The following is a 57,671-nucleotide window of genomic DNA, read 5'->3' on the forward strand; positions in this document are numbered from 1 at the left end:
GCCACCCTCCAGCACCAGGCTCGCCAATCGTTTCCGTGACTGCATAAGCGATTGCTCCTGAAATGGCATCCCACACCTCCCGAGCGAAGTGTAAAGGATGTCTTGTCAGAAACTGTCCACCATCTATTGTCATCAGACAATTCTGGGGGACCAAGCGGGGGAGCGGTAATGATGAATTCAGAGTGATGAATGATGAATGGCGGATGGAGCGCGGGCGCCTCGCCCGCATTCGGGTTCGACCCTGCTACCGCTTCGACAGAACCGCGCCAACAACAGCTTTTCAACGCTCGGTAATACGCCCAACCTTACCCGTAAATTGGACGAGGCTCTTCACGAACAAAGCAGACTGCTGGTGAATTGAGTGTGTCATGCATGATCCATGCTAACTATCTTCGCGCAGAGTGCGCATGCGCCACCAGACACCCCAGAGCAACAAGACGGCATTCCATACAAAGAGCAGTCCGAACCGGTCAATCCGAAGGAGTTCAAGCCCCTGCCCCAACTTAGCAGCAGGCGGAAGATCCGCCTGAATGAATAGCAGAGAGACCCAACCAAACAGCATCGTCGAGCAGATGAGACACGTCCGTGCTGCCGTACGGGCATACCCGCCCCATGACAAACCACAGGTTAGTCCCGTGACGGCCCCCAGCAATATCCCTCCGAGTGCGGTAATGAGAAAGAAAATGGGCTCTTCGGACGCAACGCCATTTGGCCTGAACGCGCGGTAGATGTAATACATCCCATTGAGTATGACCAGATAACCCAGAGCCGCACCGCCAAGTGTTCCGATGACGGCTTTCATACCAGTACCCACTGCGCATGCCTCCAATGGACGCGACCTAATGGCACTCGGCCATACCCATAGTTGCCAGCGCCGCGCGTCCATCATGGACCCTCCGCGTCTAGTCCGGGAATCGCCTGTTATTGGGTTTTGGATTCAGCCCTTCAAGCCGGTGAGGGTTATCCCCTGGATGAAGTAGCGCTGGCAGAAGAAGAAGACCATCAGCACCGGGAGCATCACCAGCGTGGACGCGGCCATCATATAGCCGTACTCGCCGCCGTGCACGCTCTGGTACAACTGCAACGCGTACGCGATGGGCATCTTGGTCGGTGAAGAGATGTAGATCAACGGCCCCATGAAGTTGTTCCAACTGCCCATGAACGTCATGATCGCCACCGTGGCGAGCGCCGGACGCACGAGGGGGAGCATGATGGTCCAGTAGGTGCGCCAGTAGGAGCAGCCGTCAATCTTGGCCGCCTCCTCCAACTCGGATGGGATCGTCAGGAAGAACTGGCGCAGCAGGAACACGTTGAATGCGCCGCCTCCGAGGAACGCGCCGGCCCAGAGGGGCACCAGGGTATCGATGTAGCCAAGGCGCTGCCAGATGAGGAACTGCGGGATCATGGTCACGGCGCCGGGCAGCATCATGGTGGCCAGCAGGAGCACGAACAGGCCGTCGCGTCCGGGCCAGCGCAGGCGGGCGAACGAGAAAGCGACCATCGAGGCCGTTAGCAGCGTGCCGATGATGCTGAAGATCGTTATCTTCAACGTGTTGTTGAGGTAGACGAGGCCGTACCTGGTTTCCTCGGGCAGGTAATTGAGGCTCTCCGGGTAGTTCTCCCACACGAAGCCCGGTTTGAGGATGGGCTTCACCGCATCCGGCGAGACTTTGCTCTCCTTGCCCAATCGTCCCCCGGCGTAGACCGGCGCCACTAGAATCGTGTCCTCGAGGTCCTTCACCAATGCCCAGACGCCGGTGCGCGGGGAATTCGGGTCGTCCGGCGGGACGATGGTCTGTTGATCCGCCGACAGGGCGGAACCGGCGACGGTCACCAGGGCGAGTTTTTCGCCTTTGCCGTCGTCGATTTTGACCGGGCGACGCGGCATAAACCGGATCTCGTTCGTCAGGATGTCCGCATCGACCTTGAACGACGTGGAGACGAGCCACAGGAACGGCACCATGAAGATGATCGCGCCGGTGAGTAGGACGAGATGCAGGTACGCCTGGCGCTGGTCCTCGCGGCGTTCCTTGATCTGCGCGGGCGTCTGAGCGTGTGCGAGCTTTCGGCCGAGCAGCAGGATGACCGCCGCCGCGCAGGATGAGGCGAGGAGGACGGGGACGGCATCGACGTGCGCCAGCCACGGCCAGGCCAGGAGCGCGGCAGATAACAGCATCGCCCCGATGCCGGCCGCGCCGGCGCCGCGCCGGATAACGTCACGAAGGGTGACGAGCCATAGCCCGATGGCGACGTAGGCGACGAAGACCTCGGCGACCCAGATCAACGGAAGCAGTTTATCCAATGCTAGCCCTCAGAAGCGAGAAGTGAGAGTTGAGAAGTGAGAAGTGAGAGTTGAGAATTGAGAAGTGAGAAGTGAGAGTTGAGTTATCGCTTTCGCGGTTTCGGAAACGGGACGGTCCGGATCGGCGGGAGCGGCGTCTTTTTCTGCCAATCCCGAATGGCTCTCGGGCGGGAGGCGGCGTCCAATTCCGAGATCGTTACGAACCGGTATCCCCTGGCCTTGAGCGCGTTCACGATGCGGGGTAACTGATCGATCGTCTCCTGCACGCCATCGTGGAAGAGGAGGATTCCGCCGTTCGACGCGTGTTTCATCGTCCGCTCGAAAAGGAGATCCGGGGCGGGGTTCGCGTAATCCGCCGGATCGTCCGTATACATCACGATCGTCTTTCCCAGTTCTCGGCACGCCGTAATGACATCAGCGTCGTATTCGCCGCCCGGGGGGCGCAGATACGGGTCGGCGGGCTTTCCGGTAATCCGCGATATCACCGCATCGCAGGCGGCGATCTCGGGCGCGATTAGGTCCGGCATGACGTGATTCAGGCGGGCGTGGTGATAGGTGTGGTTGCTGACCTGGTGCCCGGCCGCGACCTCCGCCTTGATCAGGTCCGGATTGAACTGGGCCTCTTCGCCGATCACAAAGAAAGTCGCGGGGATGTCCAGCTGTTTCAGCGCGGCGAGCAGGCCCGGGGTGAACAGGGGATGCGGTCCGTCGTCGATCGTCAGCGCCAGCATCTTTCGCGACGCATCGCCGCGGTACAGCTTTTCGAATCGCCAGCCTTTGCGTCGCTCCACGGTGTCCTGCGCGATAATCTGGAGGTCGCTGAGATAATCGCGCTCCTGATCCTTCGCCGTGAGCTGGAGTTTGATGGGGTCCATCGTCGCGGCCAGATCGGGCGCGAACGGGATCTGTGCGAACGCCACGGGCAGGCCGGCGAGGAAGAGAGCAGGCAGCAGGATTGTTCGGGTGTACTTCATCATCTGGCTACTCGGGGCGGGCCATCGCGCGGCGCGGGGACTCAACGGCGCGCGCGTGTTCCCTCGGGCCGGCCGTCCGCTGAGCCCATTGAGTGGACGCGGAGAGCAGCCTGGCCTGGCTGTCCGGCGGGAGGTTTCGGCGCGCGTCCAGTTGTGAGATCGTCACGCAGCGGTAACCGCGTTCGTCCAGCGCGTTGAGCAGCGCGGGCAGTATCCGGATGGTCTGCTTCACGTTGTCGTGGAGAAGGATGATTCCGCCGGGCGCGATGCGCTTCAGAAGGCGGTCCAACAGGACCTTCTCCCCGACGTTCTTGAAGTCCTGCGGGTCATTCGTGTACATCACAGGCGTCTTCCCGAGTCGGCGGCACGTAGAAACGACGCTCTCATTGATCTCGCCGCCGGGAGGGCGGAAATAGCGGTCGGCGGGTCGTTTCAGAATCCGTTCGAGCATAACGTCGCAGGCTTCGATCTCGGGGCCGGCCATCTCGGGAATCACTTTGTTCAGGCGGGCGTGGTGGAACGTGTGGTTGCTCACCTGATGCCCGGCCGCGGCTTCGGCGAGGACCATGTCGGGATAACGTTCCGCCATTTCGCCGATGACAAAGAAGGTCGCTTTGGCGTGGTGCTGGGCCAGTATGCGCAGGATCAATGGCACGAACATCGGGTGCGGACCATCGTCGAACGTGAGGGCGATCTCCTTGCGGCCGCGATTTCCCCAGTAGAGTTTGTCGCCCGAGCCTGCTTCCTTCTTACCGGGCCGCTGCTGGGAGAGGATGTAAAGGTCCGTCTGGAGATCGCGCTCCTGGTCCACGACCGAGAGGGCCTCTTTCAGCGGGTCCGCCAACGGGTTGCGAAATGGGTGTGCGACCGCCCCGGTCCCGAGGGCCAGAAGGCTGCAAGTCGCGGCGAGGACAATGTGTCGATAAATCGTCATACGTAATCAGTTCGTGCGGCGTTCAGTCGCCGTAGTGCACCCAGCGCTGGCTGAGTTTCAACTGGAAAAGGGTGATGATCATGATCACCACGAAGAGTATCCACGCTAGCGCGCTGGCGTAGCCCATTTTGAAGTACTGGAACGCGTTCTGGAACAGGAGCACGACCGGCATCATGGTGGAATCGGCGGGCGCGCCGAGCGGGCCCGCGCCGCGCATGATATAGGCGATTTCGAAGATCTGCAGGCTTCCGATAACGCCCATCACGCCCAGGAAGAAGATGGTGGGAGAAAGCATCGGCAGCATCACGTTGCGGAACTTGCCCCACACTCCGGCACCGTCCAGTTCGGCCGCTTCATAGAGATGCTGCGGAATCCCCTGCAAGCCGGCCAGCCACAGGATCATGCCGCTTCCCGCGCCCCAGAGGCCCATCAGGATGAACGCCGGTTTTGACCAGTTTTCGTCGGCCATCCAGTTCGGCGCGGCCCAGCCAAACCATCTCGTTAGGGTCGCGCCCCACGCGTGGTCGATGATGCCGTACTGGGGGTTGAGGAGCCACAGCCAGAGGATGGCGTTGGCCACCACTGGGGCGATGCTCGGCAGGTAGTACGCCGTGCGGTAATAGTGCATCCCCTTGACTTTGGCGTTCAATAGGAGCGCAATTGCGAGGCCGGCCATCATTGTGAGCGGAATCCCGATGATGCTCATGAAGCCTGCGTTGTAGAAGGACTTCACGAGGATCGGACCATCGCCCGCCGGGCTCAGCAGCTCGCGGTAGTTGGCCAGGGCGAGCCACCGAGGCTCGTGGAGGACGTCGTACTCGCAAAACGAGAGCAGGATACTCATCAGGATGGGGCCTAGCGTGAACACGAGGAACCCGATGATCCATGGCGCGGCGAACAGGTAGGCCGCGCGCGTTTCCGCCCGCCCGTTCCGTCCCTGCGTGCGCATCTTCATCAACACCCAGCCGATGGCCAGGGCGATGAGCCCGAAACCGATGGCGGTGAGGGCCTGATACGCCCAACGGGGGACAACCGGCGAGTGCTCGCGCTCAAATGCCTTGTCGAGCTCCTTCTGCACGGCGATCTGTCCGGCCATGAGGGCATCGTGCGGGGTCATGCCGCGCAAAGACTCGTCCATTGCGCGGACGTGCTCGTCCCACAGCCTCTGCCCTACGAAGGTGACAGGGCGGAACTTGGAGACCTTCATCATGTCCATGAAGACCTTCATGGCGGCCAGCACGCGCGGGCGATTCGGGAGGAACTCCTTCATGATGGCCGCGTTCACAACTCTGTTCGCGCGCATCTGGGGCAGGAACGGTCGTCCCGCTTTGGCGTATCCTTCGCGCTGCGCGATCCATCGGATACGCTGACCCTCCAGGCTCTCGTCGAACTTGATGAACTGCCAGGCCAGTTCCCGCTGGGCCGGGGACACTCCGACGGGAATGACCCACGAGAATCCGCCCGACCAGGTGATGTACGGAGGCTGTCCCTTGTATCGACCTTCCCCGCGCAGGCGCGCCGCGGGAACGGGCGCCGGCACAACGCCGAAGTCCAGCGTCGGGTTGTAGCGCAGGATGCTGTCCATGAACCAGTTGCCGTCGGTCTTCATCGCGACCTTGCCGGTAAGGAACGGGTCCATCGCGTTACCGCCGAAGCCGCTCTGGAACGCATCGACCTTCACGCGGCCGCCCACGAGGTTGGTCATATCGACGAAGAACTGCAGGGATTCGGTGGTATACGGATTGGCAAGCGTGCATTTTCGGCCGTCGGGGCTCATGAATTCGCCGCCTGCCTGCCAGGAATACATGTACAGCCATACGTTTCCGAAGTTGGGGATGAAGCCGATCTGCTTTATATCTCCCTGCTTGTCATTCTTCGTGAGCAGGGGGGCGAGCCGTTTCAGGTCTTCCCAGGTTTTCGGTGGATTGTCCGGGTCCAGTCCGGCGGCGCGGAAGAGGGATTTGTTGTAGTAGAGGGCGCGGTCATCCGTGCTGTCCGGTATTGCGTAGACGTGGCCTTTGTACACGGCCTCCATCCACGTGGAGGGATAGAATTCGTTCTTTCGGATTCCGTTTGGAAGCTTCTGGTCGCGCGCGATGAGATCGTCGAGGGTCTGGAAGGCGTCCCGTGATGCCCAGTCGCCGACGGTGAACCGGTCCTGCCGGACCAGATCCGGCGGCATGCCGCCGGCAATCGCCGTGGAGAGCTTCTGGGGGTCCATACCGCCCGCGCCCATGCTGAGGCGTTTGACCTTACAGTTGTATTTCTCTTCGAACGCGGACACTTCGCGGTCGAAGCCCATGGTGTTAAGGCTCTTCTCAAGTTCTGGTCCCCACATGGTGAGTGTGGGAACGGCACGCGCCTTCGCGGGAACGAGGAAGGGCAACGCCACGAGGAACACGCAAGCAAGGTTTCTCATACTGCTAATATAGATAATTCGCGCTGGATGAGACAGAATAGTGGCCGGAGCATTAATCGGCCACCGGCTGAAAGCGCGAAGCACACAAGCGGGCGGCGGGGTTCGGGCTGGATTGCGGCCGCGTTCACCCCGCCGAACCGGTTTGGTGTTCAGTGCTTGAAGTGCCGGATGCCAGTGAACACGAGCGGCACCCCGTACTGATTGCACACCGCAATCACGTCCGCGTCCTTTGTGCTGCCACCCGGCTCGATGATAGCCTTCACGCCGCCCTTGATGGCGGCCTCCGGACCGTCCGGGAATGGGAAGAACGCGTCGGAAGCCAGCACGGCGCCTTCGGCGCGCTCCCCTGCCTGCTCCAGCGCGAGTTTGACGCTGTTGACCCGGTTCATCTGCCCTGCGCCCGCGCCCACCAACTGGAACTCGCGAGCGATCACGATGGCGTTGGATTTCACGTGGCGCATCACCGTCCAGGCGAAAAGCATCTGCTCTATCTGCCCCGGCGCAGGCTGCGTCTCCGAAACGACCTTCAGATCCGCCGGCGTCAGCTCGATGCGGTCGGGCTCCTGAACCAGCATCCCCCCCAGCACGCGCTTGAAATCGAGATCCTTGTCCGTCACGGGCCGCCCGGCGCGCTCCGCGGTTGAGGACCAGTCCGGCACTTCGATCAACCGGACCGTTTTGCCCCAGGATTTCCGGTTGGCGAACCGGTCCAGCGCGGCGGCGCTGAATGAAGGCGCGAGGATGATGTCCCATTTCTGGTTCTTCTCGCACAGGGCCGCCGCCGTGTCATCGTCCAGTTCGCGATTCACGGCCACGATGCCGCCGAAGGCCGACACAGGGTCGCCGGCGCGGGCGCGGACAAACGCCTCGACAGGGGAGTCCGCTATGGCGCAACCGCACGGATTCGTGTGCTTGATGATGGCGCACGCGGGCTGCGTGAATGACATTACGACCCGCATCGCTGCGTCAGCGTCCTGGATGTTGTTGTAGGAGAGCTCGAGGCCGCTCAGAAGGCGCGCATCGGCCAACGTTGGCCCGGTGTAACCGGTCTGCCGGTAGAATGCCGCCTGCTGATGCGGATTTTCGCCGTAGCGCATTCCGAGCGCCTTGTCGAGGGTCAGAGTCAACCGTTCCGGGAACAGGCCTTCGCCGCCGAGGAACCGGGTGATGGCGGCATCGTACGCGGACGTGTGGGCGTACGCCTTGACCGCCAGCCGGCGGCGCAGGGCATCGGACAGCGAGCCATTCGCCTGTAGTTCCGCGAGGACCGTGGCATAGTCCGCCGGGTCCACGACGATCCCAACCGCGTTGTGATTCTTGGCGGCGCTGCGCACCATCGAGGGGCCGCCGATATCGATGTTCTCGATCGCTTCGTCCAGCGTCACGTCCGGATTGGCAACCGTCTTCTCAAAGGGGTAGAGGTTGACGACCACAAGGTCGATCGGTTCGATGCCCTTCTCGGCGATGGCGGCCATGTGCTCGGGTTTTCGCCGGTCCGCGAGGATGGCGCCGTGAATCGCCGGGTGAAGGGTTTTGACGCGGCCATCCATCATCTCGGGGAATCCAGTGACCTTATCCACCGGCGTCACGGGGATGTCGGCGTCGGCGAGGGCGCGCGCAGTGCCTCCGGTGGACAGGATTTCGAAATGCAGATCGACGAGACCGCGCGCGAATTCCGCCAGGCCGGCCTTGTCCGAGACGCTCAATAGAGCTCGTCCAGTTTTCATATATTGCTCCAGTGTCGATTTGATTTGCGCCGTGTTCGCTTCGACGCAATCGGGTAATTACTATTCATATGGGGTCGCGGCGACGCCGCAACACGGGCATGATGGCCGTTGGCCCCGTGAATGGGCAACTGCGGGACGTCGATGGACGACGCCGGCCATCGGGACGCATGGGGGATATTGGTATGCCGGCAAGCGCCGCGATGTTGGACAGCCTGATTGCGCACGTTCCCGTGAGCATGCAGGTTCTTGACAAGGACGGCTTGACCGTTCGCGTGAACGATGCCTATCTCGCGCTCTTCGGATATGGCACGCGGCAGGAGGTTGAAGGCAAACACAACCCGCGCACCCACGCGTCGATCCGCGCGCAGGGCCTGGACCAGTACATAGAGCGAGCTTTCGCCGGCGAACTGGTGCACACGCCGACAGCGCCATTTCTGCCGCTGAGAGCCGGCTCCGCGGCTCCCGGCGAGATCCGCGCCACCCTCATTCCGATTTTCGACGATGCCGGCGCCGTTGAGAACGTCATCATCGTGCATGAGGACCTCAAGGCCCTGTCCACTTCGGAACGGGCATGGAAACGCCGCGACAAACTGATGTCCGGGCTGCAGGCCGCATATCGCCTCATCACCGACTGCCTGCAGGTAGGGGCCGTGATCGAAGCGGTTCTTGATGCGGCCCAGGAAGTGCTGGGCGCGGATAAGGCCGCCATCTGGGCCGGCGGGCGGGACGATGACTGGGATGCGCTCGCGCAGCGCGGGCTCTCCCCATCCTTTCAGGAGGACCTCAGAAGCGTTCGAGAACGGTCGCCCGCGCTCCAGGCTGTTGCCCGGGGCATCAAAGACAGCAACGAGGCGTGGGCGTACCATATGACGCATCCGGTCCTGCATTGCCCCGAGTTCGACAGGCTGCTCGCGGGGGAAGGGATCCGGCGCGTCCTCGTTGTGCCTCTCCGGAGCAGGGACGTGGTGTCCGGCACGCTGACGCAATACTTCTCGGACGACGCCGAGTTCGAGGCGACCCACATCGAGGCCGCGTGCCTACTCGCAGACCTGGCCGCCGCGGCCATGCACAACGCGTTTCTCTTCGAGCAACTCACCGCGATCAGGGATGAACTCGAGGAGCGGGCACAGGCAACCACGGAAGACCTTCGCCTCGCCCACGAAGAGGCGGTGCTCAACGAGAAGCTCGCGGCCGTAGGCTATCTGGCGAAAGAAGTTGCACACGGCCTTCGCAACCCTTTGAACGTGATCTCCGCGTCTTCGTATTACCTTCACTCCCGATGCCCCGGAGGCGACGAGAAGATCGAGCGCCACTTTGAGGCGATCGGCCGGTCGATCGGGCAGGCGGCGGACATGATCACGGACTTGACCGCCCTGGCCGGCGGATCGAAGCCGGAGGTGGTTCGCCTCGATATCACCGAATTGGCACACCGCGCCGTTCAGGAACGCCTCACATCCGTCCGAGTACCGGTGGAGACAGATTGGGCCGCGGAACTCCCGCCCACGCGCGGTGACTGGGCGCAGCTTCTTCAGGCCATGCGGTCGCTCCTGGCGAACGCGGCCGCCGCGCGCCGGGAACGGCCGGTCTACGTCGGCACCTCCCGGGACGACGGCTTCGTCGAGTTCTCGGTTGGAGACGACAGGGAGGACCTGGCCGAGGAAGAAATTGGGTCCGCTTTTGGCACATTTTCGTCTTCCGCGACACAGTGGACCGGGTTGAGCCTCACAGTGGCGCGCCAGATCGCGAAGCGGCACGAAGGAAACGTCGTCGTCGATCGCGCCAATGGGGTTACGTGGTTCCGTATGCGCCTGCCCGTAGATGACGGCGCCGGCAGCTGAGATGGGCGCGACGGCGGCGTACCGATCAGAATCGAGGCGCGCGATGCCGGATTTCGCACGCTCTGCCGCCGTTTGCGCTGGCATTGCGCTCGCCTGCGCAGTCACCATGTTGGGGTGGCCCGCAGCATGTTTATCGGTGGTCAACTGTCTATCAAAACGGGGAGTGAATACATGGGTGTAGGAATAAAGCTGGATCCGAACTATCTGTCGCCGGAAGCTTCCCCGGCAGAGATTTCGCAGTGGCAGGACCGGGTGGACTACGTCCACTCCGTACTCGTGGATGGCACAGGGCCGGGCGCGGCATTCCTCGGCTGGCTCTACCCTGACGCGCTTATGCCGGCCGAACTGCTCTCAGGCATCGAGGCGACTGCCGTCCGCCTGCGGGAGAAGGCGGACGTGATGGTGGTGATCGGGATCGGCGGCTCGTATCTTGGCGCCCGCGCGGTCATCGAAGCGCTTGCCGGAAGCGACGCCGGGCGTGTCGTCTTCGCCGGCCAGACGCTGGCGCCGGACTACATCGCATCGCTGCTGAAGAGCCTGAAGGGCAAGCGATGGTGCATCAACGTTGTGAGCAAATCGGGAACGACCACCGAGCCCGCCGTGGCATTCCGCCTGCTGCGGGCCGCGCTTGAGGAGCAGGTAGGCGTCGAAGCGGCCAAGGACCTCATCGTGGCCACCACCGATCCGGATGCCGGGAAATCCGCGCTCCGGCGGGTCGCGACGACGAAAGGCTACGAGCTGTTCGACGTTCCGCCGAACGTTGGCGGCCGGTTCAGCGTTCTGAGCGCCGTCGGCATCCTGCCGATCGCTTTCGCGGGCGTCGACGTTCGCGCCCTGGTGAAGGGCGCGGCTAATTGCTGCGCGGCGTGCGAAACCTCGGCGGTGAAGTCCAACCCCGCCTATTACTGGGTGGCGGCGCGAAACCTCCTGTACCGCCAGGGCAAATCGATCGAACTCCTGGCCACGTGGGACCCCCGCCTGCTGTATTTCGCGGAATGGTGGAAGCAGTTGGTCGGCGAGAGCGAGGGTAAGGACCATATGAGCCTCTTCCCCGCGAGCGTGCAGTACACGACGGACCTCCACAGTATGGGGCAATGGGTCCAGGACGGCCGGCGGTCGCTTCTGGAGACGTTCATCAGCATCGAAGACGCGTCGCCCAGCGTGCGGATTCCGGACGACCCGGACAACGCGGACGGCCTGAATTTCCTCACCGGTACGGAGATAGGCGAAGTCAACCGCAAGGCATTCGAGGGCACGGCTCTGGCACATCGCGATGGCGGCGTGCCGAACATGACGATCAGCATCCCCAAACTCGACGCGTATCACCTCGGCGCGCTGATCTACTTCTTCGAGCGCGGGACCGCTGTGAGCGGCTACCTGCTGGGCGTGAACCCGTTTGACCAGCCGGGCGTCGAAGCGTACAAGACGAACATGTTCGCCTTGTTGAAGAAACCGGGTTCCGAGGCGAAGAGCGCGGAAGTCCTGCGGCGGGTGGAGGAAGGGCGCAAGCTCGCGCCGATCGGTTTCGAATAGCCGCCTTCGAAGGATCACAAAGGCGCGAAGGCACGAAGGGTATCCGGCCGGAGTCTTCGCCGTCTTTCAGTTCGTCCGGCATACAGTCATATACATAGCGGCGCGTTCAGCCGCACTGGAGGAATACATTGAGCATTCGCATCACTCTCGTCGCGCTGGCTGCGGTCGGCCTCGCCGCCGCCTCTTCGGGCGCCGCCCCCGCGTTGCCGAAGGGCGTCGCCAAGCCGCACCTGAATTACGCCGCGATGAACAAACTGGGCTGGAAGCTGTCTTGCCAGGCCTACACGTTCCGCGATATGACGCTGTTCGAGACCATCGATACGCTTCAGGCGATCGGTATCCGTTACATCGAGCTGTACCCCGGGCAGCGTTTCTCGCCGGACAATCCAGCCTCGTTCGACCATAACGCATCGCCCGAAATGATCGCGCAATTACAGCGCAAACTCAAGGCCGCCCGCATCACGGCGGTCAACTACGGAGTCGTCGGACTTGACGATAACGAGGCCGGAGACAGCAAGGTTTTCGATTTCGCAAGGAAGATGAAGCTGATCACGATCGTCTCGGAACCGCCCGAAAGCGCGATGCCGATGCTGGATCGGTTGTGCAAGGAATACAAGATCAACGTAGCGATTCACGACCACCCGACGCCGAGCCATTATGCCGTGCCGGAAACCGTGCTCGCGGCGACAAAGGGGCTCAGCAAGCGCGTCGGTTCGTGCGCGGACACGGGCCACTGGTACCGCTCCGGCCGCGTTCCGGTTGAGTGCCTCCGGCAGTTGAAGGGCCGCATCATCAGCCTCCACTTCAAGGACCTTGATGCGGAGAAGCGTGACGCACCGTGGGGCACGGGAGTGCTCGATGCCTCGAAGATGCTCGAGGAGCTCAAGCGGCAGAAATTCAGGGGAGTTTTCTCCATCGAGTACGAATCGACAACGGGCGCCGAACTGGTGAGCAACGTTGCCAAATGCTGCCAGTTCTTCAGCGACGAAGCCGTACGCCTGACAAAATGATGATTTCAGAATGATGAGTGATGAATGTCCGATCGTCTCTGGCATTCATCACTCATCATTCCTCACTTTCGTCTTTGTGCCTTCGTGCCTTTGTGGTTGGTTCACCTGCTGTACAGTATCGCCGCTTCCCGCATCGACGCAAACGCCGCGGCGTCTGACAGGAGGCGGCCGCGGATCTCCATGAGGGGCGTGAACGCATCCACGGCTTCGCGCACCCAGTTGGTCCCTGCCAGGATGTCGATCGGCATATGCGTTTCGTCGTACTCGAACGGGGGCTGCTTCCATTCGAACGCGTCGGGGTACAGGCGCTTAACCGCTTGCAGGACGGCGATACCGCTGAGCACCGGCTCATACGCGTCACGGTCAAGGACATGGACGGCGCAGCCTCCGCACGCCGTTCCGGCGTGCTTATCGAAGGTCGGCTCGAAAACGACCGGACGGTAGCGGACGCCGGGCAGGTCCAGCGCGTTGAGCGCTGCCGCCAGATCCCAGCCATCTATGAACGGCGCGCCGAACATCTCGAACGGGCGCGTTGTGCCGCGCCCTTCACTCAGGTTCGTGCCTTCGAGGAGGCACATCCCGGGGTAAACGACCTCCGTGTCCACGGATGGCATGTTGGGTGACGGCATCGCCCACAGCAATCCCGGCTCATCGCCGCAGGCGGCGGGAACCCAGCCCTCAACGGGCACTACGCTCAGATCGGCCTTCGGGTAGTGCTCCGCACGCAGGTGGCGGGCGACCTCGCCGATGGTGAGCCCATGCCGCAAGGGAAGCGGGTGCAGACCGATGAACGAGGCGTATTCGGGGTCAAGAAGCGGGCCCTCGACCCGCGTACCGCCAATGGGGTTGGGACGGTCCAGCACCAAAATCGGGACGCCTGCTTGCTCGCAAGCCTTCATGCAGAGCACCATCGTCCAGACGAACGTATAGGCGCGCGCGCCGATGTCCGGCAGGTCCACGACGAACAGGTCAACGCCGTCGAGACTTTCCTGAGTGGGCTCGCGGTGCTCACCGTACAGCGAGTAGACTGTGAGCCCGGTTCGAGCGTCGGTTCCACCCTCCCACTCGATCATGTTGTCCTGGGTGTGGCCCCAGAGCCCGTGCTGCGGGCCGAACACCGCCTCGAGGTTGAAAACGCCGGATTGATGGGCCGCGTGGAACGCATCGAACGAGAGGCGGACGTCGGATGTCAGGCTGGCCTGGTTGCACAACAGGGCCACGCTGCGGCCGCGGATGCGGGCGAATGCCTCCGCGACCATCGCATCGACGCCTGTCTGCACGGGTTCAGACGCCCGCGAGCGCCTTGACGGCGGCCTCGATGTCCGACACCTTGAATACCGCCGGGGAGGGGAAGCCCGGAGCGGTAACAGTGCCGTACACGTACTGGATGTTGACCCCGGCGTTGGCGAGGCGCTGCGTTACCTCGAGGAGGGCGCGCGGGCGGTCCGGCATCTGCACCAGGAGGACATCCGTTGTGCGGACGGCCAGGCCCACGGGCGCGAGCGCCTTCTCCGCCCCCGGCGCGTCGTCCACCACGAAGTGGGCCGTCCCGTGGTCGCTGGCCAGTGGGATAGACGACAGCGCGCGAATGTTGATACCCGCGTCGGCGAGGGCCGCCTGCGCGTTCGCCAACTGGCCGGGCTTATCCGTCAGAAATACCGTCACTTGCTTCACAATGGTTACCATACGTTCATTATCGGCCGCCGCGCCACGCAGGGCAAGCCACGCCGGCCCGATGCGCGCGATACAATGGCAGTGTGAAAGCCCTGCTGCCGATCCTGGCGCTGGCGTGTGGACCGTCGTTCGGCGCGGCGAAACCCGTGGCGCTCCCGGTCAACTCGCCGCAGTTGTCGCTCGCGCGGCCGTATGCCGTTTTCACCGGCGCGGAGCAGCCCTTGGCGCTGGACCTCAAGGCTCCGAACTCCCCGGCTCCGCCGGAAGCGGCGGACTACTATGCGTACTGGGACGTTCCGGCGACGGCGGGAGCGGACCGGATAGCGGCCAGACGTCGCGCGTGGAGCCTGCGCGGCCGGATCATAGTTTCCGGTTCGTTGAGCGAGGTCATCGCCGCGGTCACCGCTGCCGATTACCCGGGTGTCATCCTGAAGCCGCGGCTGACGGCTCAGTCAGCCGAAAATCGCTACCGCGTGGGATTTCAGCTGCGGCTCGCGGCGGATCTCGTGCAGAGGATCCCGCTCCCGACGCTCGACCTGTCCGGTTTTACAGGGGGCGCGGGCTGGGTCGAATACTGGATTAACGAATGCGTCAGGAACGGGGTGTCAGGGTTGCGGGTCGTCCCGCCGGAGGAGGCTGCCGCCGCCAAGAGCACGCGCGATGCGCTCGCGCCGCTGGCCGGCCCGAATGTCTATCTGCCAACGTTATCCGAGGTGGCGATCCTGGTGCCGGAGCGGAGCGCCCAGTCGCCGGAAGCGTTCCGGTGCTATGCCGGGCTGCGGGCGTCGGGGGTATGGCCCAATTTCGTGAGCGAGGAGCAGATTGCCTCCCGCGCGGTATCCCTGGCCCGGTTCGCGGTGATTATTTGTCCTGATCCACTGTCACGCACCGCGCGCCTCAAGGTTGAAGATGCAGCCCGTCGCGGGGCTATCGTTGTTGCAGTGGGTGAACCAGCACAGCGGGGCGCTCGCGTTCTCGCGTCCGGATACGATGGGCTGCCGCTGATGACCGAAAGGCGAACCGGCGACGGACGCTGGATCGCAGCGAGGACGGCGCCGTGGTCTCCGGACGGAGCCTGGACGTCGTTCTGGGACGGGGTACTGTCGGACGCAGGCGTCCCGCGCAGAGCGTGGCTTGAAGCGGTCACCGCGCGCAACGTCGGCCGTATCACCGGCCGGTACACAAAGCCGAAAATGGCAAAGTAGGGGAACATGGCGGAACCAGTCAACCGTATCAGGCAGCTCAGGGACCTTCTCAACGAGGCATCCTACCGCTATCACGTGCTCGACCAGCCAACGATCTCCGACGCCGAATACGACCAGGCGCTAGCCGAATTGCGCTCCCTGGAGGCGGCCCACCCGGAACTCGTCACGCCGGACTCTCCGACTCAGCGCGTGGGCGCAGCGCCGCTGTCCGCGTTCACGCCGCACGTTCACCGCGAGCGGATGTTCAGCCTCGGAAACGCGTTCAGCGAGGATGACCTTAAGGATTTCGACGCCCGCGTGCGCCGAGGCCTCGATGCGCCGGACGAGGCTGCGATCACCTACGTGGCGGAACTCAAACTGGATGGGTTGGCTGTTTCGCTGACCTATGTGGATGGGGTCCTGACCACGGGCGCCACCCGCGGCGACGGGGCGCAGGGCGAAAACGTGACGCCCAACGTGCGAACGGTCCGCGCCATACCGCTTCGTCTGTCGGCGGATGCCCCCGCCCTGGTGGAAGTGCGTGGCGAGATCTTCATGACGCACGAGGAATTCGAACGCGTGAACGAAACGCGCGAGGAGAACGGCGAGGCCACTTTCGCCAACCCGCGGAACGCCGCGGCAGGGTCCGTGCGCCAGTTGGACTCGTCCATCACCGCGAGCCGCCGCCTTGACTGCTTCTGCTACGCCGTCGGCGCGCTGGCCGGCGATGCGCCGTTCGCAACGCAGTCCGAACTGCTTCAGACCCTGGCGAAATGGGGGTTCCGCGTCAATCCGAACGTGCGGATGCTGACCGGAATGGACGAGGTGTGGGACTACATCCGGGAATGGGATGTCCACCGGTACGAACTGCCGTATGACATGGATGGCGTGGTGGTCAAGGTCGACAGCCTGCGCGCGCAGCGGACGCTCGGCTTCACGTCCCACGATCCGCGCTGGGCTATCGCGTACAAATTCGCGGCGCAGGAGGTTGCCACAAAGATCAACGACATCATCGTGAACGTGGGACGCACGGGAGCGCTGACCCCGGTGGCCATCCTGGAGCCGGTCTTCGTGGGCGGCGTGACGGTGAGCAAGGCGACGCTGCACAACATCGACGAAGTTCGGCGGAAGGACGTCCGAATTGGCGACACGGTGATGATCCGCCGGGCGGGCGAGGTCATCCCGGAGGTCGTGTCTGTGGTAGACGACCCGGAGCATGCAGACCGGCCCGAGTGGAATATGCCGGACCGCTGCCCCGTCTGCGGCTCCGAGGCGCAGCGCGTTGAGGGCGAGGCGGTCACCCGTTGCCTGGGCATAGCCTGCCCGGCGCAATTGAAGCGGCGTATCGAACATTTCGCGTCACGGGGCGCGATGGATATCGACCGGCTGGGCGACAAACTCATTGCGCGGCTTGTCGATGCCGGCAAGCTGGCGGACCCGGCGGACATCTTCTTCCTCACGAAGCAGGATTTCATCGAGATCGAGCGCATGGCGGAGAAATCGGCCCAGAACGTTGTGGACTCCATCGAGGCGGCCCGCACGCGTCCGCTGGAACGGCTCATTACCGGGCTGGGCATACCCCAGGTGGGCAGCGCCGCCGCGCGGGACCTGGCCGCCGCATCGGGCGGAATCGATCACCTCGCGAACATGTCCGAGGAGGAGCTGCAGGGCATCCACGGGATCGGACCGATCGTGGCCGACAGCATCGCGCGGTTTTTCCGGCAGGAGGAAACCCGTGTCGTGCTTGGAAAACTGAAGATGGCGAACCTGGTGCTTTCCGCCCCGGAACGCGCGGAAGGCGACGACCGGTTTGCCGGCAAGACATTCGTGTTCACCGGCACGCTGGAAACGATGACCAGAACCGAAGCGGAAGCCATTGTGCGGCGCTTTGGCGGTTCCGCATCCGGCAGCGTGAGCAAGAAGACAAGCTACGTTGTGGCGGGCGAATCGGCGGGGTCGAAACTGGACAAGGCGCAAAGTCTCGGCGTGCCGGTGATCACCGAGGGTGAATTCGCCACCATGGCATCCTGACGGCCCATGTTCAAACGAGCGATCGCATCCCCGGCCACTTACGCCGCCCTGTTCGCAGCGTTCATCTTCCTCCTCTCCTCGGTCCCGAATCCCCCCATACTCGGCCCGATGGAAATGAACGACAAGATCAAACACGTGGCGCTCTATTCCGCCTTCGCCGCGCTCGTGAGCCGCGCCGTCGCGGCCCGCGAGCGCCGCCTTTTTCTGATCGCGGTGTGGACGGTCGCGCTCGTCGCCGTCTACGGCGCCACGGACGAGTATCACCAGCGGTTCACGCCGGGGCGGAGCGGCGATGCCTTCGACTGGATGGCCGACGTGGCCGGCGCGGTCCTCGTGAGCCTCACCCTTCCGCTCTGGTTTCGCGGGGGTCAGGATTAATACCTGGTTCGAAGGGGTATTTATAGTTACGGGCACAGTCTGGAACCTGCGATCCGCGAGCGAAGTCCATTCGCATGAGTGGTTCGTTCTTCTGGAGAAGTGAGGTGTCCAATGAGCGCTCAATTACGATGTTTTGAATGCGGCCGGGAACTCCCCGCGCTGCCGGGATATTTGAGCCGTATGGGAGATGTCAAGGTGCGCTGCCTGGTCTGCGCCGAGAAGGCACAAGCCATGCGGCCCGTGATTCCCCTCGAGATGGTATCGACTGAAAAGAAACAGATCACACTGCACAAACCTCGGCCTCGCCATTCCGGGCTGAGCGAGGAGGCTCTGGATGCCCTGATCGGCCTGCCGCGCGCAGCGTGATGTCCAAAAACCTGGAACTGAAGAGAGTGGAGCTTCAACGGGGAGACGCCGGTGCGCCTCCCCGTTTCCTCATTTGGGTCGCGCGGGGGTGACGTCGTAACGGCAATAACCGACCGGGCGCGCGCCGGCGCGGCGCCGTTGCCTTCGGAACCCGCAGCGGTCCATCATTGACACGCGGGGGCGTTCACTGTCTAGGAAAAAGCGCCGATAGGTAAGCGGCTGACGCCGCCCGCCTGGCGCCCCGTTCGAGGGGTGCGCGGTCGCGCGCGTCCCCTGGGACTTGATGAAAGACGCCGCTGAATCATTGCGAGAGTTGAAAAACGCCCTGGATACACTCTCTCCCCAGGATTTTGCCGCCTGGAACGAATGGATGGAGAACCGGCTCACGGAGCGTCTGCGACGCCGCCACGAGCACCGCCCTCCGGCCAGTCCGATCCGTTCCGACGGCGAGGAGCCCACAGATGCCTGATATGCTGGTTCCATTGTTGAACCTGCCCTCCAGCAAACCACTGGTAGAGGACCTGGCCGCGCAAGGCGTGGTCGTGCGTCCCGCCCATCCCTTTGAGCAGACCATCCTGCGCGCCTTTATCGAGAAGCACTTCAGTGCGGCGTGGGCGGACGAAGCGGTTGCGGGATTGTACAACAAGCCCGTGTCCACTATCCTCGCCATTCAGGACAAGAAGATCGTCGGCTTCGCCTCGTATGAGTGCACGAGGCGCGACTATTTCGGCCCCACTGGCGTTGATCCGGCGCAGCGCGGCCGAAACATCGGCAAGGCCCTGCTGATCGTCGCGTTGGAAGGCTTGCGCGATATGGGGTACGCCTACGCCATCATCGGAGGCGCCGGCCCCGTGGATTTCTACGCCAAGGCCGTGAATGCGACCCCCATCCCGGATTCCAAGCCCGGAATATACCGCGATCTGCTCTGGTAGACTCGCCGACAGCGATTAGGCCATCAGGAAATGGGGAAACGATTGAATTATGCGACATTCTGAGTTTCCCCATTTCCTATTGCCATTACGGGAGGTATGACTAATGCGACGAAATCGAGTGTGGATCGCGGCGGCCGGCGTTCTGACGCTTCTGGCGACGGGCTGCGGAAAGTCCGGCAATGTCTTCAAGCCGAGTGTGGATCAGCAGAAGAAGCTTGGCGACGAGGCGGCGAAGGAGTACGAGAAGAAGTACAAGTTCGTGACAGGCGATAAACTGGCGCGCACCGAGCGCGTTGGAGAGCGGCTCTACCAGGCGCTCCCGGAAGATGACCGGAAAACCTGGACCTACAAGTTTCACGTCGTCGAGGACAAGGAAGTCAACGCATTCGCCATCCCCGGCGGCAATGTGTACATGTACACGGGCCTGCTGGACCGGATCACGACCGACGACGAACTCGCTGCCGTGCTGGGCCATGAGATGACCCACGTCCGCGCGCAGCACTGGGCGAAGCAGGTGGCCTCCAACCAGGAACGCTCCGCCGGATTGTCCGTGCTGCTGGGCGCGATGAAAGCCAGCAGCGACTGGTACAGCGCCGCCGACGTGGTGAACACGCTCTCCGACCTTCGGTATTCCCGCAAAGACGAAGACGAGGCGGACGCCGGCGGCCTGAGCAATATGGTGGCCGCGGGGTTCGACCCGCAGGGCATGCTGGACCTGTTCAAGATCCTCCAGGACGCCGGCGGGAGTGGGGGCACGCCGGCCTTCCTCCGCGATCACCCTATGACAAGCGACCGTGTCAAGAAGACGCAGGAGCGCATCGCGGCGCTGAAGAAGGGCTGAGAGTTGAGAGTTGAGAATTGAGAGTTGAGAATTGAGGCAGGGTTAGACGGAGCCCTGCCTCAATTCTCAATACTAAACTCTCTCTTCTCTTGCGTCAGCCCTTCTTGCGGATCTTGGCTTTTACCACCGTGCGGGTGTCCTTCGGCTTGTCGTAGCCGCCGCTGTGCGTGCGGGGATGGCGAGGGGACTCGGGCGGGCGGGGGCGTTCCGGCTTGGCCCGGGCCACCCTCAATTCTACGCCGCGGAAGACGACGCCGGTGAGCGACCGGATGACCGTTTCCGCGGCTGATGCGGGCACCTCGACGAACGAACTGCGGTCGAAGATCTCAATGCTCCCGATGCTCGCGCCCGGCAGGCGGGCCTCATTGGCGATCATCCCGACGATGTCCTGCGGGCGAATCCCGGTGTCCCGCCCCGCGCTCAGATAGAGCCGCGCCATGCCGGTCTGTGCCATGAACGCGGGAACCGGCGCGTTCTCCAGTTCGGCGAGCATGGGGGTATCGGCGATGGTGCGCTCCGTGGCGTGCAACAACTTCAGCGCAGCGGCGGCAACGTCGATTTCGTCGTAATCCTCCCCGAGTTCCTCCGCCAGCACGCGGAAAGTGTCGAGTTTGCCCTCATCAAGCGCTGTCCGTACGGTGTCCCGGAAGGATGCCCACCGGCGTTCGGCGACATCCTTCTCCGTTGGAAGACGCTCCACCTTGACCTTCTTGCCGGCGACCCGCTCGATGACACTCAGCAACTGCCGCTCGCGGGGAGAGACCAGAGAGACCGCGACGCCTGTCTTGCCGGCGCGCCCCGTCCGGCCTATCCGATGGATGTACTGCTCGGGGTCGGTGGGCAGATCGAAGTTGAAGACGTGGGACACATCGTCGATGTCCAGTCCGCGGGCGGCCACGTCGGTGGCGACGAGGATGTCGGTGCTCCCCTCGCGGAAGCGTTTCAGCACCCTTTCGCGTTCGGCCTGCGCCATGTCGCCGTGGATGCCTTCGCCGGGGTAGCCCTGGATCTGAAGGCGCTCGGACAATTCGTCCACATCGCGACGCGTCCGGCAGAACACCATGGCGCTGGTTGGCGCAAGGGCGTCCAGAAGCCGCATCAGCGCTTCCGATTTTGCGCGGCCGGGCACCTGGTACGCGTACTGCTTGATTTTGGGAACGGCCAGAGTCTCGTGCTGGGTAGTGATGTGCTGTGCCTGCCGCATATAGCGCTTGGCCAGGCTGGCGATTCGGGGCGGAACGGTGGCGCTGAAGAGCGCGGTCTGCCGCGTCTCTGGCACCTGCTCGAGGATGAACTCGATGTCCTCTACGAAGCCCATGTCCAGCATCTGGTCGCCTTCATCGAGCACAACCGTGGTGACGTGATCGAGTTTGAGGGTGCCGCGGCGGATATGGTCCATGATCCGGCCGGGCGTTCCAACGACGACGTGCACGCCTGCGGCGAGTCCGCGAAGCTGGCGGTCGATCGGCTGGCCGCCATAGACCGCGAGCACCCGGACGCCCTGGTTGTGGCCGATGTCGTAGATCGCGCCGGCATCCTGCACAGCGAGTTCGCGGGTCGGGGCTAGAACCAGCGCCTGCGGGCGGGGTTCGTCCTTCACCAGGCGTTCGACGATCGGTATCGCGAACGCGGCCGTCTTGCCGGTGCCGGTCTGCGCCTGCGCCATGATGTCCGCTCCGGCCATCAATGGCGGTATCGCCGCCGCCTGAATCGGCGTTGGTTCTTCGTACCCCAAAGCCGCAATCGCCGCCGCCATCGGCTCGCTCAATCCCATTTCCGCAAACGTGCTCATTCTCAGTCCTTCCGCGCTTTCTCGCGCCGGTGTAGTATAGACCATTGATTCGCGAAACCATGCGGCGCCGACCTGCGTAGTACTTCATGACGCGCCGTTAGACGAACCGGACGCGCGCGGTAGAGAGAGGATGGGACCATGGATAGCAAGAACCCGTTGTACTGGATTTTGCCTGCGGGCGTGCTGGCATATGCGGCTTCCCCGGAGGTCCGCAAGGGCATTCGCACAACCGTCGTGAAGGGCGTGGCCGGGGTCCTGGACCTCGTCGAAAAGACCGAGGGAGCCACAGGCGGGTTGCGCGAAGGCATCAAGGGCATCGTGGACGAAGCGGAACGGCTCCGCAAAGAGCCCCGCCAGGAGCCGCATCGTGTAGAGGTCGTGGACGCCGAACCCGCGATGGGCTGACGGTGATGTCACCACAGAGACACTAAGGCACAATGACACCAAAAATCTTCGTGCCGTTGTGCCTTTGTGGTGGTCACGTTAGCCAGGCGGCGAAGTCAGCGTCAGTGACGCGTTGTCGCTCGTATCGCGGCCGGGGGTTGCGGATGGCTTCCCGTCGGGCCGCCCAGACGGCCGGACCGTTCTTCAGCGTTTGCTGGAGGATGTAAGCCGCGTGGGCTATGGCATAGCGGCGCTGTAGCCCACGCGGCACGTTTTTTCGCATGGCCCATTCGGCGTTCCGCTGGATGAGGAGCATCTTCCGCCGTCCCAAACGGCGCGCCGTGACGCCCTCGCGGTGGCGAACGATCGCGTCCGGCAGGTACATTGTCCGGTATCCGGCCAGGCGCGCCCGCAACGCAAAATCCACGTCCTCGTTGTACGCCCAGAATGCCGCGTCGAACAGGCCGATATCATCCACCACGCGCCTGCGGATCAGGGCGGCGCCCCCGGACGGGCCGAACACCTCCCGCCGGTTTGGCCAAAGTGACGCCTTATCCCCGCGAGCCAACTGATAGCCGCTGAGGGTCCTCCGATAGCCGATGCCGGCGTTCTCCATGAGGCCGGCATCGGCCCACTGCCGCATCGAACACGCGAAGAGGTCGAATTCCGGGCATTGAAGGAGGGCGTTTTCGAGGACCGCGATCAGATCCGGGTCAAACGCGGTGTCGTTGTTGAGCAGCAACACCGCATCCCCGATGGCGATCGAACAGGCAAGGTTGTTCGGTTCGCAAAACCCCAGGTTCTCCGTCAGCGCCACAACGCGGACACCGGCGTCATCCAGCATGCGTCGGGAGGCATCCACGCTGCCGTTGTCGACGACGATAGTCTCGCGGGGCGGCGCGGTCTGGGCGGCCAGGGACGCCAGGTAGGCTGGGAGCACTTCGGCCCCGTTCCAGTTGACGGTGATGATGGAGATGGGCATATGCCTGTAGTTTAGCGCCCCACATACCCCGATTCTAGGCAGGCTGTCGGGACAATTGCCGTCACAACCGGCGTGCCGGCCATGTGCCGGGTTCGCGTGAGTGAGGCGCCCCGGGTCTGACGGCGGCTGCATCGTCCGGAGTAGACATGCTTGCTCGGTTGGCCGATTTCTTGCACGACTTAATGCGTGCCGGTCTGCTCCCGGCGCACGGTCGCGCCTGACTTGTCATCGGTTTGACTCCTGCGGCGCGACCCCACTCAGTTTTCGCAGGAAAGGAAAGAGGAGATGCGAGCAATTATTGTCGCTGCCGCATTGGCGGCGCTCACAGCACCAGCCTACTGCGCTGTGGTCGTGGACACCGGCGGTTTTGAAGGGTACGCTCTGGGCGCGTTGGCGGGCCAGAACGGCTGGACCCAGGTCAACGCCTTCGGCTCCGTCGACAGGCCGGTAGACATCGCCATCGGCCCAGGTGGCAGCAAAGTGATGGCGTTCGACTGCACGAACGCCGCCGGAGAGCCCAATACCGAGGGATCCGTTCAGACGTCATTCGCCAACCTGACCGGGGTTGACCGCTACGCACGCGTTACATATGATCTCTATCGAGACGGCGACGGCATTTACAACAACCTGTGGTGGTGGCCGGTTGGCAGCAATAACTGGTATGGCCTTCAGTGGGACAACGGGGCCAGCCAGCCCGCCAAAATCCTTCCATTCGGGTTCGGCGCACCGGATACGCCCATGCTTCAGAAGCAGTGGGTGAATATTGACCTCACATTCGATCTGGTGGCCGGCACCGAAGACGCCTACATCAACGGGACGCTTCTTGCGGCCAACGTCAACGTGGGTACAGGCGAGTTCGCCGGCTGGTTCCTCGGTGATTCGTGCACGGTCGACCCCGCCCGCACGCCGAACGGCAAGGGCCAGAAGGCCTACGTGGACAATCTGCGGATCCTGGCGGGCAACACCCGGGGCGACCTGCAGCCCGTTCCCGAGCCAAGCAGCCTCGCGCTCCTCGCGGGCGGCCTTCTCCCGCTGCTCGGCCTTCGCCGCCGCAAGTAGAGAAAAGCATCTTCCATTCGGCATCCGGCCTTCAGGGTCATCCTGAAGGCCGGGTGCCGAACGGCGTTTTGAGGGGCTTTCCGGCGCGTTGAAGACGCGATTCCAGCGTACGCTTGGCCCGTTTCTTGCACCCGTATGGCATGTCCGGCAGCGCAACTGGGCATTGCACGCCGCAAACGAATCAAGTACTCGCGAGATGGGCAGATGAGACCTGGCCACTGCCGCTCGGCGCGCCACTGCGTGTGCGCGCAGAAAGGACAGCGTATGTTGCGCCAACTCTTCATTGCCGCCGGTGTGGCCGGCCTCCTTGCCATCGGAAGCGCCCACGCCGTTGTCATTTACGACACCGGCGGTTTCGAGGGCTATGCCATCGGAGACATCGTTGGCCAGGACGGCTGGCAGAATGCCGGCAGTATCGGCCTGCCCGCTTCATGGACTTACAACCCCGCGAAGATAGTCGCCGGTCCCGCTGGAGGCAAGGTCCTTCAGTTCGACAACATCGACAAGACCTATTCGTCCATCGACCGACCGTTCCAGAACCTAGTCGGGACGTACAAGTATGGACAGGCCACGTTCGACTTCATGCGCGACGATGCGGCTATCTACAACAACTGCGACTGGTGGCCGTCCGGCGCGAACCCCTGGGGCGGCCTGGCGTGGGACCACGCGGCCGTTCCACCAGCCCTGATTCAACCGCACGGCGGCGGCAATGGCGAGACCCCGCAGCTGCCGAACACGTGGTACCACATCGTGATCCTGCATGACCTCATCAACGGCAAGGGATCCGCCTGGGTAAACGGCGCACTGGTCTGCGATAATGCCAGCATCGGTATGGGCAACCAGTACAACGGCTGGTACTTCGATGACTGGAACACGGTCGATCAGGCCCGCACCCCGGGCGCGAAGGGCCGCAAGGGATTCGTGGACAATCTGTCCGTTTCCGCCGGCAACACTCTGAGCGACCTGCAGCCCGTACCGGAGCCCAGCAGCCTGGCGCTCCTGGCGGGCGGCCTTCTCCCGCTGCTCGGCCTTCGCCGCCGCAAGTAGAGAAGAGCATCCTCCATTCGGCATCCGGCGTTCAGGGTCATCCTGAAGGCCGGGTGCCGAACGGCGTTTTTGGGGGCATCCCGGCGGGCCCCAAATCGTGGTTTCTAGGAGGCAGGCATACATCTTGGCAGTCTGACAAGCAGGCATATATTGGCATCGTTTATGCCGCTTATGCGTCAGGCGCTCAAACACTGGAGCGCCGGCGGCCGCTGAACACCGCGGCCGGATTGACGAGAAAGGGGCGGGAGCATGTCCAAGATTGTCATACGGGCGTCGATTTTGACCGCATTGCTGGGCGCGACACTGGCGATTTCGGCACGGGCGGTCGTGTATACTCCATTCACAGATCCTCATCCAGTGATGAGCGGCGGAACGATCGGGTTCGCGTATGCGGGCGACAAGTTTGTCGGCTCGGTTCAGGGCGACGGCATGGGCCAGCTTTATTCCACCGACCTGAACGGTGGCAGCGTCCAGGTGTTCGCGCCGGGTGTCAGCCTGGCGCCGAGCCTTTCCAGCGAGCACTTTGTTGCCGCCTCGGTGGGCGCCGGCGGGTTCGCGCCGCGGGACCTTTTCGTCGCCGCAGGCAATTCCGTGGTGCACATCACGCATGACGGCCTTTCGTCGAGCATTCTGACCAGCGGACTCACGGGTGATGTCCGAGGTATCCTGTTTGACACGATCGGCACGTTCGGCGGCGATATGCTGGTAACCACCCACGCCGGGGCGGTATATCGGGTGAACAGCGCCGGCGTCGCGACGCCGCTGGCCTCAACGGGTGAGGACACCGAGGGCCTGGACATCGCGCCCATCGGAGCCGGTTTTGGCGCGTACGATGGTCAACTTGTGGTCGCCTCCGAGGGGTCCGGGCTGCTGAGAGCCATTTCCACGGCCGGAGTGGTGAGCGTGTTGAATCCCAACAGCCCGATCGGCGGGGTCGAGGAGCTGTCTTTCGTGCCGCTGACGCTTGGGCTGAGCGGCAACCCCGTGGAGGGGATGTACGGGGCCAACTACACGCCCAACGTGGTGAAGGCCGGCGCCGGCCAGTTCGCCGGGATGCAGGGCGACATCATCGTGACCAGCGAGACCGGCCACGGTGTCTACCGCGTTCACTGGAACGGCACGACGTTTGAGAACAGCCTCGTCGGGAGCTTCCCGAACCAGCCGGAGGATGGCATCTTCGTGACGGCCGCCCATATCAACGGCGGAGTGCCGGAACCGTCCAGCCTCGCGCTGCTGGCCGCCGGTTTGCTGCCGCTCCTCGGCCTTCGCCGCAAAAAGTGACGCAATCGGCAATCCGCACGCGGCATTCAGGCACGAAACGGGCCCCGAATGCCGGGTGCGGATCCGCTTTTGGCGGGCCTGAGCGGCCGAATCGCCGTACGCCGGCCCCATCCGCTTGGCCGGTTTCTTGCACGCAATTACGCGAGGAAGAAGCGTTACGGCCTGGGCCGCCGCGGCGCCGTGTCATCTCATACCGAAAGGAGATCGATCATGCGCTTTTCAATCTTGGGCGCGGCACTCGCCGTTGCCCTCCTGGGGCCGTCGGTGCGCTCAGCGGTTATCATCGACACCGGCGGCTTTGAAGGCTACACCCCTGGTAATATCATCGGCCAGCAAGGCTGGGTAAAGGGTGCGGCGGCATTCGGCACCACCACCCGGCCGGTCACGGTGGCAAACATCGTCGCCAACCCCACCGGTTCCGGGCAGGTCCTCGAGTTCAACAACGTTGCTGCCGGCCAGACGGAAATCCAGATGCTGTTCCCGAACCTCACCGGCACGTACAAATTCGCGCGCTCGTCGTTCGATTACTACCGCGACGGCGCCGCCACGGCCAACAACCTGGACTGGTGGCCGAAGGGCAGCAACCCTTGGTGGGGCATCGCCTGGGACAGTCCGGCGGCGACCGGTGGTTCCATCGTGCCCGTGTTCAACGGAGTCGACGGGAGCACCGGCTCGGTTCCGCAGATTCCGAATCAGTGGATGCACATCGAGCAGCTCTGGGATCTTGAGACCGGAGACGTGTCCGCGTGGGTTAATGGAGCGTTGGTTTCGGACAAGGTGAACCAGGGCACCGGCGCGTTCAACGGCTGGTACATCCGCGACTGGCATACGGTCCTAACGGCCCCGGGTCATAAGGCCTATGTGGACAACGTCGTGCTCCTGGCCGGCAACGACGTTGGCGCCGTGCCGGAGCCATCCACCCTGGCGCTGCTCGGCGCCGGCCTGCTCCCGCTCCTCGGCCTGCGCCGAAGGAAGTAGTCAGCAGATAATAGGCAGTAGACAGTAGACAGTAGACAGTAGACAGTAGACAGTAGACAGGAGCAGCGGTCAGCTTCCGCTAGAAGAAGTCGACCGCTGCTTTCTGCCTACTGCCTACTGACTACTGTCTACGTCGTCACGACAGCACGATGGGGTCGATGCCGAGGGTGTTGCACACGGCGATGAGTTCGCCAATGTAGTCGCCGATCACGGCGTGGATGTGGTTGGCGCTGTAGTTCTGCGCGAGGCTCCGAACGCTGCAGTCGAACTTCGCCCAGATGTGAGGCCACGAATAATCGGTCTGGCGTCCCAGTTCCTCGTTCTTGTCCCACCCGAAATCCACGAAGGATCCCGTGAACATCGCCATGCGGTATTGGCCTTCTTTCAGCCGGTGAGTGACGCCAGTCTTTCATCGACGAGCTTCAGAAGATCATTCTCCGAAGTCTGCCAGGAGTGCGACAGGTCGGAGCGTAACAACTTGATCACGGTCTGCTTGTAGGGTCTGTCGTTTTCCAGCGCGTCCTTGAACAGCCGGAAGCCTTCCACCGAATTGGCTTGAACCAGTTCCCTGACGCAGCTTTCCACAACACTGGGCACACCGCCCTTCCTGATCCCTTCCAGAATGTAAGGGATTGCGGCATCACCGAAGGAGCTGCGTAGTTCGTAGGCAAGCGGATAGGCGGACTTATCCCCCGACGCGAGCATTGGCCCCAACTTCGGAAGGTCGGCAAGATTCTTTGCCCAGCAGATACATCCCAGGGCCTGTTCCCTAACCGACGGAACGTCTGCCAACTGCCACAACAGGTCCCCGGCCCGGTCCGTCTTGAGCTGGCCCAGAAATAGCACCAGCGGCCAAAGTGCTTCGCGTTCCTTGAATGTTCGTATGTGTGGGACTGCTGCCCAGACCGCATCCTCAATCGTCTTTGGAACGGTCGGTTGTTCATCCCATTTGTAGAACGGTGGCATGATGAACCTGAATGCTGTGAGTGCTCCGCCCACCGTGGTCGCGGAGTCGGAGCCGAGGAATGGAACTATCGAGTCCGCCAACTGCTTGCCCACGGGCTGGAACAGAGCTTTGCGCCAGCTCAGATAGTATCCCAGAAGCTCGGTCGGCCCGTCCTTGGCTATGATGCGCGGGATCTCACGCTTTATAACGTCATCACCGTAGTAATCAAGGGCATTCAGGGCGTAGTTTTGCACAAATACACTCGGGTGATGCAGGCACTTGAGCAAGACTGGCAACACTGCGTCATCGGGGGCCGCAAGGAGCGACGGAAGGTAGTCGCCTACTATCAAGCCCACGTCGTCCGGCTGGTGGGCAATCTGATCGTTGACCCACGTCTTGCGCTGTCCGGTGGAGAATGGCTTGACGACGAGGGGGGTCCACTCCGACTCCGCGACCAGTTTCCTCTCCTTTTGATTCAGATGGTCGTAATTCTTGAACCGCACCATGTAGGTGCCGGGCTTGCTGAAACTGCAGTACAAGTGTAGAGGCAGCCTTCCCCGCGGCGAGTTCTTCGGCGCGCCGGATCCGAGCTCCATGCCGCTAGAAATCTGGGGAGCATCGCTTGCGTGCTTCAGTCGCGGCAGCGGCTTGCCGTCCAGAGTCACATCAAAGTCGTTGACGTTGAAGAACCACGGTTCATCGCGATAGGGGTAGCGAAGGCTCGATGTCAGAGTGTTTTGATCCGCGGGGAACTGAACATGCACCCATACGGGCATGTTCGTGTATACGGGATCGTCGAATGTCAATGTCGCGCGAATCACGGCGGCATCGGCAATCGCGGCTGTATCCAGCGCCACAATCAGCATCACCAGCAAGACCGCGTGGACTAGCAGATACCTCCGGAGTGACATGCAAATGACCTCCTTGGCGAGCCGATGAACGGAACCTCCTGCCGCCGGACTCTCGGCGGCACGTCTTTCATGTTAGGCTACGCATCGCTGAGATTCCTTCAAAAGGGTTTGGCACTACCTGCAGAAGGTGCGTACGGCCTCGTGGTTTCTTTTTGCATAGGCTTTGCCAGGCAGCTCACTGGCGGCCGGCACATCCAATTACATTACATTGGCCCGTTCTACAAACGGACTTGCCGTAGCATCAACACCGAGAACGACGCAGTGCCCGAGCCCGGCAGCCTCGAGTTTCTCGGCGCCGGCTCGCTCCCTCTGCTTGGCCTTCGTAGGCGAAAGTAGGGGATATAGCTTCCAGCATCCGGCATCCAGCATCCAGGACCTGAATGCTGAATGCTGGATGCTGAATGCTCTCTCGCTTACGACAGTACGATGGGGTCGATGCCAAGGGTATTGCAGACGGCGATGAGTTCGCCGATGTAATCGCCGATCACGGCGTGGATGTGGTTGGCGCTGTAGTTCTGCGCGAGGCTCTGAACGCTGCAGTCGAACTTCGCCCAGATGTGAGGCCACGAATAGTCGGTCTGTCGTCCCAGTTCCTCGTTTTTGTCCCACCCGAAATCCACGAAGGATCCCGTGAACATCGCCATGCGGTATTGGCCTTCTTTGCGGGTGAGGCGGGCGTAGGTGACTTTTTCGGCCGGTGCGCCGTAGAACTGCACGCTGGCGCCGCCGCCCTTGAAGTAGAAGGATGACGCGGGCATCAGGCGGATTTCCTTCCAGTTTTCCTTCCATACACTGCTGCGCTTGGCGAACCACGGCGCGTGCTGGCCCGAGTTCACTAGGTCGTAAACGTCCAGGTCTTCGTGATAGTGGCGGAGGTCGGCGAAGAGGACCGGCGTGCCGGTGAGTTCGTGCAAAATCTGCATCGAGAGCGCGCCGTTGCTGTCGCATTCGGTGGCGCAGATGGTGGGCTTTTTATCGCCTTCCCAGTCCACGGTGTCGTTCAGAAGCGCTTCGGCGATGTCCATCGTGCAGCCCTTCTCCCATTCGGTGTAATCCACCTGGCCGGTGAGGCCGCAGAAGTCGATGCCTTCGTCGCGGCAGAGGTCCTTGGCTGCGAGATAAACGCGCACCTGTCGGGCGAGCGTGCCGTCCAGCCCGTCGGTCAGTTGCTTGCCGTCGAACTGCACTTCCTTGCAGTTGGCCTTCAGCCAATCCAGCCCGGTCTGTACTCGGTCGGTCGCGATCTTCTCGGCCATCCAGGCGAGGGTGAGCTGGCTGCGGTGATAGACGTTGATTCCGAACTGGTCCATCCACTGGCTCTGGTCGATGTGTCCGGTGTACATGCCCATGCTGGGGCCGTCGAATTCGCCGTATCGCTGGCCGCGGAGGCGCTGGGCGACGTCGTCGCCGGTGGCCTGTTTTGCCGGTGTGTGCAGGGCGAGGAATCTTCGGACCCCTGCCTGAACATCCGGCTTGTCGATACTGCCGAGGACGCGGCCGAACGGGCGGCCGATCTCCTCCAGGGCGCCGGCGGATGCGAAGAACGAAACCCAGCCCGGGTACGCCGGATTGATGCACCCGACGAAGAGGATCGGCGCTTCGGTGTGCTCGGCCGCCTGGGCGGTGAAATCGGGGAATGCCCAGACCGCGAAATTGTAGATAACCACATCACAGGAGGCATCCGTCAGGGCGCCGGCCTGCTCCTTGGCGGTTTTCCAGTTCCAGATGAGATCCTTCGCTTCGACGACCTCATGCCCCTCGGATTTGAGGAATGCGGCGATGTCGCCCTGGAAGCGGAAGCAGTCATCGCGTGTTGCGAGCATCGCGCGTTCGCGGCCGTCGCTAAACGTACAGATACCGACTCTCATTGGTGTTGTCTCCTTTGGGGGTTAAATGGGTGATCTTACCTGCCTCCATTCTAGCGTGCCCGGTGCCATACTGGATGCTGGGAAAGGGGAAATCGACGCCATGCGCATTCTTGCCGCCTGCGTACTCTCATTCGCCGCCGTTTCAGCAGCCTGCGGCGGAGACAAGCCGTTCTCTTTCGGACGGTTCGGGTTCAGCAACAGCGATGGCCTGCTCACAATGAACGTATCCCCGAACGGTGTGAGCGTTCCAAACGGGATTACGGCGTCCTGGCGCACCCGCCGTGTGGAGCGCGTGCTGACCGTCGGCGCCGCTCAGAAGACGATTCTCCTTGCGCCGACACCGGACGGGCCCGGATGGCTTCGCTATACCCTGCTTTATCCGGGCATGGAAGCCAGGTTCGGCGTTCGGGCGCGCATTACCTTCAGCGAGAACAAGGCATTCGGCGCCTCAGTGAACGGCGCGGCGGTTGAATCGCCGTCAGACGGCTGGATAGCCATGAAGACGGCGGATATCGTGGTGATGGAGGACGAGGGGTCGGTTCCGGCAATCCTCACGTTCAGCCCGATGCCGAAGCGGGTACGATTTCTCCGTGACACCGTGATTCAGCGCACGCTGGAGGCTGAATGCGACTCACCGATGATTGTGCGAGTGACGGTTCCTTCGCTGGAGCGCCGCACATTAACCGATTCGGCGGCGGTGAAACGCTTCATCGGCCTCGTGGACACGCATCAGCCGATCGCGCGCCTGGTCAAGGAGACCTTCCGGCTTGACCGCTCGGCCGGCGCCGTATCGATCACGGACACCTACACCCCGGCGAACGCCCGGATCGCACTGCCGCCGATGCTCGCGTTCGCGGCGTCGCACCAATACCCGATGAAGCCCATCGCGCCGGGACGTTTGTTCTGCAAATACGGCCCGCTGGTGTTTGGCGGTAAAGACGGGACACTGACCTACAGCCTGCCGGTTCCGCCGGTCGTGGAGCGCGGGTACCTGGCGCCGGCCAAACAGGACCCGCTGACGCCTTTGCTCAACGAAGTCTGCGGGCATTGGCCCGCCGCCTGGAACCGCAACGGGGTGGACCTGGGCTACGCCGGCGTAACGAACGCGGCCATGGCCTGGAATCTGCTGACCCACGACAACAAACTGAAGGCACGCGACGCGTGGACGGCCCACCTGGATGCGGCCTTCACACTGCCTCCATACAAGAGTGACACCCCGCTCAAGCGATGGAAGTCGATGACCGAGCCATTCAGCAGCCGGTCGTTCCTCTGGGGCTACTCGATTGACAATAAGACGCGGCAATGTGACATCGAATGGGGAATCGGGCTGCCGCTGTACGGGCTGTACAAATATGGAACGACGACGGGCGACTGGGCGCGCGTGAGGCGGCATTGGCCCGCGTCCAAGCGCCTCGCGGGCTATTTCGATCTCGCCGACGACTATGCCTGGATGACGGTTTGTAACGCGGAGGACGGTTACAGCACGGGAACGGGTGACGCGCTGAACGCCGGGTATGCCGGGATGGCCGCGATGCTGGACATCGCGCGAAAACTCGGCGACCGAGAGGCTGAGGAGAAGTATGCCTACCGCCTCGCGAGGATGGCGCTGCTCACCGCGATGCGCCCCGCGTACACAAAATGGGGGCGCGCGCACGGTATGGTGGAGGCCAACGAAGCGGCACTGGGGTTCTGGGAGAACTCCTCGTTCACAACGGCCAGTTTCGCCGGCGACCCGTGGGGCGTTACCACGCTGCTGAGCGGCGACGGATGTATGCCGGAGATACTCTGCCTGTACGCGACCACGCAGCCGACCGCGTGGAAGAGGTACCTCGACGAATATGCGCGGTTCTATCCCGACTGGTACGACGCGACCCGCAAGTACGAGGCCGAGGTGACCTATAACGGCAATTCCGGTTACGTCACCTTCCCGCACCTGTTCGCCAGGGCGTGGTTCGGGGCGGGGCAGGAGGAGCTTCGCGAGTGGGTGGCGGCGGCCGCGCCCAACCGCAATAACGCCTGGGTGGGGCCGAACGCCATCGCCGAAATCATCACCCAGCAGGCGCCGATGGTGCTCACGGACTGGGGGCGCGCACCGATCCCCGGCGGATCCTATGGCGCCAACTCCGCCATCGTGCGGGTCAACTCGCCCGAAGCGTTTACGCTGCGGTCTGCGCTGCGCCGCGACGTGACGAGTGTAAAGATTGACGGACACTCGATGAATTTCACCGAAGTCGATACGCCGACCGGCGCGGAATTGCCGGTGCCGCTCACGAAAGGGCGGCATATTGTGAAGATTACGTTTGGATACTGAAACGCAATCCTGAACCGAACCCGCCGGCCGGGCCCAGGGCCCTTCACCGGCGTTGTGTCGGGCACGGAAGCCCAACCTGCCTAGAGGAGAAGATGATCATGATCAAGGCGTTTGCGCTGGCTCTGCTGGCCTTATCGATCTGCGGGGCGATTCCCGCGAGTGGAGCGACGGCGAAAGAGACCAAAGCCCAGAAGGACGCGCGGATGGCGTGGTGGCGGGAGGCCCGATTCGGCATGTTCATCCACTGGGGCCTTTACGCCGTGCCGGCTGGCCGCTGGAATGGCAAGACCGTGGACGGCGCCTCGGAATGGCTCCTAAACAACGCCCAGATAAAGGTCGCGGACTACGAACCGCTGCAGAAGCAGTTCAACCCCGTCAAGTTCGATGCCCTGGCGTGGGTGAGGCTCGCAAAGGCGGCGGGGGTCAAGTACATCACCATCACCAGCAAGCACCATGAAGGGTTCGCGCTGTGGGATACCAAGCAGACGGACTGGAGCGTGATGAACACGCCGTACGGCAAGGACATCCTGCGCCAACTGGCCGCGGCCTGCAAGGCGGAAGGCATCAAGCTGTGCTTCTACCACTCGATCATGGACTGGCATCACCCGGACTACCTACCGCGCCGTGCCTGGGATCCGCGACCGGGCCTGTCGCCCGATTACTCACGCTATGTGAAATACATGAAGGCCCAGTTGAAGGAACTTCTCACCGGATACGGCGACATTGGCGTGCTGTGGTTCGACGGCGAATGGGAAGACACCTGGACGCACGAACAGGGCGTTGACCTGTATAACTACGTTCGCGGCCTTCAGCCCAGCATCATCGTGAACAATCGCGTGGACACGGGCCGATCAGGAATGGGCGGGATGTCCACCAACGCGGAACCGGTCGGCGATTTCGGCACCCCGGAGCAGACCATTCCCGGCAGCGGCCTGCCCGGCGTGGATTGGGAATCGTGCATGACGATGAACGACTCTTGGGGCTACAAGGTGGATGACCACAACTGGAAGTCGTCCGAGACGCTTATTCGCAACCTCATCGACTGCGCGTCCAAGGGCGGAAACTACCTCTTGAACGTCGGGCCGACCTCCGAGGGGCTTATCCCGCCGGAAAGCGTGGAACGGCTGAAGGCGATGGGCGCGTGGCTGAAGGTGAACGGCGAGTCAGTTTACGGCACGTCCGCCGGCCCATTCCCCAAGCCCCTGACGTGGGGCCGCGTGACCCAGCGCAAGGGCAAGCTCTACGCGCACGTTTTCAACGCATCCGGCGACAGCATCACACTGCCGGGTCTCCAGACGAAGGTGAAAACCGCCTACCTGCTTTCGGATACCGCGCACAAGGCGCTGAAAGTGGGCACGAACGCGGACGGCGCGACCGTGTCGCTCCCGAGTCCACTCCCTGACCCCGTCGCAACCGTGGTTGTGCTGGAGATCAGCGGCGCACCGAAAGTAGCGTTGCCGGAACTCGCGCAGGCCGCCAACGGTGTGATCTCGCTGACGGCTCAGGATGCCGACCTCAAGTCCGGCCTTCAGTACGAATCCGGCAAGGATGCGATCGGCTATTGGACGGATGCGAACGGCTTCGCCTCGTGGAAATTCCGGGTGACAAAGCCGGGGACCTTCGCGGTGAAGGTGGATCAGGCGTGCGACTCCGGGACCGGCGGCAGCGTTTACAACGTCACCGTAGGCAACAGCTCCGTGAAGGGCGAAGTGACGCCAACCGGCAGTTGGTCGGCATTCATCCCCGTGGAGCTGGGCGAAATCCGGATCCCGTCCGCGGGAAGCTTCACGCTGACGGTCAAGGCGGTCAGCAAACCGGGCAACGCGGTGATGAACCTTCGGGCGGTGACGCTCACGCCGGCGGAGGGCAAGTAGGGTGACGCGATGCGCGTGGGCTTCAGGCGACCTGATGGCGAGGTACCACGATGAGGAGTGGGGCGCGCCGTCTCACGACGACCGGCGCCTCTTCGAGATGCTGATCCTTGAAGGCGCTCAGGCCGGCCTGAGCTGGGATACCATTCTGAAGAAGCGCGCATCGTACCGGGCAGCGTTCGACGGGTTCGACCCGGCGCTGGTCGCGGAATACGGGCCGGGGAAAGTGGAGCAATTGCTCGCGGACCCCGGCATCGTCCGCAACCGCCTGAAGGTGAACGCCGCCATCACCAACGCCCGCGCATTCCTGGCTGTGCAGGCGGAATTCGGTTCCTTCGACGCCTACATCTGGCAGTTCACGGGCGGCAAGGTCTTGTGCAGCGCACGGCAGAGCCTTGAGGAGGTTCCCGCGAAGACGCCCGAGTCGGACGCCATGAGCAAAGACCTGCTCCGCCGGGGCTTCAAGTTCGTCGGCTCCACCATCTGCTACGCGTTCATGCAGGCGGTCGGGATGGTCAACGACCACACGGTTGATTGCTTCCGATACGCCGAAGTGGGCGGACCAGGCTCGGCTACCGGTACTCCTCGATGATCGTATTGGCGATCGCCTGACGGTCCGCCGCGGTCGGCATGGGCACCCGGGGATCGTGCCAGTAGTCGGACGGCATAATCGTCTGCGCCATCTTCATCGACCTTGCGCTCGTGTCACAGAGGACCATGTTGATCCGGCCGCTGTGGTGGAAGAAGTAACCCTGCTTCTGCGCCGGGTACATGTACAGGCCCACAAGCCAGATGCCGACCTCCGCCGATGGGTGGCGCGACTCCACGACGAAGATGGAGTTCGAGGGCTCCTTGATCTGACGCATCGTCACCACGCGGAATTTGGTGATATCCGCGTCCACTGACCCGAACAGGCTGCCGTTCAGCGCATAGGAGATCGGAAGCGTGCCGCCTTCGGCCGTGGATTTCGGGAATTTCCGGGCGTCCGGGTTGGCGGGGCAGGCGAACACGTCCTTGCTCTTCGCGTACGGCGCCAGCGATTCGCGCCAGGTGTAGGGCACCGGAACGTTCACGCGCCGCAGCACCGGGTAGCAGTCGTCGTAATCCGCAAGATAGGTATACAGAGCGATTCCGAGCTGCTTCATGTTGCTGAGGCAGGCGGTGCTGTTCGCGCGGTTGCGGGCCTTCGCGAACACCGGGAACAGGATCGCGGCCAGAATCGCGATAATGGCTATGACAACCAGCAGTTCGATGAGCGTAAACGCGCGGTGCTTGCGGGAGTCCATCGGGTGCGGTCCTTTTTGGGGAAGCGGGAAATGATTACAGCATGAGTATCTAGCTGATTATACGTCGCCGGGGCCGGACGGTGCAACGCTGCGTTTGGCCGCATTCGTGTCTGAATAGCGCTCAGATACCGCGGCGTATCACACGGCTTCAGCCGATGAGGAATAACGTGACCCAGCAGGCCCCATAGTCCAGACACGCACCCGGTTTGGCCTCCCATCGCGCGGCGCTGTATCATGGGGCTGTTCCACCGGGCCACCGAAGGCGTTCACAGTTCAGGCGGCCCTTCTTCAGCGAGCGGAGCCAATGCCAAACGTCAGGACACGCGTGTTTCTGGACCGGATCGAGGGCGATTTAGGAGTCATTGTCGCCGCTGATGGACGCAGCGTGGATGTCCCGCTGGCGTGGCTGCCCGAGGGGATTCGGGGAGGCGCGGAGCTCACCGTGACGGTGGCCGAGGACCCCCATGCCACAACGGAGGGGCGCGCGCAAGCTGCCTCACTGATCGACGAACTCATCAGGCGGAGCGAGACATGAAGTACCCGTCCACGTTCATGGCTGCAGTCGCTCTCCTCGCCGTTGAAACGGGCCCGTTTTGCGCGACCGTTCCCGACGGTTCCGGCGTGGTGACGGTGCTGGAGAACCCCGTGCGTCCGGCCAACGTGGTCGTCCCATCCAGAGACCTCGGCGCGACGGTTGATGGCCTGGAATACGGTGACGTCGCGATGGTGTACACTCCCGCGAATCTTAAGGTGATGCGCGGGGTGGGTTTCGGGCCGCTCGCCTACCGCCTCCGGACCGAACTGGCGATCGAGGCGTGGCACTGGAACCCCAAAGGCCGCTGGAGCGACCCGGCGCGGAAACAGGGCTACTGGACGTCCGACGCCCGGCCGGGGCCACCCATCAATGTATCGTACGGCTATCGGCTACCCCGCCGGGGCAGCACGATCGACCAGGCAAACAACGATGGCTACAGCCGGATTGCCGACGGTGACGAGGCTACATTCTGGAAGAGCAATCCGTATCTGGACCGTCGTTATACGAGCGAAGACAATGCGAAGCACCCGCAGTGGCTCGTCATCGACCTGGGCGCGGCCGTTCCCGTCAACGCCATCCAGATCGCGTGGGGCGTGCCCTATGCCACGGATTACCGGGTCGAGTACTGGCCGATTTCGCCGGGGCGGAAGGCCGACGGGATATCCTCCACCGTTGACGGGCGGCAATGGAAGGCGTTCCCGAGCGGCCTGGCCACGCGCGCCCGGGGCGGCAAAGCGTTTCTGAAACTATGCCGGGTACCGCTGAACGCGCGCCTCATCCGCGTCGTACTGACAGCGTCCTCGGGTAAGGCGCCGAAAAACTCGACGGACCCTCGCGACGCGACGGGATACGCGATCCGCGAGATATACGCCGGCACGGTGAACGCGAAAGGCACGTTGGTGGATGCGATCCGCCACGCGCACTCCGCTACAGGCCAGACCGTGATCTATGCGTCCTCCACCGACCCGTGGCATCGCGAGAAGGATATGGACCGGCGGATCGAGCAGCCGGGCTTCGACCTCCTGATGCGCAGCGGGCTTCCGAACAAGCGACCTCCGTTGCTGCCGGTTGGCATGCTGTATGACACACCGGAAAACGGGGCGGCCGCGATGCGCTATCTGAGGGCGCGCGGTTATCCCGTTGCCAATGTGGAGTTGGGAGAGGAGCCGGACGGTCAGTTCATGACGCCGGACGATTACGGAGCGCTCTTTGTGCAGTGGGCGACCGCTCTTCGGAAGGTCAACTCCAAACTGGTTTTCGGCGGCCCCGGGTTCCAAACCGATGTTGGCGGCTGGCCGACCTGGGTGGACGCGAAAGGCGACCGGTCGTGGACTCACCAGTTCCTCAGTTACCTCGCTTCCCGGAAGCGATCGGGAGACCTCGGCTTCTTCTCCTTCGAGTGGTATCCGTTCGATGACGTCTGCGGGTCCATAACCCAGCAACTCCTCCAGGAGCCGACGCTGCTTGGGGATACCCTGCGGCGCCTCTGGAAAGAGGGCGTTCCGAGGGACATGCCGATGGTCATCACGGAATACGGCTACTCCTCATTCGCCGCTCGGGTCGAGGTGGATATCGAGGCGGCGCTGATGAATGCGGACATCGTGGGGCAGTTTCTCACACTGGGCGGGCATAGTGCGTACCTCTACGGCTACGAGCCAAACAGGCTGCTGCGCGAGTCCCCGGCGTGCGACACCTGGGGCAACCTGGCCCTGTTTCTGTACGATGACCTGCGCGGCGGCCTCTCTGCTACGGCGGCGTGCTGGGGCGCCGAAATGCTGATGAAGGATTTCCTGCGCGGCGCCTCGAAGGATCATCGGATAGAGGCGTGCGCGACCGACATCCGCAACCCGAAGGGGCTGCCACTCGTAACCGCATACAGCCAGCGCGATCCGGACGGAAAGCGGGCCCTGCTGCTGGTTAACAAGGACCCGTCGCGGGGGTGGAACGTGAGCGTTCGTCTGCTGGACGCACAGACCGGCGATATCCGCGGGTGGCGCACGGTGGTTGAGCAGGTCCAGTTCTCGAGGGGGCAGTACGTTTGGAAGCCGGACAGCGAGCGCGGCCGGGCGGTGGTGAACCTCCCGCCGCGCAGATCCTACATCCTCAAGCCGCCCGGCGACGGCTACCATCTACCGCCGTATTCGCTCACTGTTTTGCGGGAGAAGTGATGGGCGCCTAGTCGGCGGCGGTCGTTCCGTCCACGCCGTACTGCTTGAGAAGCACTTCCAACTGCTGCAGGGCCAGCGGGGAGACGGCGCCGATGTTCTGCAACTGGGTGACGAGGTTGCCCAGCCCCATGGTGAGCATCTTGCGGGATTCCCTGGCTCGCTGCGTGTCCGAGCCGGCCAGGAGGCGCATGGTGTCCGCGATCTGCATCAGGGAGCCGACGATGAGGTGTTCATTGCCGGGGGCGGGGCCAATGTGGCCGCCCTCTTCAGCCGACAGATTATGGACGGCTTCGGTATCGGCGCTGGTCAGGATCGGCGGTTCCTCGCGCTCGAGTTTTCGCAGGGCGATGCCCACGGCGCGATAGAGCGGTGTGTTGCTCATATCCTTGCCGGCCGCCACGCCGTAGTCTTCCTTGTTTGTGCCGTAGAACATCGGGTCGGTGGTGGCGTAGTTGACGAACATGAGGGCGATGAATTTCTGGAAGACGTCGCGGTCGAAACAGAGTTTGTCCCAGTAGTTGCCGTCGTTCTGGACGGAGAGGAGAACGTCCTTGATGAGCATGGCCACGAAGGCGCGGGCTTCGAGGTCCTGGGTCTGGTCCAGCGAGTGCTGCGGAAGGAGTTCCCAGCGATAGATGTAAGCGTCCTGGCCGGGATCCGCGGTAGGGACCGACTGAAAGACGTTGACCTTCATCATATTGTCGAGGGTGCGGCGGTCGGTGCCGTCCTTGCACAGGCGGATGGAGTAGCGCTTGAACTCTTCCATATCCGTGCCGAGGAAGAAGGACTGGCGTTTCGCGATACGTTCGTGGAGTTCGCCGAGGCGCAGCACGAGGCTTTCGCGCGCCGTCTGAATCATGGCCATCATCTCGGCCTGGAGTTCGGGGTCGTCCGAGAACGCTTCCAGCGTTTCGAACGTGGTCCGGATGATGGCGAAATCATTCAGGCCGTCTTCGAGGCAGGGGTAGGCGATTCCGAGGGTCATATCCTCGGGAAAATCGTTGATCTCCTCCGCGTTGTGCCATCCCATCTCCGGCGGGACGAGGGCATAGAAGCGGTTCTTTGTTGCTTTGCTTTTCAGCAGGACGACGGTTCTGTTATCGGGACCTTCCATCAGGGGGCTGTTTCCTCTCTAGAATCCATTATAGACGCGGGCATAGCGGGTGATGACAGCGACCGCGAGGGCACCGCCGCTTCGCCTTCCCAAAGCGCCGCTGCCGTCGTTTGACACACCCGTTCCTCGCGTGGTAATATGGAAAGGCGTCAATTCTGAACGCCTTGAAGGAGCATCAGGTCTTGGAAATACTCCACAACATTGCGATGATCGCGCAGTTCTTCGTCGCCTTTGCGCTTATCGCGGTCGTCATGTCCCAAACCAATAAGGATCAGGGCATGGGCGGAGCGCTGAGCGGACAAAACGCTGATGCGTCCCGCTACAAGGGCGGCTACGAAGAGAAGATGGACAACCTGGCGAAGAACCTGGCGTTCTGGTTTCTGGGTCTCTCCTTCGCGGTGGCCGTCTTCGCCCACCTCGCGGGCTGAAGGCCACACGCCGCCTGATTGAAGGCGCGTGCGCGCACCGGTAGAATAGAATACAGCCATGGGGATATGGTGGAACGGCAGACACGCTGTCTTGAGGGGGCAGTGCCGAAAGGCGTGAGAGTTCAAATCTCTCTATCCCCACCACAAACGGGCTGATGCCCGCGGCGGACAGCCGACCCGTTGTCTCGATGCTTCCGCATTCCCAATCCTGAAGGAGCGCGTCACAATGGACCGGCGCTTCAGACGCAACGTGCTTGTCAGCGGCGTTGCGTTTTTTGTCAGTACAATGCCTGCCTGCCTCGCTTCGGACTGGCCGCAGTTCCGAGGCGGCCAGACGCTTTCCGGCGCCGCTCCGGCAACCTCCGGAACGATGCTTACCCCCGTCTGGAACGTTCGGCTCCCCTCGCTGATTGTCGGCGGCGCGACCTTTGGCCCCGGCATCTCAGCCTCGGCTGCCATCGCCACCGTCACCATAGGGGGAGTCCAACGGCGCACGGTTTTCATCGCCAGCCAGAACACCCACGTATACGCCTTTGACGCCGGCACCGGCAACCTCCTCTGGGAAGCCGCGGCGGGCGACCGCATCGAATCCACGCCGTTGGTCAGGGACAACGTCGTTTACTTTGTGACCAGTGGCGGAAGCCTCACCGCCCTCGACGCCGCCACGGGGTCCAGCCTCTGGGTCCACAACAGCGGAGGCTGGCAGGACCGGGCCTCTCCCAACTTCTCGGGAACGAACATCATCTGCTGCACGGGATACCCGAAGAAGGATATCTATGCGGTTCCGGCGGGCTTTGCCAACCCCGCGCCCGAGGCCTGGCATTTTTCGACGCTCCAGTTCGTTTACTCCTCGCCGGCGGTGGACCCGGCCACGCAGAATATCTACTGCGCTTCGCAGGATGGCTACGTGTATGGCTTGAAGCCGGATGGGACAGCCTTGTGGTCCACACCGTTCTATACAAACGGCGGCATCTTCCGCGCCTCTCCGGCGTTCGGAAACGGAAGAGTGTACATCACCGGGGGAAACTACGACTGGAACCTTCACGCCATAGACGCCGCCACGGGCAGTCTCGCATGGGATGCGCCGATGCGCCCTGTGCCGGATCCGGACACTCTGAGCCCGTTTGACTACAAGAACGCCATCATCTCGAGCGCGGCCGCCGACGGCAATTTCATCTGCCTGGCCGGCGGCTACTGCAATAACCTTGGTACGTCCCAACTCTACGCATACCGCGACGATGGCGCCACCGGCACGCTCCTGTGGAAGACGCCGCTGCCGAACAGGTCCCAGCAGTACCTTTCATCGCCCGCCGTCACGCCTTCGTCGGTGATCGTGGGCGTGGCCGCCGCCACGGACCCGGCGCATCCCACCTGGCCAACCGGGCGGGTGTACGTTGCGGATCGGACCACCGGCGCGACGGTCTGGTACTCGGCCGGAAGCAGCGCCTATACCGGCGGTCCGATTCTGGCTTCGCCCGCTGTGTCCGGCGACCTTGTGGTTGTGGGTGACACGAGCGGGCTGGTGTCGGCATACCAGGCCGTGCCCGGCGGCGATGCGGATGGCGACGGCGTCGTGACGGTGCTCGACGCCGTGAACTTGATGAATGTTTCCAGCGGGGACGGAATCGGAAGCCCGATGCAGACCCTTCGGGCCGACGTCTATCCTCGGGACACGGTATCCCCCGACGCGCTGCGATCGTTTGGGGACGGAAAGATCACCCCGGGTGACGTGGATCGCGTCCTCGCCCGCGCGGTTGGACTGGAACTCGACCTGCCGTAACGACGTTATTTTAGTGTCGGTGGTTGAAGTGCGATGGGCCGGCGAGTCAATGGCGATTCGCCGGCCCATCACCGCGAGCGCAGCACTACAATCCCTTATCACCTTTCGAAAGGACACCTCCCCCAATGGCGGAAACCGCAATGAAGTACAGGCGCCTCGGTCGCGCCGGCATGCAAGTCTCAGAGGTCGCACTCGGGAGCTGGCTCACTTACGGCAATGCCGTGGGAGACGACACGGCCGCGCAATGCGTGAGAACGGCCTACGACCTTGGCGTCAACTTTTTCGACACCGCGAACGTGTATGCAAGGGGCGAAGCGGAACTCGTCTACGGGAAGGTTCTGCGTGAATACCCGCGTGACACAATCGTGGTGGCCACCAAGGTCTACTTTCCGATGCGACCCGGCCCCAACGGCTCCGGCCTCGGCCGGAAGCACATCCGGGAGCAGATCGACGCCAGTCTCCAGCGCCTCGGAATGGACTATCTCGACCTTTACCAGTGTCATCGCTGGGACGCCAACACCCCGGTCGAAGAGACCATCCTGGCCCTGGAAGACCTTGTGAAGGCGGGCAAGATCCTGTACTACGGCGTGAGCGAGTGGAGCGCCGAGCAGATTGAGCAGGGGCAGAACGTGGCGCGGTCCCGCGGCCTCTACGGGATGGTCAGCAACCAGCCTTACTACAACATGCTGGGGCGATCGATCGAGCGCGAAGTCATCCCCACTTGCGAACGGCACGGGATCGGGCAGGTAATCTTCTCGCCTTTGGCGCAGGGCGTTCTCACGGGCAAGTACCGGCCCGGTGAGCCGGCGCCGGCGGGCACGCGCGCCACCGACGAGAAAATGAGCATCTTCATGCGGCCGGGCGAAGGGGCGATGAGCGATGAGTCCCTGGCGCGCGTGCAGAGACTGGCCCCGATTGCGGCCCGCCTCGGCGTCAGCATGGCCCAGATGGCGCTGGCGTGGATTTTGCGTCTGCCCAATATCAGCAGCGTCATCGTGGGAGCCAGCCGGCCCGAACAGGTCAAGCAGAACGCGGCGGCCAGCGGAATCACCCTGGACGAGGCAACGTTGGCCGAAATCGAAGGCGTTCTGGGCTCCTGACTCGATTGTTACAGCGCCTGGAAAGCGCGGCGCGACTCCCGGATCTTCGCTCGCGCCGCGCTATTCCAGCCCGCTCCAGAGTTTCATCAGGCGCACCGCCTCTGCCACCGTTACCGCGCCACCCGCGAACTGGGCCTGGTCAACCGTTCCCTTAGCTAAGCCGCCCGCTACCTTGAGCGCCGTCGGCACTTCGACAGGGAACACGGCCGGCGCGGTGTAATGCGCCTTGAGCCAATAGACCGGTTTCGGGTCGGCGGCGGGGGTATCGAACGCCTCGATGAAGAAGGTGCAGAAGCCGGATGCCGGCGGAGTGTACGTAAACCCGCCGCCCTGGGGACCGGCCTTGGTGAACGAAGACGTTGCCACCGTCGCGCCCGCGGGGTCGATCAGCGTGACGTCGAGGCGCGTGGTATCGGTCCAGGCCGGGTCGGTGTGATACCACAGTTCAAGCCTGATCGGCTTCCCCGCCTGCGCCCAGATGGATGCCACCTTGTTGGCGACTCCCATTTCAGCGGGGCGGATGTCCAGGTCCGTAGCGCCGGCGAATTCCTGGGTGGTTTCCCGTGGTCCCGCGGCGGCGTGCGGCGGGCCGGTGATCCCGTCCCTGGCATAACAGACGTAACCCGCGCCGCCGGCGTTGGCCGGGATCGTGATGGTCGCGTTGCCGGCGCCGTCCGTCGTGACGTTGGGCGCGTGCCCTGTGTAGTCTTTTAGCGTGATGTTGGCGCCAAAGGCGGTCGCTACCGCCACCGTTTGCGCTGAAGCCCCATTGTCGTTCAGGCCGACCAGCAGGTTATCGTGTCCCACCTCGTTCCCCATGCGCTCATAGGCGAAGACGTCGCCGGACTTCCACCGCTGCTGAGTGCGCCCGTAGGCGATTTTCTCGTGGATCCAGATCAGGGGGTCCACCGCGGGCTTCAGGCCGTAGCAGCCCGCTTCCGTGGAGTAATCGCGGTAGAAGACGCACGGATAACCTTCGTTCGTGAGGATATATGAGTAGGCGAGCATTTTGTTGGCCGTGATCGGATCGCTCACGTCGGTATCGTGGTTCTCCACGAACGTCACGGCATGAAACGGGTCCACTCCAACGAGGCCGGCGTGGTCCAGGGACGCCATGTTGAACGCGCCGCCGCCGGAACACATCGCCTTCAACTGGTACCTTAGCGGAAAGTCGAACGCGCTGCACCGGTTGTTCATCCCCCCGGCGCCGTTCACCCAGCGCTGGACCTTGCCCAGGTTGCCGTCATAATACTCGCCGAACGCGAGTTTTCCGGCCATCGCTCCCGTGGAGAGGAACGATGACAGCCAGTCAGTGCTGATCCCCTTCACGTAGTCGAGGCGGTAACCATCGGCGTCCAGAGCCTTAGTCAGCCAGTCGCCCGCATTGTTGAGGCCGTTCCACAGATAGCGGTTGGGGGTGGTGGAATTGACCGGCGCGAGGTCCGCCCCGAACGGGCTGGATGCTTCCAGTCCGGCGTCACCCGGATCCCAATCCGCCGGCACGTTGGGATCCTGCGGCACGAATATCAGGGGGGACGGGTTGAAATGGAAATCGCCGGGGTTCTTCTCAAAACGTCCGCCCGGGTAATGGCCGTATGCGTCCACGTATCTGAACTGGCGATTGCCGGAGTCACCGTCACGGTGGTTCTCCACGACGTCCAAATAGATATCAAGGTTGTTGGCCTTCAGCAACGCGCACAGACGCTGCAGTTGCTGCCGCGTGCCGTAGCGCGTGGACCCGTTCTGGGGGCTATGCTGCCACTTCGAGCCGATATCGTAATCGTCTAACGGATCGTAGCCCATGGAGACGCCGCCGTTGGCGCCCTTGATGGCCGGCGGCAGCCAGACGGCAGTGAATCCGGCCGTGGAGAGCGAGTGCGCTCGAGCCGCCAGATTGTCCCACCAGAACGTGCTCCGGTAGTTGGGGTCGCTCGTGGCGACGTTGGGGGTCGGGACGTCCTTGTAGAAGCCCTGGAGCATCACGCCCGCATCGACCGGCGTCCGGGCGCCAACAAGGGCGATCGCCAGAACGGCCGCCACCACGGTCTGAATACGTATTCCGGCAATTGCCATACCGCGCTCCAGTCAGAGAATGGGATAGTCCATTATACCACAGGCTGGCACGCGGAACGGAGTGCGGATACGCTGACACACGCGGCACCCCGGCCCGATTCCTCACATGCCGGCGTCGCTGAGCGCCTTCGCCGCCAGGAGTTCGTCAAGGAATCGCGCCGATTTGAGCGGCCGGTCCGTGTGGTAGGCGAGGAACGTGCGAACCATTCGCAACAGATGGACCCTCGCCTGCGTCGTCATCTCGATGCGGGACGCACGCGGCATCTCCGAGGCGAGCATCTTCCTCGCCGCATCGATGGCGTCGGCGGATACAGTGAAGGCGTCCCTGGCGGCGGTGCGGCAATCACCGCAGACTACCCCGCCCATCGTCGGGCTGAATGCCGCGAATGCCTTGCCCTCGCCGTGGCAGCGGGCGCAGACGTCCAGCGACGGCGTATAGCCCGAGACCGCCATCATGTGGAGGGTGAAGGCGGTGACGACCAGGTCCGGCTCTTCCAGGGCGCTGAGGACGTACAGCCCGGCGAGCAGAAGGTCGAAAACTTCCGCGTTCGGGTGCCGTTCTTCGGTGAGGTGGTCGGTTAGCTCCGCCATGTAGCTTGCGGCGGCGATTTTGTGGAGGCTGGAGCGAATTCCGGGGAACGCCTCACGGACATCGACCTGCGTGACGACGTCGAGGTGCAGCCCGACGGCGAAGAGGACGCGGCAATACCCGAAAAGCTCTGTGGCGCCGGCAAGGCGGGAGGCGGGGCGCCGCGAGCCTTTCGCCACGGCGCTGACCTTGCCCAACTCGCGGGTGAGGAACGTGACGATTTTATCTGTCTCGGCCAGGTTGATGCGCCGCAGCACGATGGCGTTGGCGCGGTATACGCGAGGGGAAGGCATAGGGAGTGAGTTCCGGGTTCCGAGTTCCTAGTTGCGGGTTCCGAGTATCGGGTTTCGAGTACGACCAGCGCCGACAGAAGACCTGTGAACTAGAAACTCGGAACTCGGAACTCGAAACTAAAAGGCGGCGATCAGCTCTTTCGCGGCGCTCGTGCCGAGGCGGGTGGCGCCGGCTTCGAGCATCGCCTTCGCCTGTTCGATCGTGCGGATGCCGCCCGCGGCCTTGACACCCATATCCGGCCCCACCGTCTTGCGGAGCAAGCTCACGTCGTCCACGGTCGCGCCGCCGGAACCGAAGCCGGTGCTGGTCTTCACGAAATCGGCGGCCACATCGCGCACGATGCTGGACGCCTGCACCTTCTCGTCGTCCGTCAGCGCGGAGCACTCGATGATGACCTTGGTGATGATGCGCGGCTTGTTGTGGCGAAGGCCTTCAACGCGTGCGGCCTCGATCAGTTTCGCCAGTTCCTTGCGTACGATTTCCCAGTCGCCGGTCTTGGCGGCGCCGAGGTTCATAACGATATCCACCTCTTCCGCGCCGGCTTCCACCGCGTTGGCGATCTCCAGGGCCTTCGCCGAGTTGACGGAGCAGCCGGTGGGGAACCCAATGACCGTGCAGACCGGAACGCCGGACCCGGCAAGCACCTTTGCCGCCGTCTTGATCCAGATGGGGTAGATGCACACGGAAGCGGGCTTCAGCTCACGGGCTTCCTCGCACAGCCTGACGATGGCATCTCGCGTTGCGTCCGGTTTCAGAAGCGTCATATCAAGCGTCTTGGCGAATTCTTCTTTGGTCATATCAAACGATCCGATCACAGGTGTGAGGCGCGCGTGTCCTCGAGAGTCGTCAGGCCAGGGAAATGATCTGTCGCAGCGGCATGAGCTGCCAGTCGGCGGCAAGCTGCGTTAGCGGCTGGGAACAGACGGCGCGGGCTTTGGCCGATTGGTAGAGGGTGTAGTATTCCGGCCAGACGTCCCAATTGTTCGGCTTTTCCTCACCGGGCTGCAGCGTATCGCGGTAGTCCCTCCACGCCAGCGTTTCCTCGCCGTCGGTGATGATGAACGAAATGGACGAATACTTGTGGTTCTCGTGAACGTACCGCGTGGCCGCCTCGCAGGCCTCGCGCAATGTCCGTACCTCTCCCGATTCGATCCTGCCCACGATGTTCAGGAAGAACCGCTCGCTGTCCGTTTCGCCGGTGGGCGCAAGGCCGTAGATGGGGATCCGCTCGCTTTCCTTGATGCCCCCGTTGTGGCAGAAGACGAAGCGGCCGTGCGTAAACGGGTGCGCGTTGGCCGGCGTGAGATCGCCGACGCTCGCCTTACGCAGATGACCGATGACGATATCGGCGCCGGACGTTTCCACGAGTGCGGCGGCCGAGGAGAAAGCGGGGTCCGTGGCCCCGTCCTTTTCGCTCTTGGTGAACAGGGTCAACGTAGCGGACCGGAGGGCGGCGAAACCCCAGCCGTCCCCGTGACCGCAGGTGTTGCCCGGCAGTACGTTGCCGTTCGCGGCGAGCGCGCGAAATTCGTCCAGAACGCCTTTGTCCGGCGTTCCGCCAACCTGAACCATCATCCGGCACATATCGATCTCCCAGGAATCAGGATTCGGGAGTCAGGATTCAGTCTTGGTCCCGGCCGTTCGCCGGTTCATGCGACTGACCGGCGCATTGCCCGTCCTGCCGAGCCTGCACTGAATCCCGAATCCTGACCCTTGAATCCTACGTATATATCCAGACCTCGCGGTTTCGCGGGCCGTCAAACTCACAGAGGTAGATGCCCTGCCACGTGCCCAGCATCAACGTGCCGCCTTCCACGATGACCTGTACACTGGGTCCGGTGAGCACCGTCTTGATATGGCTGTCCGAGTTGCCTTCTGCGTGGCGGAACCCCGCCTCGCGCGGGATCAGGCGTCCGAGATAAGCCAGGACATCGCGCTGGACGTCCGGATCGGCGTTTTCGTTGATCGTGACCGCGGCGGTCGTGTGCGGACAGAAGACCGTGACCACGCCATCGGCGCCTCCGCCGTCCTGAACCGCCTGTTGGACCTGCCGGGTGATATCGACCATTTGCTCGCGCGCGGCGGTCCGAACGCTTATCTTGCGCATACCCATACCAGCCATCATAAACCCAACCACGGTTCGCGGGTCAAAGTGCCGCGAACGAACCACAGAGGGCACGGAGGAAACTGAGGGTCACGGAGGCACGATGCAGATACCCTACCTGCACCTCCGCGGATTCCGTGTACTCCGTGGTCGTCACATATGCTCCTATAATGTTGGCGGAGGACAGGCAGTGAAGTTTTCGAAAATGCATGGGTTGGGCAACGATTTTATACTGGTGGACGATCTGGCGAGGGCGATCCCGGACGACAGCCTGCCGGAACTGGCCGCTCGCTTGAACGACCGCCACTTCGGCATCGGCGGCGACGGGCTTATCCTGGTTCGACCATCCGAGGTCGCGGATTTCAATATGCGTGTCATCAATTCGGACGGGTCTGAGGCCGAGATGTGCGGCAACGGTATCCGCTGTTTCGCCATTTTCCTTCACGAGCACGGATTGACGGAAAAGAATCCCGTCCGCGTCGAGACCGGCGCCGGCGTCCTGACCCTGGACGTCCACGGCTCGAACGTTACGGTTGATATGGGCGAACCGCGCCTTGACCGCGCCGCCATCCCAATGGCGGGTGAGGGGACCAATTTCAACGTCCCGTTGACCGTCGAGGGCCGCGAGTTCTTCGTCAACGGCGCCAATATGGGCAACCCGCACGCTGTGATCTTCCTGGACACCCTGGACGGCTTCGCCTGGGAGCGTTATGGCCCCCGGATTTCAACCCACTCCCTCTTCCCGGCGGGCACAAACGTCCACTTCGTTGAGCAGACGGGCCCGAACGAGGTCAGGGTCAAGGTCTGGGAGCGCGGCGCCGGCCCCACCCTGGCTTGCGGAACCGGCGCCTGCGCGATCACGGTTGTTGCCGCCAGCCTCGGCAAGACCGGACGGAAGGTGAGGGTCAATCTCCCCGGCGGCCCGCTTCAGATCGACTGGCGGGCGGACAACCATGTCTTCATGACCGGCCCCGCCGTTGAAGTCTTCATCGGCGAAATCGAAGTGTAGCCGCGCACGTGGGGCGCCCGACGGCTGGGGCGTGTGCCTGCTATACTTACGGAAAGTTTGGTGACATCGAATCAGAGGAGGGGCGCAGAATGGCGCTAAAAACGCAGGGGGTACTCGATCTTGTCAACCGAGCACTCAATCGAATACCGATGCCCTATGGAGAAGACATAGTTGACGATGTCGCCTTGGACATCAAGAAGCACGAGTTAAGTCAGTACAATGCCCTTTGCGGGCCACTCACATCGAGCGTCGTGAACTGTTGGATCGGTCGCTGGACAAGCATCATCCTGAAACGGACTTCGGCAGGGCAGTTCTCAGCGACGAAAGGCAGCATCATATCGAGTTACAGCAAGTTGCCCTAGCGGCAGAATTGAGAGACGCAGTGATACCCGGCGTCGCGACTACGACCTAGACCTCGACAAGGAGATGTTCGTGTTACACACCTATCCAACCGCGACCAACCTTGCGCACTCCGTCGCGGGCAAGAGGTTTATGATGCGGCCCGTGTGCATGGCGTTGTCCGCATCCATTGCGATACTGCTGCTTTCGTCGTGTTCCAGCCCGTCCTTCAATGAAGCCCAAGCGCTAGGTGAGGCACAGAAGATCGTAAAGGAGCAGTTGAAGAGCCCTTCCACCGCGCAATTCTCTGAAACTCGAATCCTAGATCGGACCAAGAAGGCGGACGGAAAGCCAACTTATCTTGTTTTGACGACAGTCGATGCCCAAAATAGCTTCGGTGCAATGCTCCGTTCCCACTTTCTCGTAGTTATACGGTTCGAGAACGAGAAGCACGACCGATACCTTTCGTATAAGGGTCGGTCGACGCTGGAAATCAGGGGAGACACGCCAACCGAGGAGGAGATAGCGGTAGCTAAGGGCATGAACGACTGGTCTGATGAGGCCGCGAAAGATGTTGGAGGCACAACCGTCCCAGCGGTCAAACCTTCGCCACCCTTAACCGAGCGGCCCCCCGAACGTGCAAAGTGGGCGGATTTGGAGTCAGTTGTCCAGGCTGATCTTTCAAAGCGATTCGGCGGGCACAAACGCGTGTGGTTCTTGCCGGACGAATCAGGTGCGGGCGGCCGGATTATGACCTTCTGTGTCGAGGTACCCGATGGTAGTACTCGCAAGGTAACGGAGGAGTTTCGCGCCGATCCGGGCCAAGACAATCTATCTGAGGCGGAGAAGAAGCGCCACTGTTTCTACTCCGTGGAAGTTGGTCCGCCAGCGAGCAGCCTTCCCGCCAATCCATAAACCGGGTTATTCCGGTTGGACCCATCTGTTGCTGGGGTATTCAGCGCCCAAACGGAGGACCGTTTTGGTTAGTGCGGCCCGCTTCAGATCGACTGGCGGGCGGACAACCATGTCTTCATGACGGGCCCCGCGGTCACTGTTTTTGATGGCGAGATCGAGGCCTAACGGCACCAGGCGTGCTTGCGGAGTGGGCATTTGGATACTAGCAAGTTGACATAACGCGGTGAACCGCGACAAGCTGACGTATCACCAGCTACCTCTTCTGCAATGAGCTTCTACGTGAGGTCCGACGATGACTGAAACGTTCTTCTGCGTAAACCGGGCATGTCGCAAACAGATTGACTCAACCGCCACCCACTGCCCTTCCTGTGGGGCAGACCAATCCCCTCCCTGGGTGAATCCGGCTTCGATCCGAACGCGTACGTATACTTGCCCGTCCTGTGGCGGTGTGTTTCCTGCACACGCGGAGTCATGTCCGCGCCGTGAATTCGGTCAATCACGGGAAGACCCCTCCAGGCCGTTGGGTTCCCGGGCAGCTTCGCCAGGTCGGGGTTTGGGGCCTGTCCACTCGGGAGCTGCACTTACTCCGCTACCTGACCCGGCATCACTCACCCCTGCGTGCCAAAGGAAACTGATCACCACGATGTGGTCCATTTGGCCGTTCATCTGGATCATGTTGCTCACCAGCCCTGGCGACAAGATGATTATGTCGTTTGGGTTCGCTCTTGATGGCGTCGCGATCATCATAGCGATCATCCTCGTGGCTTCAAAGAGCAGGATTGACAATGCCCACGGGTGGGCTAAGATTGCGCTAGAGATCGTAGTCTTCCTCTTCGTGGCCAACACCTAGCGCTGTTGACGACTAGTGTAATGCCGCCAATGGACCCTACGACATTCAATACCGGACTTCCGCTTCAGATCGACTGGCGGGCGGACAACCACGTCTTCATGACCGGCCCCGCCGTCACCGTTTTTGACGGCGAGATCGATGGCTAGTACAGGTTCGTCAGGCAACCTTATACAGGGTCTTCCGAGGTCAAGCGTAACCCCGATTTGAGCGTGAAATTGGGCTGAAATGGCTCAAATTCGATGCCCACTTCTTGACACCTCCCGGCCCTTGAAAAGCATGTTTTCCGTCGCGGGACCCGCTACAATACTTTTCATCAGAGTTCAAGGCAAGGTTTTGATCGTGCCGCATGGGGAGGTTGTGGAACCCCTTTACCCGCGAACCGCATGAACGGGATGCAACTCTGACCGAGGCGTCGGGCTGATGGGATAGCCCACTCCGCAAATCGATGAAGGCCGGGGGTATCGCCTGGAAAGGGCCCGGCCGGCGCAGCCGAAAGGCCGCGACGGTCGCAAGTCCGGAACAGGGAAGATAGCCCGGCTGGAGAAGAGCGGAGAGCCTCCTGCCCCCGCTACCCGAAAGGGTTGGCGGAAGGGTGCGGTCCTTTCTTGAGACCGGGCACTGCCTGGTTGAAGGAACGGGGCGATCCGCCGAAATGAAGGCGAAAGCCATCAGGACAGCGGGTCCGGCGGTACGGGCAAAGCGCTTCAGCGCTTTGGAGGGCGGAGCGTCCTTAACCGGGAAGAGCGAAAGTTATCACCCGGGCAGTTCGCTCCTGGTCGTAAAGCAGAAATGCGGTGCGACTGGTGGGATGTTGGACCATCATCTCTGGCTAACGCCGGGAATGTGGCTTGGCAGACCTGCCCCGCGGCGAAAGCCAGTCGTACAATCGAGGCCTCGACCGTTGGATGCGAAAGCATCGCGATAGGGGACCGCCGGCGGAACGCCACCGCGAAAGCGGAGGCGTCTCCGATCCGAAGGAGGCGAGGGCGATTCCGGGGGATGTGCCGCGACCGGCAACGGTCCGGCAACAGCATCACCCCAGCGATGGGCGATACCGGGCTCCAACCCGGGCAACGGGGTTGGAATCAAGGGCGCCCATGCCGATTCCGGTTTGCGCCGGAATTAAGGCCCGAAGACCCGCAAGGGTCGTGAACGGAATCTGGAACCGGGCCGGAAGCGCTCCCTCGGGAGTGTGAAAGGAACCGGAACCGAACTCGGCGAACCGGGGGAGTTCATCTTTCGAGGTGGATGACCCGGGGAATCGGGAACGGACCGAAAGGACGGACCCGTTCTCCGCCCGTCTCAACCGGAGAGCACGATCAAATGCGGCCACCGCAAAGCGGCCGCGGCACGGGGCCGGTCCGAAAGGGCCGGCCCCCTGTTCGTTTTGGCGGCGCGCCCGTGCAACCCTTCACCGGGATACTGTGGGCACTGAGGCATCGGGAAGATGCATACAGCATTTGCCCGGTGGCCAACCTCCTTCCAGACCGAGTGGTCGCGCTTGTCTCCTCCCGGCCGCCTTGCATACAATGGCCCGTTGTCGATGCCGGTCCCTGTCGGATGCGGCACTTTCCTGAGGAGACCTTTCTGACGATGAGAATGAACCGAACAGTGAGGGCGCTGGCTGCTGTAGCGCTCATCACATCCGCCGCCAGGGCAGACACGGTGTATCTTCGCCGCTATCAACGGGTGGAACCGTACAGGGTCACGCCGGTGCAATGGGGTGACAAGTCCTACACCTATATGGATGCGGCCGATACCACACTGGATTCGCGCCACCCGGACGACAGCTTCGGCGCATCGAAGGCCCTCACGCTCGAACCCCGACAGCGGAACGTTGTGCTCATTCAGTTCGGCCAACTGAACCGGGCAATAGACCGGCGCTCCCGCATCACCGACGTGAAACTGGTCCTTCACCCCGTGCCGGGTCGCTTCACGAAAGACGTCGACATCACCCTCCGGCGCATATCCACCGAGTGGCGTGACGGCGGCGCCGACGGCCACCCGATGTACTGGACTTCGACATGGAACCAGGCGCTCAGCAGCCCTCGCGCGAATGGGGTGGGCTGGTCAAAGCCGGGTGCGCAGGGCGGATCGGACCGACGCAACGACCCAAGCCTCACAACCGATACATCCGTGGGCTACAGCGTGGCCACCAACACCTGGACTATCACCGGTCCGGGACTGGTGGAGGACGTCGCATACTGGTTCGGCAAGGCGTACAAGAACTTCGGCTGGGCCATCGAAATGCAGAAGCCGGACGCCGCCCGCGGCCCCGTGCAGGTGTACAGCTCTGATGTGATGGAGGCGGATCTGCGCCCGGAACTGGTGGTGACCTTCGAACCGATGCTCAACGAGGGCGAGCAGAAGGGCGTTGACCTCAACGTGACGTTCATCGCGCGCACACCGCGCTACCTTCGCTATCACGATGATGGCGTTAAGAGCTACGAGCGGAAGGCATACCGCGACGACAATCCGGGGATTATGAAGTTCCCGTTGAACGGAGACACAAAGAAGTGGCCGGATAAGGGCGAAGTCCTCACTTATACGGCGACCATCAAGAACTCCGGGTTTGACAGGTATCGTGGCCCGGTGGATTGGGAGTGGCGTTACAACGGCCGGCTGTTGAAGAAGGGTGTGAAACAGGTCGAGCTGGATGCGGAGCAGACGGCGACGGAGTCCATCCAGATGCCGTGGATCGGCGACCTTTCGGACATCCGGGACGAGAAGCTGACGTTTGAGATCGATCCCAGCGACAGGATATCCGAGATCACGAAGAACAACAACCTCGAGAGCCGCTACATCAAGGCGCGTACGTGGAAGTATTGGGTGGAGCGCGATGCCTATGAGTATGGCAAGCAGTTCCTGACGGCCTACGGATCGTATTCGTACGAAGACTATCTGAAGTGGCACGAGCACATCTGGAACGAGACGTACCTGGACAAGTCCCGGTTTGACGGGCTGGCGCCGGATGGAAGCCTGCAGCGCGTCGCTCTGGACGATTTCGAGATCGTGCCGACCGGGCGCCTGAGCGGCGGCATCCACCGGTTGGACGACAAGCCGGACTTCCATTGGGACGGCGAATGGGGCACCGAGTGGTTGAAAGGCGACCAGTTGAAGGATGCCGCGGCGGTGAAGAACGCGCAGAACTTCCTCCGCGGACAGCGCATCTTCCTGGAAGGTTCACTCATCCATGAGGCCAGCCACCAGGTGTTGGGGGCGTTCGATGTCTACTGGTCCAACATCGAGCCACCTACCCTGACCGAACCGGGCAAACAGCACGCCAAGGACGGCGGGCAATACTATGTAACGCGTGGTGATATGTATGCCTACTCCGGACTGATGGGCGGCGACGACACGCGGCCAAACGACCAGTACACCGAGGGCACAGGCCTCTATGCAGGCATCGATGTGCTGGGGTTCAACTCCGACACACCGTACCGCAACGGGTTCTATGGTGAATGGCAATATGACCTGCCGCGGTCCATTTCAGTGCGGCTGCTGGCCGCGGATGGGGAACCGATCCCGTACGCAAAGGTGAAAATCTGGCAGTTTAGCGGGATGAAGATCACGGACGACAACGTCGTGGCGGAAGGGCTGACAGCCGACGCGAACGGCGTGCTGAAACTGCCCGACCAGGATTCCGGTGAAGCCTCGGACGTGACGACCGCCACGGGACACACGATGCTTAAGAAGAACCCGTTCGGGCGGATCGATGTCGTGGGCTCCAACACCCTGCTGATGCTCAAGATCGAAGGGTTCGAGCAGAAGGACTACCGATTCGTGCGGACCGTGGATCTGAACCGGGCGTACGCGGAGGGATACCACGACGCCTATATCGAGGACGTGGGAACACAGATTTCACCAACGAAGGTGGACTGGGCGACGAACCTCGCCAAAGGAAAGGCTGTCCAGTCGGTCTTGAACCCCGGCGAGGCCGCAAAACTCACGGACGGTGACCCGGAAACCACCTGGAACGGAGGGCCCGCGCCATCGGGCAGTTACATGCAGATCGACCTTGGCGCGCCCGTACCGGTGGCGGCCATCCGGCTGTTGCAGAGCGCGTCGTACGGTCAGTTCTTTCAACGGTTCAAAATCGAGGCCGCCGATGACGCTTCGTTCCGGACCGGAGTGACCGAACTGAGCCGGCAGTTCCCGCTGAGCTTCGCCAAGGCGATGAGCGATGACCGCGATATCGACCCGGCCAGCCCGGCGATACATTGGGTCACTTACGGCGCACGTCCGACGACGGCGCGTTACCTTCGGATCACGTGCCTGCAGAACACCGACGGCGTGGCGATGTCGGAGATTCAGGTGTTCGGAGCGGCGCGGTAGACCAGACTCCAAATGGCCTCCACCGGGCCGCCGCCAGAGGGCGGGTCGTCGGTGGAGGCCATTGTCGTGTGTATGAGCACGGCAAACTCAAGCATCAACCGCGAATATCTGTCCACGATTCGCCGGGTCCAAGGCAGACGTTATGCTCAACGCCTTCGATGCGGAAAGTCCTGGCCCGCGGCGCAAGGTTCGTGATGGAAAGCACACCATTGAGTTTCCTGTATTCGATGGCGAGCGAAGGAGCATCCAGGCGGACATCACCGTCGCCGACCAACCTCGGCGCGATTTCCAGGTCAACGTCCAGGGCGATCCGAACGCCCAGATAGTCGTGGATGAGGACCCATGCAAAGACGCAGGGATACTCATAGTAATGCGTCGATCCGTGGAAATCGGTGCCGTCGGCATAGTAGACGTGCCCCATGTCATAGCGCTCTGCCATATGCCAGCCGCTCTCTTTGCCCTTGCGAGCGACCGCCAGCAGCTGCCCCAGCAACACTTCCCCTTCGCCCCGGCTATGCCAGTATGCGGCGTCCCAGCACCACGTTCGGGCCATCGCGCAACTGTCGAACGGACCGTGGATACCGATCTCGCTGTCCGTGTAGTCGGCAATCCGCGCGGATACGAACGAGGGGAACCGCTGGAACTCGGCGAACTCGTCTTGGACCAGTTTGGCGACGGCTTCCGTCTGGTCCTCCGTCGCCCACCCGAGCAATGGCGGCAGAATGTTGGCGGGCAGTTGCATATGGTCGTGTGGCACGCCGCGCCGGTCGATCCAATCGACGAAACGCCGGTTTGCCGGATTCCAATGCCCTTCAGGGAGCGGCAGGGACAACCGTGCGGCGATGCGCTCCGAAAGGTCCGCGAAATGCCGCGCCTGATCGATGCGCCCGAGGGCCGTTTCCAGTTGGGCCAGTAGCCTCAGGGCGTTGGCGGTGAGGGCCGTACTTTCTGTGGAGCATCCGTCCTTGATGACGGCGTCCTCATAAAACGCGTGAGCTTCCAGCCAACCGTCCGGATCAATGAAGCGCACGATCTGCTTCGTGGCGCGTTCCATGTCTTCAATGCGCGCCTCCAGCCAGGCGCGGTCCTTCGTGAGAGCGTAGTAAAGCCACGCGTTTTCCTGGACTTCCGCGTTGCCGGACAGGCGGAACATCTGTGCTTCGTTCGAACCGTCGAGCG

General features: G+C 62.6%; 46 protein-coding genes, 1 tRNA gene and 1 pseudogene (1 of these 48 running past the window's edge). 27 read left to right on the forward strand and 21 right to left on the reverse strand.

The genetic code is table 11. The features are described from left to right. Nucleotides 1-382: 382 nt before the first annotated feature. The 6 genes from VGM51_06235 to purH all read right to left on the reverse strand — a co-directional run bounded on the left by VGM51_06235 (nucleotide 383) and on the right by purH (nucleotide 8,356). Complete coding sequence (locus VGM51_06235) at nucleotides 383-802, reverse strand: hypothetical protein (protein ID HEY3412639.1); 420 nt, start codon at nucleotides 800-802, stop codon at nucleotides 383-385. A 135-nt stretch (nucleotides 803-937) separates the two neighbouring features. Beyond that, complete coding sequence (locus VGM51_06240; protein ID HEY3412640.1) at nucleotides 938-2,302, reverse strand: carbohydrate ABC transporter permease; 1,365 nt, start codon at nucleotides 2,300-2,302, stop codon at nucleotides 938-940. Nucleotides 2,303-2,385: 83 nt separating this feature from the next. After that, nucleotides 2,386-3,279: a polysaccharide deacetylase family protein gene (locus VGM51_06245; protein ID HEY3412641.1), complete on the reverse strand. Its 894-nt coding sequence runs from the start codon at nucleotides 3,277-3,279 to the stop codon at nucleotides 2,386-2,388. A gap of 4 nt (nucleotides 3,280-3,283) precedes the next feature. Next, nucleotides 3,284-4,210 (reverse strand): polysaccharide deacetylase family protein, encoded by a 927-nt coding sequence (locus VGM51_06250; protein HEY3412642.1) that lies wholly within the window; start codon nucleotides 4,208-4,210, stop codon nucleotides 3,284-3,286. Nucleotides 4,211-4,232: 22 nt separating this feature from the next. Further along, the gene (locus VGM51_06255; GenBank protein ID HEY3412643.1) at nucleotides 4,233-6,629 is read right to left on the reverse strand and encodes an extracellular solute-binding protein; all 2,397 of its coding nucleotides are present in this window, start codon (nucleotides 6,627-6,629) and stop codon (nucleotides 4,233-4,235) included. Between the two features lie 149 nt (nucleotides 6,630-6,778). After that, complete coding sequence (purH, locus tag VGM51_06260) at nucleotides 6,779-8,356, reverse strand: bifunctional phosphoribosylaminoimidazolecarboxamide formyltransferase/IMP cyclohydrolase (protein ID HEY3412644.1); 1,578 nt, start codon at nucleotides 8,354-8,356, stop codon at nucleotides 6,779-6,781. Between the two features lie 182 nt (nucleotides 8,357-8,538). Here purH and VGM51_06265 point away from each other — a divergent pair, with 182 nt between their 5' ends. The 3 genes from VGM51_06265 to VGM51_06275 all read left to right on the forward strand — a co-directional run bounded on the left by VGM51_06265 (nucleotide 8,539) and on the right by VGM51_06275 (nucleotide 12,737). Continuing rightward, the gene (locus VGM51_06265; GenBank protein ID HEY3412645.1) at nucleotides 8,539-10,194 is read left to right on the forward strand and encodes an ATP-binding protein; all 1,656 of its coding nucleotides are present in this window, start codon (nucleotides 8,539-8,541) and stop codon (nucleotides 10,192-10,194) included. A 171-nt stretch (nucleotides 10,195-10,365) separates the two neighbouring features. Further along, nucleotides 10,366-11,727: a glucose-6-phosphate isomerase gene (locus VGM51_06270; GenBank protein ID HEY3412646.1), complete on the forward strand. Its 1,362-nt coding sequence runs from the start codon at nucleotides 10,366-10,368 to the stop codon at nucleotides 11,725-11,727. Between the two features lie 128 nt (nucleotides 11,728-11,855). Next, nucleotides 11,856-12,737: a sugar phosphate isomerase/epimerase gene (locus VGM51_06275; protein ID HEY3412647.1), complete on the forward strand. Its 882-nt coding sequence runs from the start codon at nucleotides 11,856-11,858 to the stop codon at nucleotides 12,735-12,737. A gap of 101 nt (nucleotides 12,738-12,838) precedes the next feature. Here the strand turns inward: VGM51_06275 and VGM51_06280 are convergent, their stop codons facing one another. Next, on the reverse strand, nucleotides 12,839-14,017 hold the full coding sequence (locus VGM51_06280; protein ID HEY3412648.1) for a DUF1343 domain-containing protein: 1,179 nt from the start codon (nucleotides 14,015-14,017) through the stop codon (nucleotides 12,839-12,841). A gap of 4 nt (nucleotides 14,018-14,021) precedes the next feature. Beyond that, nucleotides 14,022-14,423 (reverse strand): ACT domain-containing protein, encoded by a 402-nt coding sequence (locus VGM51_06285; GenBank protein HEY3412649.1) that lies wholly within the window; start codon nucleotides 14,421-14,423, stop codon nucleotides 14,022-14,024. Nucleotides 14,424-14,494: 71 nt separating this feature from the next. Between VGM51_06285 and VGM51_06290 the strand changes: the two genes are divergently transcribed. The 5 genes from VGM51_06290 to VGM51_06310 all read left to right on the forward strand — a co-directional run bounded on the left by VGM51_06290 (nucleotide 14,495) and on the right by VGM51_06310 (nucleotide 20,143). Further along, the gene (locus tag VGM51_06290) at nucleotides 14,495-15,616 is read left to right on the forward strand and encodes a hypothetical protein (GenBank protein ID HEY3412650.1); all 1,122 of its coding nucleotides are present in this window, start codon (nucleotides 14,495-14,497) and stop codon (nucleotides 15,614-15,616) included. Nucleotides 15,617-15,622: 6 nt separating this feature from the next. Continuing rightward, on the forward strand, nucleotides 15,623-17,626 hold the full coding sequence (ligA, locus tag VGM51_06295; protein ID HEY3412651.1) for an NAD-dependent DNA ligase LigA: 2,004 nt from the start codon (nucleotides 15,623-15,625) through the stop codon (nucleotides 17,624-17,626). A gap of 6 nt (nucleotides 17,627-17,632) precedes the next feature. Continuing rightward, entirely contained in the window at nucleotides 17,633-18,004 is a 372-nt protein-coding gene (locus tag VGM51_06300; protein ID HEY3412652.1) for a VanZ family protein, read from the forward strand. Nucleotides 18,005-18,831: 827 nt separating this feature from the next. Then, a complete protein-coding gene (locus VGM51_06305) occupies nucleotides 18,832-19,302 on the forward strand; it encodes a GNAT family N-acetyltransferase (GenBank protein ID HEY3412653.1) in 471 nt (156 codons plus the stop codon). Nucleotides 19,303-19,405: 103 nt separating this feature from the next. After that, complete coding sequence (locus tag VGM51_06310; protein HEY3412654.1) at nucleotides 19,406-20,143, forward strand: M48 family metallopeptidase; 738 nt, start codon at nucleotides 19,406-19,408, stop codon at nucleotides 20,141-20,143. A gap of 94 nt (nucleotides 20,144-20,237) precedes the next feature. On the opposite strand, the gene VGM51_06315 is transcribed toward VGM51_06310, so the two are convergent. Further along, on the reverse strand, nucleotides 20,238-21,935 hold the full coding sequence (locus tag VGM51_06315; GenBank protein HEY3412655.1) for a DEAD/DEAH box helicase: 1,698 nt from the start codon (nucleotides 21,933-21,935) through the stop codon (nucleotides 20,238-20,240). A 138-nt stretch (nucleotides 21,936-22,073) separates the two neighbouring features. On the opposite strand from VGM51_06315, the gene VGM51_06320 reads away from it, so the two are divergent. Beyond that, nucleotides 22,074-22,340, forward strand: coding sequence for a hypothetical protein (locus tag VGM51_06320; GenBank protein HEY3412656.1), 267 nt, complete (start codon nucleotides 22,074-22,076; stop codon nucleotides 22,338-22,340). 73 nt (nucleotides 22,341-22,413) lie between these two features. Here VGM51_06320 and VGM51_06325 read toward each other — a convergent pair whose 3' ends face one another. Next, nucleotides 22,414-23,301, reverse strand: a complete 888-nt coding sequence (locus tag VGM51_06325; protein ID HEY3412657.1) for a glycosyltransferase family 2 protein — start codon at nucleotides 23,299-23,301, stop codon at nucleotides 22,414-22,416. Nucleotides 23,302-23,586: 285 nt separating this feature from the next. On the opposite strand from VGM51_06325, the gene VGM51_06330 reads away from it, so the two are divergent. The 4 genes from VGM51_06330 (at nucleotide 23,587) to VGM51_06345 (ending at nucleotide 27,666) form a co-directional block, all read left to right on the forward strand. Continuing rightward, nucleotides 23,587-24,360, forward strand: coding sequence for a PEP-CTERM sorting domain-containing protein (locus tag VGM51_06330; GenBank protein ID HEY3412658.1), 774 nt, complete (start codon nucleotides 23,587-23,589; stop codon nucleotides 24,358-24,360). Nucleotides 24,361-24,624: 264 nt separating this feature from the next. Continuing rightward, nucleotides 24,625-25,407 carry a PEP-CTERM sorting domain-containing protein gene (locus VGM51_06335; GenBank protein HEY3412659.1) on the forward strand — a complete coding sequence of 261 codons (783 nt, stop codon included), beginning with the start codon at nucleotides 24,625-24,627 and terminating at the stop codon, nucleotides 25,405-25,407. Between the two features lie 249 nt (nucleotides 25,408-25,656). After that, nucleotides 25,657-26,688 (forward strand): PEP-CTERM sorting domain-containing protein, encoded by a 1,032-nt coding sequence (locus VGM51_06340; GenBank protein ID HEY3412660.1) that lies wholly within the window; start codon nucleotides 25,657-25,659, stop codon nucleotides 26,686-26,688. A gap of 210 nt (nucleotides 26,689-26,898) precedes the next feature. Then, nucleotides 26,899-27,666 carry a PEP-CTERM sorting domain-containing protein gene (locus VGM51_06345; protein HEY3412661.1) on the forward strand — a complete coding sequence of 256 codons (768 nt, stop codon included), beginning with the start codon at nucleotides 26,899-26,901 and terminating at the stop codon, nucleotides 27,664-27,666. A 136-nt stretch (nucleotides 27,667-27,802) separates the two neighbouring features. Here VGM51_06345 and VGM51_06350 read toward each other — a convergent pair whose 3' ends face one another. From VGM51_06350 to VGM51_06360, 3 genes are all read right to left on the reverse strand, one after another. Continuing rightward, nucleotides 27,803-28,054 (reverse strand): hypothetical protein, encoded by a 252-nt coding sequence (locus tag VGM51_06350; GenBank protein ID HEY3412662.1) that lies wholly within the window; start codon nucleotides 28,052-28,054, stop codon nucleotides 27,803-27,805. Beyond that, the gene (locus VGM51_06355; GenBank protein HEY3412663.1) at nucleotides 28,051-29,487 is read right to left on the reverse strand and encodes a hypothetical protein; all 1,437 of its coding nucleotides are present in this window, start codon (nucleotides 29,485-29,487) and stop codon (nucleotides 28,051-28,053) included. The genes VGM51_06350 and VGM51_06355 overlap by 4 nt, the downstream gene beginning before the upstream one ends. A gap of 449 nt (nucleotides 29,488-29,936) precedes the next feature. Then, nucleotides 29,937-31,391 carry a fucose isomerase gene (locus VGM51_06360; GenBank protein HEY3412664.1) on the reverse strand — a complete coding sequence of 485 codons (1,455 nt, stop codon included), beginning with the start codon at nucleotides 31,389-31,391 and terminating at the stop codon, nucleotides 29,937-29,939. Between the two features lie 100 nt (nucleotides 31,392-31,491). On the opposite strand from VGM51_06360, the gene VGM51_06365 reads away from it, so the two are divergent. The 3 genes from VGM51_06365 (at nucleotide 31,492) to VGM51_06375 (ending at nucleotide 36,165) form a co-directional block, all read left to right on the forward strand. Then, the gene (locus tag VGM51_06365; protein HEY3412665.1) at nucleotides 31,492-33,702 is read left to right on the forward strand and encodes a hypothetical protein; all 2,211 of its coding nucleotides are present in this window, start codon (nucleotides 31,492-31,494) and stop codon (nucleotides 33,700-33,702) included. Nucleotides 33,703-33,800: 98 nt separating this feature from the next. After that, the gene (locus VGM51_06370; GenBank protein ID HEY3412666.1) at nucleotides 33,801-35,576 is read left to right on the forward strand and encodes an alpha-L-fucosidase; all 1,776 of its coding nucleotides are present in this window, start codon (nucleotides 33,801-33,803) and stop codon (nucleotides 35,574-35,576) included. 34 nt (nucleotides 35,577-35,610) lie between these two features. Then, the gene (locus VGM51_06375) at nucleotides 35,611-36,165 is read left to right on the forward strand and encodes a DNA-3-methyladenine glycosylase I (GenBank protein HEY3412667.1); all 555 of its coding nucleotides are present in this window, start codon (nucleotides 35,611-35,613) and stop codon (nucleotides 36,163-36,165) included. Here the strand turns inward: VGM51_06375 and VGM51_06380 are convergent. Next, the gene (locus VGM51_06380; GenBank protein HEY3412668.1) at nucleotides 36,146-36,859 is read right to left on the reverse strand and encodes a prepilin-type N-terminal cleavage/methylation domain-containing protein; all 714 of its coding nucleotides are present in this window, start codon (nucleotides 36,857-36,859) and stop codon (nucleotides 36,146-36,148) included. The two genes, VGM51_06375 and VGM51_06380, sit on opposite strands and share 20 nt — an antisense overlap. Before the next feature lie 304 nt (nucleotides 36,860-37,163). On the opposite strand from VGM51_06380, the gene VGM51_06385 reads away from it, so the two are divergent. Further along, nucleotides 37,164-37,394, forward strand: a complete 231-nt coding sequence (locus tag VGM51_06385; protein ID HEY3412669.1) for a DUF3006 domain-containing protein — start codon at nucleotides 37,164-37,166, stop codon at nucleotides 37,392-37,394. Next, nucleotides 37,391-39,562: a discoidin domain-containing protein gene (locus VGM51_06390; protein ID HEY3412670.1), complete on the forward strand. Its 2,172-nt coding sequence runs from the start codon at nucleotides 37,391-37,393 to the stop codon at nucleotides 39,560-39,562. Before VGM51_06385 ends, VGM51_06390 begins: the two co-directional genes overlap by 4 nt. Before the next feature lie 7 nt (nucleotides 39,563-39,569). Here the strand turns inward: VGM51_06390 and VGM51_06395 are convergent, their stop codons facing one another. Further along, nucleotides 39,570-40,676, reverse strand: a complete 1,107-nt coding sequence (locus VGM51_06395) for a hypothetical protein (GenBank protein HEY3412671.1) — start codon at nucleotides 40,674-40,676, stop codon at nucleotides 39,570-39,572. 182 nt (nucleotides 40,677-40,858) lie between these two features. Here VGM51_06395 and secG point away from each other — a divergent pair, with 182 nt between their 5' ends. The 4 genes from secG (at nucleotide 40,859) to VGM51_06415 (ending at nucleotide 43,984) form a co-directional block, all read left to right on the forward strand. After that, nucleotides 40,859-41,104 (forward strand): preprotein translocase subunit SecG, encoded by a 246-nt coding sequence (gene secG, locus VGM51_06400; GenBank protein ID HEY3412672.1) that lies wholly within the window; start codon nucleotides 40,859-40,861, stop codon nucleotides 41,102-41,104. 60 nt (nucleotides 41,105-41,164) lie between these two features. Continuing rightward, nucleotides 41,165-41,248, forward strand: a tRNA-Leu gene (locus VGM51_06405). Nucleotides 41,249-41,330: 82 nt separating this feature from the next. Next, nucleotides 41,331-42,884 (forward strand): PQQ-binding-like beta-propeller repeat protein, encoded by a 1,554-nt coding sequence (locus tag VGM51_06410; protein HEY3412673.1) that lies wholly within the window; start codon nucleotides 41,331-41,333, stop codon nucleotides 42,882-42,884. Nucleotides 42,885-43,024: 140 nt separating this feature from the next. After that, on the forward strand, nucleotides 43,025-43,984 hold the full coding sequence (locus VGM51_06415) for an aldo/keto reductase family protein (GenBank protein ID HEY3412674.1): 960 nt from the start codon (nucleotides 43,025-43,027) through the stop codon (nucleotides 43,982-43,984). 60 nt (nucleotides 43,985-44,044) lie between these two features. Here VGM51_06415 and VGM51_06420 read toward each other — a convergent pair whose 3' ends face one another. The 5 genes from VGM51_06420 to VGM51_06440 form a co-directional block, all read right to left on the reverse strand. After that, complete coding sequence (locus VGM51_06420) at nucleotides 44,045-46,057, reverse strand: alpha-amylase family glycosyl hydrolase (GenBank protein HEY3412675.1); 2,013 nt, start codon at nucleotides 46,055-46,057, stop codon at nucleotides 44,045-44,047. Nucleotides 46,058-46,159: 102 nt separating this feature from the next. Beyond that, nucleotides 46,160-46,939 carry a DNA repair protein RecO gene (gene recO / locus VGM51_06425; protein HEY3412676.1) on the reverse strand — a complete coding sequence of 260 codons (780 nt, stop codon included), beginning with the start codon at nucleotides 46,937-46,939 and terminating at the stop codon, nucleotides 46,160-46,162. Between the two features lie 117 nt (nucleotides 46,940-47,056). Continuing rightward, a complete protein-coding gene (gene deoC / locus VGM51_06430) occupies nucleotides 47,057-47,737 on the reverse strand; it encodes a deoxyribose-phosphate aldolase (protein ID HEY3412677.1) in 681 nt (226 codons plus the stop codon). 49 nt (nucleotides 47,738-47,786) lie between these two features. Then, complete coding sequence (locus VGM51_06435) at nucleotides 47,787-48,515, reverse strand: class II glutamine amidotransferase (protein ID HEY3412678.1); 729 nt, start codon at nucleotides 48,513-48,515, stop codon at nucleotides 47,787-47,789. 145 nt (nucleotides 48,516-48,660) lie between these two features. Further along, nucleotides 48,661-49,047, reverse strand: a complete 387-nt coding sequence (locus VGM51_06440) for a secondary thiamine-phosphate synthase enzyme YjbQ (protein ID HEY3412679.1) — start codon at nucleotides 49,045-49,047, stop codon at nucleotides 48,661-48,663. A 187-nt stretch (nucleotides 49,048-49,234) separates the two neighbouring features. On the opposite strand from VGM51_06440, the gene dapF reads away from it, so the two are divergent. The 5 genes and pseudogenes from dapF to VGM51_06465 all read left to right on the forward strand — a co-directional run bounded on the left by dapF (nucleotide 49,235) and on the right by VGM51_06465 (nucleotide 56,492). Then, a complete protein-coding gene (dapF, locus tag VGM51_06445) occupies nucleotides 49,235-50,053 on the forward strand; it encodes a diaminopimelate epimerase (GenBank protein ID HEY3412680.1) in 819 nt (272 codons plus the stop codon). Between the two features lie 432 nt (nucleotides 50,054-50,485). Next, nucleotides 50,486-51,307: a hypothetical protein gene (locus VGM51_06450; GenBank protein ID HEY3412681.1), complete on the forward strand. Its 822-nt coding sequence runs from the start codon at nucleotides 50,486-50,488 to the stop codon at nucleotides 51,305-51,307. 75 nt (nucleotides 51,308-51,382) lie between these two features. Next, a pseudogene (locus VGM51_06455) lies at nucleotides 51,383-51,472 on the forward strand (diaminopimelate epimerase). Nucleotides 51,473-51,950: 478 nt separating this feature from the next. After that, nucleotides 51,951-52,157 (forward strand): hypothetical protein, encoded by a 207-nt coding sequence (locus tag VGM51_06460; GenBank protein ID HEY3412682.1) that lies wholly within the window; start codon nucleotides 51,951-51,953, stop codon nucleotides 52,155-52,157. A 1,593-nt stretch (nucleotides 52,158-53,750) separates the two neighbouring features. Continuing rightward, a complete protein-coding gene (locus VGM51_06465) occupies nucleotides 53,751-56,492 on the forward strand; it encodes a discoidin domain-containing protein (GenBank protein HEY3412683.1) in 2,742 nt (913 codons plus the stop codon). A gap of 94 nt (nucleotides 56,493-56,586) precedes the next feature. Here VGM51_06465 and VGM51_06470 read toward each other — a convergent pair whose 3' ends face one another. Then, nucleotides 56,587-57,671: the 3' portion of a hypothetical protein gene (locus tag VGM51_06470; protein HEY3412684.1), read on the reverse strand. Its footprint extends 787 nt past the window's final position; 1,085 of the gene's 1,872 nt are visible here — the last part of the coding sequence; its start codon lies beyond the right edge, outside the window — the gene reads right to left on this strand; its stop codon occupies nucleotides 56,587-56,589.

The organism is Armatimonadota bacterium (genome assembly GCA_036504095.1).
In the GTDB taxonomy this organism is placed as follows: Bacteria; Armatimonadota; DTGP01; order JAKQQT01; family JAKQQT01; genus DASXUL01.

Bases quoted from the DNA above. Each gene is read 5' to 3' on its own strand.
- VGM51_06235 (HEY3412639.1), bottom strand. From the start codon at position 802: ATGAAAGCCGTCATCGGAACACTTGGCGGTGCGGCTCTGGGTTATCTG.
- VGM51_06245 (HEY3412641.1), bottom strand. From the start codon at position 3,279: ATGATGAAGTACACCCGAACAATCCTGCTGCCTGCTCTCTTCCTCGCC.
- VGM51_06250 (HEY3412642.1), bottom strand. From the start codon at position 4,210: ATGACGATTTATCGACACATTGTCCTCGCCGCGACTTGCAGCCTTCTG.
- VGM51_06255 (HEY3412643.1), bottom strand. From the start codon at position 6,629: ATGAGAAACCTTGCTTGCGTGTTCCTCGTGGCGTTGCCCTTCCTCGTT.
- purH (HEY3412644.1), bottom strand. From the start codon at position 8,356: ATGAAAACTGGACGAGCTCTATTGAGCGTCTCGGACAAGGCCGGCCTG.
- VGM51_06265 (HEY3412645.1), top strand. From the start codon at position 8,539: ATGCCGGCAAGCGCCGCGATGTTGGACAGCCTGATTGCGCACGTTCCC.
- VGM51_06270 (HEY3412646.1), top strand. From the start codon at position 10,366: ATGGGTGTAGGAATAAAGCTGGATCCGAACTATCTGTCGCCGGAAGCT.
- VGM51_06285 (HEY3412649.1), bottom strand. From the start codon at position 14,423: ATGGTAACCATTGTGAAGCAAGTGACGGTATTTCTGACGGATAAGCCC.
- ligA (HEY3412651.1), top strand. From the start codon at position 15,623: ATGGCGGAACCAGTCAACCGTATCAGGCAGCTCAGGGACCTTCTCAAC.
- VGM51_06300 (HEY3412652.1), top strand. From the start codon at position 17,633: ATGTTCAAACGAGCGATCGCATCCCCGGCCACTTACGCCGCCCTGTTC.
- VGM51_06305 (HEY3412653.1), top strand. From the start codon at position 18,832: ATGCCTGATATGCTGGTTCCATTGTTGAACCTGCCCTCCAGCAAACCA.
- VGM51_06310 (HEY3412654.1), top strand. From the start codon at position 19,406: ATGCGACGAAATCGAGTGTGGATCGCGGCGGCCGGCGTTCTGACGCTT.
- VGM51_06315 (HEY3412655.1), bottom strand. From the start codon at position 21,935: ATGAGCACGTTTGCGGAAATGGGATTGAGCGAGCCGATGGCGGCGGCG.
- VGM51_06320 (HEY3412656.1), top strand. From the start codon at position 22,074: ATGGATAGCAAGAACCCGTTGTACTGGATTTTGCCTGCGGGCGTGCTG.
- VGM51_06325 (HEY3412657.1), bottom strand. From the start codon at position 23,301: ATGCCCATCTCCATCATCACCGTCAACTGGAACGGGGCCGAAGTGCTC.
- VGM51_06330 (HEY3412658.1), top strand. From the start codon at position 23,587: ATGCGAGCAATTATTGTCGCTGCCGCATTGGCGGCGCTCACAGCACCA.
- VGM51_06335 (HEY3412659.1), top strand. From the start codon at position 24,625: ATGTTGCGCCAACTCTTCATTGCCGCCGGTGTGGCCGGCCTCCTTGCC.
- VGM51_06340 (HEY3412660.1), top strand. From the start codon at position 25,657: ATGTCCAAGATTGTCATACGGGCGTCGATTTTGACCGCATTGCTGGGC.
- VGM51_06345 (HEY3412661.1), top strand. From the start codon at position 26,899: ATGCGCTTTTCAATCTTGGGCGCGGCACTCGCCGTTGCCCTCCTGGGG.
- VGM51_06360 (HEY3412664.1), bottom strand. From the start codon at position 31,391: ATGAGAGTCGGTATCTGTACGTTTAGCGACGGCCGCGAACGCGCGATG.
- VGM51_06365 (HEY3412665.1), top strand. From the start codon at position 31,492: ATGCGCATTCTTGCCGCCTGCGTACTCTCATTCGCCGCCGTTTCAGCA.
- VGM51_06370 (HEY3412666.1), top strand. From the start codon at position 33,801: ATGATCAAGGCGTTTGCGCTGGCTCTGCTGGCCTTATCGATCTGCGGG.
- VGM51_06375 (HEY3412667.1), top strand. From the start codon at position 35,611: ATGGCGAGGTACCACGATGAGGAGTGGGGCGCGCCGTCTCACGACGAC.
- VGM51_06380 (HEY3412668.1), bottom strand. From the start codon at position 36,859: ATGGACTCCCGCAAGCACCGCGCGTTTACGCTCATCGAACTGCTGGTT.
- VGM51_06385 (HEY3412669.1), top strand. From the start codon at position 37,164: ATGCCAAACGTCAGGACACGCGTGTTTCTGGACCGGATCGAGGGCGAT.
- VGM51_06390 (HEY3412670.1), top strand. From the start codon at position 37,391: ATGAAGTACCCGTCCACGTTCATGGCTGCAGTCGCTCTCCTCGCCGTT.
- VGM51_06395 (HEY3412671.1), bottom strand. From the start codon at position 40,676: ATGGAAGGTCCCGATAACAGAACCGTCGTCCTGCTGAAAAGCAAAGCA.
- VGM51_06410 (HEY3412673.1), top strand. From the start codon at position 41,331: ATGGACCGGCGCTTCAGACGCAACGTGCTTGTCAGCGGCGTTGCGTTT.
- VGM51_06415 (HEY3412674.1), top strand. From the start codon at position 43,025: ATGAAGTACAGGCGCCTCGGTCGCGCCGGCATGCAAGTCTCAGAGGTC.
- VGM51_06420 (HEY3412675.1), bottom strand. From the start codon at position 46,057: ATGGCAATTGCCGGAATACGTATTCAGACCGTGGTGGCGGCCGTTCTG.
- recO (HEY3412676.1), bottom strand. From the start codon at position 46,939: ATGCCTTCCCCTCGCGTATACCGCGCCAACGCCATCGTGCTGCGGCGC.
- deoC (HEY3412677.1), bottom strand. From the start codon at position 47,737: ATGACCAAAGAAGAATTCGCCAAGACGCTTGATATGACGCTTCTGAAA.
- VGM51_06435 (HEY3412678.1), bottom strand. From the start codon at position 48,515: ATGATGGTTCAGGTTGGCGGAACGCCGGACAAAGGCGTTCTGGACGAA.
- VGM51_06440 (HEY3412679.1), bottom strand. From the start codon at position 49,047: ATGCGCAAGATAAGCGTTCGGACCGCCGCGCGCGAGCAAATGGTCGAT.
- VGM51_06460 (HEY3412682.1), top strand. From the start codon at position 51,951: ATGTGGTCCATTTGGCCGTTCATCTGGATCATGTTGCTCACCAGCCCT.
- VGM51_06465 (HEY3412683.1), top strand. From the start codon at position 53,751: ATGAGAATGAACCGAACAGTGAGGGCGCTGGCTGCTGTAGCGCTCATC.